Below are 54,937 nucleotides of genomic sequence, written 5' to 3' on the forward strand. Positions count from 1 at the left end.
GACGCCACGCGCGACGGTTGCTACGATGTGTTCTTCTGCCATCACCGCTTCATGCGGCTGGACTTGAGCGCACTCAACGCTGCTGGCTGAGAATCCAAGGTGTTTCCTATGTCTCCGAACACCTGTTTCCCATGTCTCCTGTCTATACACGACGCAAAAGAAAAGTGAGTTGCCGCCGGGCAACCCCCGGCTTGCTGGCGATCCTCCAGCGCGGATGCAAAGACGGCTTCGACCCTTCGACATGCTCAGGACAGGCCAAGCTCAGCCCGAACGGGCGGGTGTGGGACTGGGCGCACACCGGTGGCCCCGTTTGCGCTGAATCAGCACAACAGCAAGTCCTTCCCGGATAATGGTTTTCAAAACATCAGGAGACGCCCGTGACGGATGCCGAACAGCCTCTTTCCTCGCTCAACGCCGACTTGAGTCCGTCCAGCAGCCTGCTGGCCAATTTGCGCCAGGAGCTGATGCGGCATCCGCCGTTTGCGCAGATGCAGGCCGGTGATGTGGATTTCTTCCTGAGGCATGCCCGGCAGAACTACTTCGCACCCGAAGAGATCCTGATTGAACCCGACAGCGGTCCGATCAAGGAACTGTTCTTCATCCGCCAGGGTGCGGTGATCGGCGAGCGCGGCCTGGCCGAGCTGTCGGGCGGTGCTTTCCATTACGAACCGGGCGAGCTGTTTCCCATCAGCGCGGCGCTGGCGCAGCGCGCGGTGACCGCGAGCTACCGCGCCGTGGCCGACACCTTTGTGCTGGCCCTGCCGCTGGCTTCCATGCATGCGCTGGCCGTGATGAGCCCACCGTTTGCCGACTTCCTGAACCGGCGCATCCTGAAGTTCCTCGACCTCTCGCGGCGTGCCCTGCAGGTGGCTTATGCCTCGCAGGCGCTGGCCGAACAGTCGCTGGAAACACCGCTGGGCGATGTCGCGCGCCAGGCGCCGGTGAGCTGCCCGCCCGACATGCCGCTGCGCGAGGCGCTGGGCCGCATGCACCAGCAGCGCATCGGCTCCATGCTGGTGACCGACGAAGGCGGGCGGCCGCTGGGCATTCTCACGCGGTATGACATCCTGGGCCGGGTCACGCTGGCGGCGCTGCCGCTGGACACGCCGATTTCGCAGGCCATGGTGCAGCCGGTGTTGACGCTGAGCCACGAACACACGGCGCTGGACGCGGCCCTGCTGATGAGCAAACACGGCATCCGCCATGTGCCGGTCACGCGCGACGGGGTCGCCGTGGGCGTGGTGTCGGAGCGGGACCTGTTTGCCATGCAGCGCCTGAGCCTCAAGCAGGTCAGCACCTCGATCCGTTCTGCCGCCGATGTGGAGATGCTCAAGATCGTGGCGCAGGACATCCGGCGTTTTGCGCACAGCCTGCTGGGCCAGGGCGTGCATGCGCGCCAGCTCACGGCGCTGATCAGCCACCTCAACGACGTGCTCACCTTGCGCCTGCTGGAGATCAAGGCCGGGGAGCACGGCATTGACCTGAGCCGCCTGTGCTGGCTAGCGCTGGGCTCGGAAGGGCGCGGCGAGCAGACCATTGCGACCGACCAGGACAATGCGCTGATCCTGCCCGACGGCACGACGCCGGCCCAGCGCGAGGCCGCGCTGCGTTTTGCCCGTGATGTCAACGTCGCACTCGACGCCTGCGGCTACCCGCTGTGCCGTGGCGGCATCATGGCCAGCGAGCCGGCCTGTTGCCTGACCCTGCGCCAGTGGCGCGAACGTTTTGCGCACTGGATAGAACACGGGGCACCCGAGGATTTGCTCAATGCCAGCATTTACTTCGACTTCCGGCCGCTGGCCGGTGATGCACGCCTGGCCGACAGCCTGCGCCAGGAGGTCAGCGAGTCGGCGCGGCGCGCGCCGCGTTTCATCAAGCAGCTGGCGGCCAATGCGCTGATGCACGGCCCGCCGCTGAACTGGACCGGCAGCATTGCGGTGGACGACGGCGGCATGATCGACCTCAAGCTGCAGGGCGCCGCAATTTTTGTCGATGTCGCCCGCATTTATTCGCTCAGCCGCGGCGTGACGGCCACCAACACCCGGGAGCGGCTGGACGCCGTCGGTCCGCTGCTGGGGCTGGCCCCGTCCGAATACCAGGCCTGGGTCAGCGGCTTCGAGTTCCTGCAGACCCTGCGGCTGCGCGTGCAGCTCGAAGGCACGGCCTCGCCGCAGCAGCCGAACCACCTGAAAGTCGACCGGCTCAACGACATCGACAGGCGCATCCTGCGCGAGTCGTTTCGCGTGGCGCGTTCGCTGCAGCAGCGCCTGCAGCTGGACTATGAGCGATGAGCTGGGCGGACTGGCTGAAAAAGCCCTTCGCCGCGCTGGCCGGCGCGGATGAGGCGCGCTGGGTGGTGCTCGATGTGGAGACCAGTGGGCTGGATCCGCAGCGCGACCAGTTGCTGGCGATCGCCGCCATTGCCGTGCAGGTGGACTGGGCGGCCAAACGCCTGAGCATCGTGCCGGGCGACAGCTTTGAGGTGGTGTTGCGCCAGTCGTCGGTCGGCTCAAGCAAAGACAACATCCTGCTGCACGGCATCGGGTTGCAGCGCCAGAGCGAAGGGGTGCCGCCCGACCAGGCCCTGCGCGCCTTTGCGGGCTTCGTTGGCGACTCGCCGTTGCTGGCCTTTCACGCCCCGTTCGACCAGGCCATGATTGGCCGGCATGTCGTGCAGCACCTGGGCGCGGGGCTGCCGAACCGCTGGGTGGACATTGAGCAGCTGTGCGCCGTGACCCATGAGAAGGTCAAGGCGCGCGCGCTGGACGAATGGCTGGCCCACTTCGGCATTGTCTGCGCGCCCCGGCACCAGGCGGCGGCCGACACGCTGGCCGAGTGTGAGCTGCTGCTGCGCATCTGGCCGCGCATGGCCGGGCAGTGCCGGTCCTGGCGCGATGTGGAAAAACTCGCTGCCCATCAGCGCTGGATTGCCCGGGCTTGAGGCCGCGCCGAGGCGGCGCGTGGCGGCTAAGATCGTCGGGTGAATTCGCTGGTTTACTCCCCCGAGCACGGAGTTTTATGCAATTTCTACAATCCCTTCCGGTTTCGGCACAAGCCATTGGACTGCTGCTGCTGTCCAATGTCTTCATGACTTTTGCCTGGTACGGCCACTTGAAGAACCTGGCGACCTCGCCCTGGTACATCGCGGCGCTGGCCAGCTGGGGCATTGCGCTGTTCGAGTACCTGCTGCAGGTGCCGGGCAACCGGATCGGCTTCACGATGTACAACATCGGGCAACTCAAGATCATGCAGGAGGTCATCACACTGACCGTGTTTGTGCCATTCGCGGTGTTTTACCTCAACGAGCCGCTCAAGCTCGACTACCTGTGGGCGGCGCTGTGCATGGTGGGCGCGGTGTATTTCATCTTCCGTTCGGCCTGACCCGGGCCTTGCGATTGACCATGAGTGGCTCTTGGCCAAGCAGGGGCCGCAGGCGCAGCGGCCCCCACGGGAGGCAGGGAGCGACACCCAGTGCGTAACCGTGGGGGCGTTAAACTCCCGGTAGTCACAAATCTGTCATATATAACTGACATGCACCCCCGAGGAGTTGAAGATGCTGTTTGGCAAACTGTTGCCGCGTGAAGGCAATTTTTTCGAGTTGTTCAACCAGCATGCTGACCGCATCGTGGAGGCCGCCCACGCGTTCTCCAACCTGGTGGCCAACTACAGCGATGTGCAGAAGCGCGAGGCCTACAACCGGGAGGTCGACAACGCCGAGCGCGCGGCCGACCGGATCACGCAGGAGGTCAACCGCATGCTGCACAAGACCTTCATCACGCCAATCGACCGTGAGCAGATCCATTCGCTGATCAACACCATGGACGATGTCTGCGACCTGATCCAGGATTCAGCCGAAACCATGGCGCTGTACGACGTGCACCACATGACCGAGGAGATCGTGCGCCTGACAGACCTCAGCGTCAAATGCTGCGAGCGCCTGAAAGACGCGGTCGCCCTGATTGACAAGCTCAGCGACGCCGCCACAGCCGAAGCCGCCCTGAAGACCTGCGAGGAAATCGACAAGCTCGAGTCCGATGCCGACCGCGTCATGCGCTCGGCCATGAGCAAGCTGTTTCGCGAAGAGCCTGACGTGCGCGAAGTCATCAAGCTCAAGGCGATTTACGAGCTGCTGGAAACCATCACGGACAAATGCGAGGACGTGGCCAACCTGATCGAGGGCATCGTCCTCGAAAACTCCTGAACATGGAGACCGTACAGACGGCCCTGTGGGTGGTGGTCATGCTGGTTATTCTGGCCGTGGCCTTCGACTTCATGAATGGTTTTCATGATGCAGCCAACTCGATTGCCACCGTGGTGTCGACCGGTGTGCTCAGGCCCGGGCAGGCGGTGCTGTTTGCCGCGACCTTCAATTTTGTCGCCATCTTTGTCTTTCACCTCAGCGTGGCCGCCACCGTGGGCAAGGGCATTGTGCAGCCGGGAATTGTCGATACCCATGTGGTGTTCGGCGCGCTGATAGGCGCCATCAGCTGGAACCTGGTGACCTGGTACTACGGCATTCCGAGCAGTTCCTCACATGCGCTGATTGGCGGCATTGTCGGCGCGGTGATCGCCAAGTCGGGCGCCGGCGCACTGATAACCGGCGGCATCCTGAAAACCGTGGCCTTCATTTTTGTCTCGCCGCTGCTGGGCTTTCTGCTCGGTTCGCTGATGATGGTGCTGGTGGCCTGGGTCTGCCGGCGCGCCACACCGTCGCGCGTGGACCGCTGGTTCCGGCGTCTGCAGCTGGTCTCGGCCGGTGCGTACAGCCTGGGCCATGGCGGCAACGATGCGCAGAAAACCATCGGCATCATCTGGATGCTCCTGATTGCTACCGGCTACACCTCGGCCAGCGACAGCGCCCCGCCCACCTGGGCGATTGTCAGCTGCTACATCGCGATTGCCGCGGGCACCATGTTCGGCGGCTGGCGCATCGTGAAAACCATGGGCCAGAAAATCACCAAGCTCAAGCCTGTGGGCGGGTTCTGCGCGGAAACCGGCGGCGCCATCACGCTGTTCCTGGCCACCGGCCTGGGCATTCCGGTGTCGACCACCCACACCATCACCGGCGCCATCGTCGGTGTGGGCTCCACCCAGCGCGCCTCGGCCGTGCGTTGGGGGGTGGCCGGCAACATTGTCTGGGCCTGGGTTTTCACGATCCCGGCCTCGGCCTTTGTGGCCGCCATTGCTTACTGGGTCAGCCTGTTCCTGTTCTGACCGCCGCACGTCTCGCGGGTGCACGTGGGGGCTCTCTCCTTCAAGCAGGGGCCGCGGAACCGGCTCCGCCGGGCCGCAGGCGCAGCGCCCCCTCGGGGGGCAGCGCAGTACGCGTAGCGACAAGCGTGGGGGCCTTATTTGTGGCCTGGTATTCAAAGTAGCGCTGGAAGCTGAACACGATGCTGGACATTAGCGCAATCGTGCCGAACAGCAAGGCCAGGATCACGGCCGCCATGGTGATCCAGTTGGTTTTGCTGCAAGCGCTGTCCGGCGCGGCCGCCGGGTTGTGTTTGGCATTCCATTTTTCGGGTGCCATCAGGCCGTAATAAATCGCCGTCAGCGCCGTGGCCGCCAGGGTGAAGCCCAGCAGCGGCACCAGCACCCACGCCAGCTGGTCGTCCTGGCCGTAGAGCCGCACGCGCTGAATGCCCCACCAGCCCAGAGCAGCGGCCAGAGGGTGCAGCCAGGCCAGCAGGTCGCGCCAGCCGAACAGATAGAGGCGATGGATGCCCAGCTGGCCGCCGGCAAAGGCCAGCCAGGCGGCCAGGGTCTTGTTCTTGTTTGTCATGGAGGCAGTCAAGGGCTGGAGGGTGGGGAAGAAGGGGGCGCGGCATCCAGGGGCGGTATGGTGTCGCCGGCGCCCAGTGTTTTTTGCATGATGACAATATCACGCCAGGCGCCCATCTTCCAGCCACAGGACTCGACGACGCCCACCAGCGTGAAGCCGAGCGCGCGGTGCAGGCCGACCGAACCGGCGTTGGCCGAGTCCCCGATGATGGCCATGATCTTGCGGATGCCGGCGGCCTCGCAGCGCGCCAGCAGTTCGCTCAGCAGGGCGCGGCCCAGGCCTTTGCCTTGCTGGCCGGGTGCCAGGTAAATCGAATCCTCCACCGAGTAGCGGTAGGCCGGCCGTGGCTTGAACCAGTTGCCATAGGCAAAACCGACCACCTCGCTGCCTTCTTCGGCGACCAGATAGGGCAGGCCCTTGGACAACACGTCGGCACGGCGCGTGGCCATGTCGGTCACACTGGGCGGTTCGGTTTCAAAGGTGCCGGTGCCATTGAGCACATGGTGGGCGTAAATGGCGGTGATGGCCGGCAAATCGGTGTCAAGGCTGGCTCTCAGGAGGGTCATGGCGTGCCAAAAATGGGTTGGAAGAACGTTGGAGGAGCGCAGCGGGTGGGACAGCGGCAAGCCGCGGGTTATAATCTGCGGCTTTGCAGCATTTCGCTGGCCGGGTGCCATGTCGTGTGTCTCAAGCGCTGCAGGAACATTTTGGGGTGATTTTTTTTCACCTCACCACCCGAAGGATAAATCATGGTCGTCATCCGACTCTCGCGCGGCGGTTCTAAACACCGTCCATTTTTCAATATTGTTGTGGCTGACAAACGCGTCCGCCGCGATGGCCGTTTCATCGAACGCATCGGTTTTTACAACCCGATTGCCAAAGGTGGCGAAGAAGGCCTGCGCATCGAGCAGGACCGCCTGACCCACTGGCTCGGCGTGGGCGCACAAGCGTCCCCCACCGTGCTGCGCCTGGTCAAGCAGGGCGCTGCTGCAGCTCCCAAGGCTGCCTGATTGTCGGGTTCCTGAATGTTGCCCGGCCTTGAGCCGTCTGGCCTGCCAGACGATGCGGTTGAAGTCGGGCGCATTCTTGACGCCTGGGGCGTCAAGGGCTGGGTGAAAATCCTGGCCCACAGCGCCTCTTCCGAGGCGCTTTTTTCATCCGGCCGCTGGTTTTTGCAGCCGCCGGATACCAAACACCGGCCCGGTTTTGACGCTTTCTCCGGCACCGTGGTGCTGACGGTCAGCGAATCCAAAACCCATTCCGACTCCGTGGTGGCCAAGTTCGAAGGCATCGACGACCGCACGCCGGCCGAGGCCCTGCGCGGCGCGCGCATTTTTGTGCCGCGCAGCAGCTTCCCCAAGGCCGGCAAGGACGAGTATTACTGGGTCGACCTGCTGGGCCTGAACGTGGTCAACCGCGAAGGTGTGGCCTTGGGCAAGGTGCGCGACCTGATGGCCACCGGCCCGCATTCGGTGCTGTGTGTGGAATACACCGAAGGCGAGCAGACGCTGGAACGCATGATTCCCTTTGTGGCCGCTTATGTGGACGCCGTCGATCTGCCGGGCAAGACCATCACGGTGGACTGGCAACCTGACTACTAGAGCCCCCACGGTCGCTCACTGCGTGTAGCTCCCTGCCCCCCGAGGGGGCCGCTGCGCCTGCGGACTGGCAAAGCCAGATCCGCGGCCCCTGTTGGGTTAAGTCCTCCAGCATCTTCGCGCGTCGTTTAATAGCGCAAAATAGAACCATGCGTTTTGACGTCATCACACTTTTCCCCGAGCTGTTTGCGCCGTTTCTGACCAGCGGCGTGACGCGCCGTGCCTATGAATCCGGTCTGGTCGAGGTGAAGTTGTGGAACCCGCGCGATTTTGCCGAAGGCAACTACCGGCGGGTGGACGACCGCTCCTTTGGCGGCGGCCCCGGCATGGTGATGCTGGCCGAGCCGCTGGCGCGTTGTCTTGAAAAAATCCGCGAGGAGCGCGCCGAGCCGGCCGGCCAGCAGGCGCCGGTGGTCCTGTTTTCGCCGATTGGCCGCCCGCTGGACCACACGGGCGTGCAGGCCTGGTCGGCCGGCTCCGGGGCGGTGCTGGTCTGCGGCCGGTACGAGGGCCTGGACCAGCGTTTTATCGACACCTATGTCGACCAGCAGATCAGCCTGGGTGACTTTGTGCTGTCCGGCGGTGAAATTGCCGCGATGGCCTTGCTGGACGCGGTGGCGCGCCTGCAACCGGGCGTGCTCAACGACGAGGGCAGCCACCAGTTCGACAGTTTCAACCCGGCGCTCGACGGCCTGCTCGACTGCCCGCATTACACCCGGCCCGAGACCTGGCGCTGCCAGACCACCCCCGAGACGCTGTTGTCGGGCAACCACGGCCACATCGAGCGCTGGCGCCGCGAGCAGCGGCTGGCCCTGACCCGGCAGCACCGGCCCGAACTGCTGGATGCCGCCCGGGAAGCCGGCCGGCTGGATGCGGCGGACGAGGCTTTTCTCGCAGACTTAAGCAAAAACAGGGCTGCGGCTCCCTGACCCCGGACACTTCCAGAAATTCAGATTTTCGGGATGAAGTGCGAGGCGCACGGAGCACAGCAACCGGAACGTACTTGAGTACGTGAGGATTGCGAGCACCGCGCAACGACGCAATTCGCCCAAAAAATGGATTTATGGAAGTGTCATATAATCGTGAGCTTTTCAGTCCTCTGGCGGCCACTGCAACCATCTTGACCATCCCTGATGTGTCCATGGATTTGCGGTCTTTAGCGTAGCGCGTGTATGAACGAAAAAGTTAGATGGAATAAATCATGAATCTGATCCAGACCCTAGAGCAGGAAGAAATTGCCCGCCTGAACAAGACCATCCCCGTGTATGCCCCCGGCGACACCGTGATTGTCAGCGTCAACGTGGTTGAAGGTACCCGCAAGCGTATGCAGGCTTTTGAAGGCGTCGTGATTGCCAAGCGCAACCGCGGCCTGAACTCCAGCTTCATCGTGCGCAAGATCTCCAATGGTGAAGGCGTCGAGCGGACCTTCCAGGTCTACAGCCCGCTGATCGCCAAGATCGAAGTCAAGCGTCGTGGTGACGTGCGCCGTGCCAAGCTGTACTACCTGCGCAGCCGCAGCGGCAAGTCGGCGCGTATCAAGGAAAAGCTGGGCGCCAAAGCTGCCTAAAAACAGCCGGCCCGCAAAAAGCCGCTCTCCGGAGCGGCTTTTTTTATGCCCTGTTAATCTTGCGCTCTCATGACGACACCCCGGTTCACCACGCCTTTGCCGGCCTTCGATCCCCGCAGCATCCCGGTGATCGGGGTGGACACGCACCTGTCGGGCGTGCCGGCACAGGATCTCACGCCGCAGGCCCTGCGCCGGCGTTTCCGGCATCCGCCGGTCTGGACGCCGGAACACAGTGTTGAAAAGAAGTTCTCCAACCGCGAGCCGGCGCTGGCGGCCGTGCTGCTGCCCCTGGTCATGCGTGATGAGCTGACGCTGTTGCTGACGGAGCGGGCCGGCAACATGTCCACCCATTCCGGCCAGATCGCGCTGCCCGGCGGCAAGACCGATGAGACCGACCACGATGCGGTGGACACGGCCCTGCGCGAGGCGCACGAAGAAATCGGCCTGACGCGCGAGCATGTGGAGGTGCTGGGCATCCTGCCCACCTATGTCACCGGCACGGCCTTCATCATCACGCCGGTCGTTGCGCTGGTGCGGCCCGGTTTTGCGCTGCAGCCCAGCCCGTCCGAGGTGGCCGACATTTTTGAAGTACCACTGCGTTACCTGATGGACCCGTCCAACCATCAGCGCCACGAGTTTGAATTCGACGGTGTATTGCGCCAGTGGCTGTCCATGCCCTACACGGGGGATGAGGGTGCGGACGCGAAAGAGCGTTACATCTGGGGCGCGACGGCCGGCATGCTGCGCAACCTCTACCGCTTTTTGAGCGCCTGAGTATCAATTCGAGCACCCGCAGCTACTGTTTTTTCAAGCAGGGGCCGCGGATCTGGCCTCGCCAGTCCGCAGGCGCAGCGACCCCCGCGTGGGGGCAGTTATGATTTGCCATGAGTTTTTTTGCTGTTTTGTTTGCACTCATCATCGAACAGGCGCGGCCACTGACGCGCGGCAACCCGATTCATGCCGGTTTGCGCCGCTGGGCGCGCTGGGCCAGCCGCAGCCTGGACGCCGGCAAGCCGCAACACGGCTGGGTCGCCTGGACCACGGCGGTGGGAGGGCCGGCCCTGCTGACCCTGGCGGTGCACTGGCTGCTGTGGAGCGTCAACGGCGTGCTGGCCTTTGCCTGGAGCGTGGCCGTGCTTTACGTGACGCTCGGCTTTCGCCAGTTCAGCCACTATTTCACCGACATACGCGATGCGCTGGACGACGGCGACGAAGCGACCGCGCGCGAGCTGCTGGCGCAGTGGCGCCAGGTCGATGCCAGCGAACTGCCGCGCAGCGAAATCGTGCGGCATGTGATCGAGTTTTCGGTGCTGGCCGCGCACCGCCACGTGTTTGGCGTGCTGGCCTGGTTCTCGGTGCTGGCGGCGCTGGGCCTGGGGCCGGCCGGTGCCGTCTTGTACCGCATGGCCGAGTTTGTCTCGCGCTACTGGGCCTACAAGTCCAAATCCACGGGCGAGGGCGCGAGCCCGGCCCTGCAGCAGGCCGCCGCGCGGGCCTGGGGCGTGATCGACTACGTGCCGGCACGCCTGACCTCGCTGGGGTTCGCGGTGGTGGGCAGCTTCGAGGACGCGATCGACGGCTGGCGCAACTACATGCAGCGTGCGCCCGCGGGCCCGGAAAACCGCAATGACGGCGTGATCCTGGCCGCGACCTCGGGAGCGGTCAACGTGCGCCTGGGCGGCGAAGCGCTGAGAGCCGCGTTGTCTCCCGAAGCGTCCCTGGGCTTCCAGGCCGACGGCATCGACGCAGGCGACCCGCAGGCCACCGAGAGCACGCCGGGGCGCGAGCCGGAGGTGGGGCACCTGCGCAGCATCGTGGGCCTGGTCTGGCGCTCCGTGGTGCTCTGGATGATGCTGCTGGCGCTGCTAACGCTGGCGCGCCTGCTGGGCTGACCGGTTTCCTGTTGACTCTGCCTGCGCATGTCTGACGCTGCGTCGTTCTGGAGTCCGGCGCTTCGGGGCCTGGTGCCCTACACGCCGGGTGAGCAACCCCTGATCGAGGGGCTGGTCAAACTCAACACCAACGAAAACCCCTACCCGCCTTCGCCCCGGGTGATCGCTGCCATCAGCGCTGCAGCGCAGGAGGGACTGCAGCTTTACCCCGACCCGCAGGCGGCCGTGCTGCGGCAGGCGATTGCGAACTTTCACGGCATCGCTGCCGGCCAGGTGTTCGCCGGCAACGGCTCGGACGAAGTGCTGGCGCATGCCTTTTTCGCCTTCTTCCGCCACGGCAAGCCGGTGCTGATGCCGGACATCAGCTACAGCTTCTACAAGGTGTATTGCGGGCTGTACGGCATCGAAGCCGGGATCGTTCCACTGGACGCCGCCCTGCGTATCGACGTGGCGCAGTACCGGTCGCCCTGTGGCGGGGTGGTCATCGCCAACCCGAATGCGCCGACTGGCACCGGCCTGCCGCTGGCGGACATCGAGCAGTTGCTGCAGCAGCAAAGCCGGTCGGTGGTGCTGGTCGATGAAGCCTATGTGGATTTCGGCGGCGAAAGCGCCATCGGCCTGATCAGCCGTTACCCGAACCTGCTGGTGGTGCAGACCCTGTCCAAGTCGCGTTCGCTGGCGGGGCTGCGTGTGGGTTTTGCCGCCGGCCAGCGGCACCTGATCGAGGCGCTGGAAGTGGTGAAAGACAGCTTCAACTCCTACCCGCTGGACCGCCTGGCGCTGGCCGGCGCCACCACGGCCTACGAAGACCGCGCCTACTTCGAGAGCACCCGCGCGGCCGTGATGCAAAGTCGTGAGGGCTTGAGCCGTGACCTGAGCGGCCTGGGGTTCGAGGTCTTGCCCTCCCAGGCGAATTTCCTGATGGTCTGCCATCCCGCGCATGACGCTGCGGCCCTGGCCGCGGGCTTGCGCGAGCAGCGCATCCTGGTACGCCATTTCAGGCTGCCGCGTATCGAGCAATACCTGCGCATCAGCGTGGGAACGCCCGCGCAGTGCGCAGCGCTGGTGCAGGCCTGCCGTGCTCTGGTGAGCGGCTGAAGCGTTTCAGTAACGCGGGGGCTGCGACAGCTCGGCGAACAGTTCGCTATACAAACGATAGCGACTGGCGCTTATTCCGCTTGGGCCGGAGGCCGATTTGACCTCTGAAATCACACCGCAGCCGGGTTCATGCAGATGCGTGCAGTTGTAGAACTTGCAGTCCTGCGCATGGGCCTTGAGGTCGGGCATGTAGTTGGCCAGCTGCATCGGCTCGATGTGGTGCAGGCCGAACTCCTGAAAGCCCGGCGAATCGATCAGCGCGCTGGTTCTGGCGTCGTCGAGCCAGTACAGCGTGGTGCTGGTGGTCGTGTGTTTGCCTGAATTGAGCGCCTGCGATATTTCCGCGGTCAGCACCTGCGCGCCCGGAATCAGCAGGTTGGTCAGGCTGCTCTTGCCGGCGCCGGAAGGGCCCAGCACCAGCGTTTTCTTGCCGCGCAGCAACTCGCGCAACTGGGCGGTTTGCGCGTCGTTGGCAACGGGCGTGTCGGTTTTCGGCTTCACCGCCAGCGGCACCACCTGGTAACCCATGGCGCGGTAGGGCGCCAGCTTGGCCCAGGCGCGTGCAAAGGGTTCGGCCAGGTCGCTTTTGTTCAGCGCGATGATGGGCGTGATGCGCTCGGCCTCCGCCGCGATCAGCGCGCGGGTCAGCTGGCTCTCCGAAAACTCGGGCTCGGCCGCGATCAGGATCAGCACCTGGTCGAGGTTGGCCGCGAACGACTTGGTGCGCATGTCGTCCTGCCGGTAAAACAGGTTGCCGCGCTTTTCCACCTTCTCGATCGTGCCTTCGTCCTGCGAGGGCAGCCACAACACGCGGTCGCCGACAACGGCCTGGCTTTTCTTGCCGCGCGGATGGCAGATCAGGCGCTGGCCGTCGGGCGTTTCCACCAGGCAATGCCGGCCGAAACCGGCCACCACCAGGCCGGGCAGGGTCCCGGCGGAAGAAACAGTGGTCAAGCCAGCAGCGCGTCGACCTTGGACGCGCAGAAAAAGTCGCTGACCGAAATGCCGTTCACGTCGTGCGTGTTGAAACGCACCGTGCATTTTCCATAACTCAGCGCCAGGTCCGGGTGGTGGTCCTCGGCATTGGCAATGAAAGCCACGGCGTTGGCAAAACCCATGGTCTCGTGGAAGTTCTTGAAGCTGAAGGTTTTTTCCAGCGAACCGTCGATCAGGCGCCAGCCTTGCGGTTGCTCGCCGTTGAGCTGGCTCAGCTGCGTGACGATCTCGGTGGCGCTCAGCGCGCGGCGGTTCTGGTGAATCGGATTGCTCATGCGGGTGTTCCGGTGGGTGCACCCATGCGGGACAGCCGCTCGGAGGCCGGTGGGTGCGAATAATAAAACTTCACATACACCGGGTCGGGCGTCAGTGTGCTGGCGTTGTCCTGGTAGAGCTTGAGCAGGGCGCTTTGCAGATCCCGGCCGTCGGTCTGCGCGATGGCGTAGGCGTCGGCTTCAAACTCGTGCTTGCGCGAGAGCTGGGCAAACAGCGGCGAGATGAAAAAACTGAACAGCGGCACCACCAGCAAAAACAGCAGCAGGGCCAGGGCGTCGTTGCTGCCGGTCATGTTCGGCCGCACGCCCAGCCCGGTGTAAAACCAGACCTGGGTGGACAACCAGCCCAGCAGCGCAAAACCGGCAAGGCTCATGGCAAACATGGCGCCGATGCGTTTGATGATGTGTTTGTGCTTGAAGTGGCCGAGTTCATGGGCCAGCACCGCGTCGACTTCGGCGGGGCTCAGCTGCTTGAGCAGGGTGTCGAAAAACACCACGCGTTTGGAGGCGCCAAAACCGGTGAAGTAGGCGTTGGCATGGGCCGAACGTTTGCTGCCGTCCATCACGAACAGGCCCTTGGCCGCAAAGCCGCAGCGCTGCATCAGGGCCGTCACGCGCGCTTTCAGGCTTTCGTCTTCGAGCGGCTGGAACTTGTTGAACAGCGGCGCGATGACCGTGGGATAAAGAACCAGCACCAGCAGGTTGAAGCCCATCCACACGCCCCAGGCCCAGAGCCACCACCAGGCACCGGTGCTGCCCATGATCCAGAGGATGAGTGCCACGATCGGCAGGCCGATCACGAGGCCGACCAGCAGGGACTTCACGAGGTCGCCCAGCCACAGCTTGAGCGTCATCTTGTTGAAGCCGAAGCGTTCTTCGATGCGGAAGGTGCTGTACAGCGTGAAGGGCAGGTCCAGCAGCCCGTTGACCAGGCCAAAGGCGGCGAGCAGTGCCAGTTGAGGCGCCAGGCTGCCGTAAGCGGCCAAGCCTGAGTTCACCAGTGCCTGGTTCAGCTGGTCGATGCCGCCCAGCAGCGTCCAGCCGATCAGCACGGCCGTGCCAAAAGCCAGTTCGAGCAGGCCAAAACGCGCCTTGGTGATGGTGTAGTCGGCGGCTTTCTGGTGCGAAGCCAGCGAAATCGTGCCGGCAAAGGCGGCCGGCACCTGGTCGCGGTGGCGCGCCACGTGGCGGATCTGGCGCGAGGCGAGGTAGAACTTCGCGAGCAGCACCAGCACCAGGGCGCTTGAGAACACCAGGGTAAAGACAAGGGAATAGTCAGCCATGGGGGAAGTTTAGGCGATCAGCGAGAATCGCAAGATGGCTGAAAACGAAACCCTGCTGAAAAAATCCGATCTGAACCTGGTCTGGATCGACTGCGAAATGACCGGTCTCGACCCGGAAAAGGAGCGGCTGATCGAAATTGCCGTAGTGGTCACCGGCCCGCAACTGACGCCGCGCATCGAGGGCCCGGTGCTGGTGATCAAGCAGTCCGACGAACTGCTCGGGCAGATGGACAACTGGAACAAGGGCACACACGGCCGCAGCGGCCTGATCGACAAGGTCAAGGCCAGCATCGTGACGGAAGCCGATGCCGAAAAGCAGCTGCTGGCCTTCCTGGCGCAGTACCTGCCCAAGGGCACCTCGCCGATGTGCGGCAACACCATCAGCCAGGACCGGCGCTTCCTGGTCAAGTACATGCCCAAACTCGAGGCGTTTTTTCACTACCGCAATGTCGATGTCAGCACCTTCAAGGAGCTGGCCAAACGCTGGCGGCCCGAGGTGTACAGCGCGTTCAAGAAGCAGCAAAGCCACACGGCGCTGGCCGATGTGCATGAATCGATCGACGAGCTGGAGCATTACCGGACCCACTTCCTGAAGTAATTCAGGCTTGCGGCCCTTGCTGGGCGAGCGCTGGCAGCTATTGAAAAGAGAGCAAGCCGCCGTTGTTCACGGCTGGTGCCGGCTGGTTTGAAGGTCTTTCGGCGACGGGGGACTGGTGTAAACCCGTAAACCATGCCATAATCAACGGCTTGACGGATGCACGGGGTGCACCGCATTTGTACATCTACCTCACACTTTTGGGCTCTACCAACAGAGCCATCGCTTCAGGCACCGGTTTTTCCGGAAGTCGCCCGGACCGAAATATTCGTTTGATGGTTGATGTTTTATTAACCATGAACGAAGCCCTGCTGCTACGCGGCGGGTGGTAGTTTCTTGTTCGCCCGCCCACACTACAAGCGTGGCAGCGCGGACAAGTGTTTAGTGAGAAAAAACATGACTGACTCTTTTGAGGCTCGCGGCGACTTTATGGCCGAAGCAAACACCGATACCGATATCAACGTGATTCCGGATTTTTCCGATGCGCCTGTCGCAGCGGAAACGTCGCTGGACGCCGTCGTCGCGGAGCCCAACGGCTTCGTGAAGCTGGGCCTGGCCAAGGAACTGCTGCAAGCCGTGGCCGACATGGGTTTCACCCAGCCGACCGCCGTGCAGATGGCGACCATCCCCAAAGCCATGCAGGCGCTGGACCAGGAAGCCAAAAACGACCCCAAGGCCAAATTCACCGACCTGCTGGTGTCCAGCCAGACCGGCAGCGGCAAGACCGCCGCCTTCCTGCTGCCCGTGCTGCACACCCTGCTCAAGCAGCAGGAAGAGGCCGAGCGCAACGAACGCGCCGAGTTTGAACGCCTGAGCGCCGAGGCCGTCGCCCGCGGCGAAGCCCCGCTGAAAAAGCCCAAGCGCAAGGACCCGACCAACGCGCGCAATTTCAAGGCCGCCACACCCGGCGCCCTGATCCTGTGCCCGACGCGCGAGCTGGCCCAGCAGGTCTGCGCCGACGCGATCGACCTGGTTCGCCATTGCCGCGGCCTGCGCATTGCCAACGTCGTTGGTGGCATTCCTTACCAGCTGCAAATTGCCAAGCTGCAAAACGCCGACCTCGTGGTGGCCACCCCAGGCCGCCTGCTGGACCTGCAGCGCAGCATGCAGATCAAGCTCGACCAGGTGCAATTCCTCGTGGTTGACGAAGCCGACCGCATGCTGGACCTCGGCTTTGCCGACGACCTGACCGAAGTCAACCAGCTCACCATCGAGCGCAAGCAGACCATGATGTTCAGCGCCACGTTTGCGCCGCGCATCATGCAGCTGGCCACGCGCGTGATGCGCCAGCCGCAGCGTGTCGAGATTGACTCGCCGCACGAAAAACATGCGTCGATCACGCAGTCGCTGCTGTGGGCCGACAACATGACCCACAAGCGCAAGCTGCTGGACCACTGGCTGCGCGACACCACCATCAACCAGGCCATCGTGTTTGCCTGCACGCAGGTCGAGTGTGACGGTCTGGCCAATGATCTGGTGCAAGAGGGCTTCAGCGCCGTGGCGCTGCATGGCGCCCTGGGCCAGGGCCTGCGCAACCGCCGCCTGATGGCGTTCCGTGACGGCCGCGTGCAGATCCTGGTCGCGACCGACGTCGCTGCCCGTGGTCTGGATGTTCCGACCATCACCCACGTGATCAACTACGGCCTGCCGATGAAAGCCGAAGACTATGTGCACCGCATCGGCCGTACCGGCCGTGCCGGCCGCGAAGGCCAGGCAATCACGATTGCCGAGTTCCGCGACCGTCGCAAGATCCAGGACATCGAGCACTACACCCAGCAGAACCTGAAGCCCAGCGTGATCGCCGGTCTGGAGCCGCAGCAGCGTTTTGCACCGACCTCGGATCGCCCGCGCGGCAATTTCGGTGGTGACCGCAATGACCGCGGTCCGCGCAGCTTCGGCGGCGGCGGTGGCGGCCGTTTCGGCAACGACCGTGCCCCTTCGGGTGGTTTCGGTGGCGGCGCTGGCGGCGGCTACGCCGGCAAGAAACCTGCCTTCGGCGCTGACCGTGGCGCCGATCGCGGTGGTTTTGGCGGCAACCGTGATGACCGTGGCGGTGACCGCGGCGGTTTCTCCAACAACCGCAATGACCGTGCGCCTTTCCAGGCACCGGCGGGTGGCGGCGCCTTCAACGACCGTGACAACCGCGGCCCGCGTCGTGATGACCGCGGCTTCGGCAACAACAACAACGGCGGTTTTGCCCAGCGCGAAGAGCGTGGCGGCGAGCGCAGTTTTGGTGGCCGTCCGGAAGGTTTTGCATCGGCCCCCCGCGGCGATTTCTCTGACCGCAAACCGGCGTTTGCAAAACCTGCCGGCAAGGTGTTTGTTCCGCGTGACGCCCACAAGCGTCCGGCACGCCCCGCACGTTGATTTTTGCGCTGACAACAAAAAAGGCCCGCTCTGCGGGCCTTTTTTTATGGGCGTCAGCGTGAGGTTTCAGCTCATGCCGTTGCGGCTCGCCAGCTCGACAAACAGGCCCGAATGGTCCAGCTCGCCGAGACCGTGGGCGATGCCTTCGGCGTAAAGCTGCTCGAACAGTTTGGTGACTGGCGCCTCGAAGCCGATTTCTTCGGCGGTAGCCAGCGCATTGCGCATGTCCTTGAGCTGGATGGCGAGGCGGGCGCGGGAGGTGAAGTCGCGCTCCACCATGCGCTGGCCATGGACCTGCAGGATGCGGCTGTCGGCAAAACCGCCGGTGATGGCTTCCTTGACCTTGGCCATGTCGGCGCCGCCCTTGGTGGCAAACAGCAGCGCCTCGGCCACGGCGCCTATCGTGATGCCGACAATCATCTGGTTGGCCAGCTTGGTCAACTGGCCCGCACCATGGGACCCCACGTGCGTGGCGCGCCCGAAGACCTGGAGCACCGGCAGGGCGCGCTCAAAATCCGCCGCCTTGCCGCCCACCATGATCACCAGCGTGCCGCTTTCGGCGCCACCCGTGCCGCCGGAGACAGGCGCATCGAGGTGGGCAACACCGAGCGCGCCCAGGCGTGCGGCATGGTCGCGTGCCTCGCGCGGCTTGATCGAGGCCATGTCGATGAACAGGGCGCCCGGCTTCATCGCTGCGGCGACGCCCTGCGCGAACAGGACATCTTCGACCACGGCGCCGTTTTCCAGCATGCCGACCACGATGTCGGCCCCTGAAACCGCAGCGCTGGCCTGTGCATGAACGGTTGCGCCCAACGTCTTCAGCGCGGCGGCCTTGCCCGGCGTGCGGTTCCACACCTGCAGGGCATGGCCGGCCTCGCACAGGCGCCTGGCCATGGGCAGGCCCATGCTGCCCGTGCCCAGAAAGGCGATGCGGGGGATGACTGTGTTGCTACTGGTGCTCATGGCCTGTTCCGGGCTGTGGGGTGGCCACCATCATGCCGCACCCTGTAAAAGAAGGCTGTCAAGCGGCTTTCTTCATGGCCGGTGAGAACATGGCTTCCATCTCATTGCGCACCTTGTACGCCGGGGTGGAGGTGTCCATGGCCACGTCGGCCCAGCTCAGGCTCTGGCCCTTCTTGACGGCGCGTACGACCTTGACGTTGTGCGCCAGGCCCAGCGGCAGGCCACCCATCTTCACTGAGGTGTCAGCCGGCAGCAGCTTGCCCCAGACGGTGTAGCCACCCTCGCCGTCGAGCATGTCGCCGGGTTTCAGATCGCGTTTGGCCGTGGCCACCACATCGGCATTCCAGCAGGTCGCGACGCCGGTGGGTTCGCCGCGCAGCGCCACGCTGGCCACCGACACGCCGACTTCCAGGCCGATCAGGTGCCAGCGCTTGTACAGCGTGAAGTAGCGCCCGCTCGGGTCGGTGTGCGCGTTGTACTCTTCAAAGCAGTTCTTGATGTAATCGGTTTCGGCTTCGACCGTGACCCAGACGCCCATGCGGATGTCGTAGGGAATCTTGCGGCCGTTGGCTTCCAGCGAGGAGATCACTTCCACCATGCCCTTGCGCTCGAGCACGCCGCCTTCGGAAATCGGACGGGTGACAAAGGGAATGTCCTCGACGCTGGCCGGCGGATAGAGCAGGCCGTTGCTGGGCACCGTCAGGCCGGTGGCATTGGCCACGGCGGTCGATTCGATCGAAGGTTTGGAGCCATCGAGAAAGCTGTTGAACATCTTGGGGTTGAGCCCGCCCCGTGCGGCCTGCTCGGGGGTGAGGCCGTAGTTGCCCCAGACCGTTTCGGGTGTCGATTCGGAAAAATGCGGCAGCCACTTGTGGCCGCGGCCTGCCGCCACGACGGGAAAACCGCAGGTGCGCGCCCAGTCCACCAGGTCACAGATCAGGGCCGGCTGGTCGCCGAAAGCCAGTGAATACACGACCCCGGCTTGCGCCGCCTTGCGCGCCAGCAGCGGGCCGCAAAAGGCGTCGGCTTCCACCGTGACGTTGACGACGTTTTTGCCGTACGCAAACGCCTGCAGGCAATGCTCGACCGCGGCGACCGGGTTGCCGGTGCACTCCACGATGATGTCGATCTGCGGATGCGTGACCACCGCGTTCCAGTCGTCGGTGATCCAGGTTGCTCCTGTTTTGATAGCTTCTTGCGCTGAATTGGCCTGGGTCAGGGCCGGATTCCACCCCACACGCGCAAGGTTGGTGCGGGCGGCGTCGGGCGACAGGTCGGCAATCGCCACCAGGTGCACACCTGGCGTTTTCGGGATCTGGGCGAGGTACATGGAGCCGAACTTGCCGGCGCCTATGAGGCCGATGCGGATGGGCTTGTTGTCTGCCGCGCGTTGCTGGAGCTTGGTATAGAGATTCATGAAAGCAGTCCTTGTCATTGCGGGCTTGACCCGCAATCCATGGTGGAAGGGATGGAGGTGGTTAACGGGGCATGGATGCCCCCGGATCGGAGTCCGGGGCAGGCTCCTCAAGTCGGGCCTGACATGCAACTTGGCTCAGGCCGCCTTGCGCTCCGGTACGATTTCTTCCATCGAGGTCTGCAGCGCGGTGGCCGGCACGCCGTCTTTCCAGGGCAGGTCCACCGGGTAGTCCTTCAGCAGGCAGTCGTCCGGCAGGCATTCGATAGGCGTGAAGTCGCGGTGCGCGATGTACTCGGGCCGCTTGTGGCGGCGAATGTGGTTGCTGACCGCGCACAGGCTCAGGTAGACACTGACCCGGTTGAAGGGCGAGAGGTTGCTACCTGAGGCATGGACCAGGCAGGAGTGGAACAAAATCATGGAGCCGGCCGGGCCCTTGGGGCTGACGATGCCGCCTTGTTTGCCGCCGGCGCGCTGCACCAGCTGGCGGATCAGATCGTTGTCCACCGTCCACAGCGGGTAGCTGGTGGTGGTCAGGTCGTGTTTCGCATCAACCACGCCTTTTTTGTGGCTGCCTGGGATGAACATCAGCGGACCGTTGTGCTCGGTCACGTCGTCGAGAAAAATGGCGACGTTCATCGCGCGTTCGGTCGGCATCATGTCGTCGTTGAGCCAGGTGCCGTAGTCCTGGTGCCACTGCCAGACGTCGCCTTCAAAGGCCATCTTGCCGTTGATCTTGAACTGGTGCATATAGAGTTTTTCGCCGAGCAGGTCTTCCACCGGCCCGATCATGCGCGGGTGCCGGCCCAGTTTGGCAAAAGGTTCGCTGTACATGTGCGCGGCGAAGTTGGTGCGTACTGCGTCCTTGCCTTTTTCGCGCACGTTGTAGTCCTCGCGCCGGCTGTAGAGCTCGGGCACGGCGTCGTTGAGCACCTGTGTTTCCTCCGGCGTGAACAGGCCGGGAAAAAACAGGTAACCGTCGCGGTCGAATTGGGCGAGTTGTTCAGCAGTCAGGTTCATGGGTGTCTCCTTGGGGTGGTTGTCAGGCGGTGTTCTCAGGCGGGCAGGGCGGTGGACGGGGGCGTCGGGTGCAGGGCGCTGGACAGCAGGCTCGAGAGGTTGTGGCTGGCGTCCTCACCATGCTGGCGGATCAGGTTTTCGGCGGTGGCCTCATCGCCGGCCCCTATGGCCTGGGCGATGGCCTCGTGTTCGTCCCAGATCGATTCGCGCATGGTGGACACCTGCAGCACGGCGCCCATGGCGCGGCGGATGTGGTGCCAGTGCAGTTGCGCGCTCTGGGCGATCAGCGGGTTGCCGGAGGCCGCATAAATCGCGCCGTGAAATTCGGCGTCGGCGGCCATCATGGCCTTGACATCATGGCTGCGTGCGGCGGCGCGCCCCTGGCTGATCAGCGCCGGAGCGATCCGGAAACGGGCGCGGGCTGCCAGCCGGGCGGCCAGTGCATCAAGCGCGCTGCGCACCTGGTACACCTGCACGAGCCAGCCCACGTCCAGCGGGGCGACCAGCACGCCGCGGCCGGGGGCGTCGAGCACAAAGCCGTCTTTTTTCAGCAGCCGCAGGGCCTGCAGCACCGGCTGGCGCGACACCGCCAACTGCTCGGCGATGTCCTCCTGCGTGATGCGGGCGCCCGGCGCCAGCGAGCCCTCGCTGATCGCGTCGAGCAGGCTTCGGTAGACCTGGTCCACCAGATCCGGGCTGGATTCGATTTTGATGAGTTTGGGTGTCATGGAATTAACTCTGTATACAGAATACGATAATCGACGATCAGGCTGAAGCGGGTTTACCCGAAGGCCTGGCGGGTGCGTCCGACTGTGCCAAGATAACGGGCATTCATTGATCTTTTCCAAATACACGACAGTGAATTGGACTGCTCTCACCCTCGCCCCTTGGGAGAGGGACGGGGTGAGGGGTTGAGCGTTCTGACTGTCATGAATTTTGAAATGCTCAATAGAACCAGTTCTTTATGCCGATTCTTCAGGAGCTCCCATGACCCGACCCGATCCCGCCTGGCTGGACCGCATGTACAACAACCGCGCCCTGGTGCCCGAACACGCGGCGCATTTCAGCCGCTGGGCCCAGACGTCGGCGCAGGCGCGCAGCAGCCAGCCTTGCACGCTGGACCTCGCTTACGGCGCGAGCCCCGGCGAGAAACTCGATGTGTTCCCTGCGGCCCGGCCCACACCGGGCGGCGCGCCGGTGGTGGTGTTTGTGCATGGTGGCTACTGGCGCTCGCTCGACAAATCGGAACACTCGTTTGTGGCGCCGGCGTTCACGGCGGCGGGCGCCTGCGTGGTGATTCCCAACTATGACCTGTGCCCGGCGGTGACGATTCCCGAGATCACGCTGCAAACCGTCAGGGCGCTGGCCTGGACGTACCGCAACGTCGCGCGTTTCGGCGGCGATCCGAAGCGCATTACCGTCATCGGGCATTCGGCGGGCGGCCACCTTGCGGCGATGCTGCTGGCCTGTCTCTGGCCTGTTCATGCGAAAGACCTGCCAGCCGACCTGGTGAAAAAGGCGCTGTCGATTTCGGGCCTGTACGAACTCGAGTCCGTCATGCACACGCCTTTCCTGAAGGACTCCCTGCAGCTCACACCCGCGCAGGTCGCGCAGGCCAGCCCGGCCTGGCTGCCGCCGCCCAAACAGGGCGTGCTCTACACCGTGGCCGGCGCAAATGAAAGCGAAGAATTCCTGCGCCACAACGCACTGATCGAGAAGGCCTGGGGGCCGCGCGTGGTGCCGGTGCGCGAAGCCCTGCTGGGCCTGAACCATTTCAGCATCGTCGAGGCGCTGGTGCAACCCGGCCACCGGCTGCACCAGCTGGCGCTGCAGCTGCTGGCGGCCACGGCCGCCTGAAGGCTCACATCAGCAGGTGTTCGCCGGCGTTGTCGCCGCCCAGGATGACATAGTTGACCTTGCGGATGTCCATCAGCCGGGTGCCGCCCGAATAACTGATGGCGCTCTGCACGTCTTCCTCCATCTCGCGCAGCGTGTCCTTCAGGCTGCCCTTGACCGGCTCGAGGATGCGTTTGCCTTCGACGTGTTTGTACTCGCCCTTGTTGAAGTCCGAGGCGCTGCCGTAGTACTCCTTGAAGAGCCGGCCATCGACCTCCACGGTTTTGCCCGGGCTTTCTTCCAGGCCCGCCAGCATGGAACCGATCATGACCATGGTGGCGCCGAAACGGATGGACTTGGCGATGTCGCCATGCTCGCGGATGCCGCCGTCGGCAATGATGGGTTTGGTTGCCACGCGCGCGCACCACTTGAGCGCCGACAGCTGCCAGCCGCCGGTGCCAAAGCCGGTTTTCATCTTGGTGATGCAGACCTTGCCGGGGCCGATGCCGACCTTGGTGGCGTCCGCGCCCCAGTTCTCCAGGTCAATCACCGCCTCCGGCGTGGCCACATTGCCGGCAATCACAAACGATGCAGGCAGTTTTTCCTTGAGGCAGGCGACCATGCGCTGCACCGTGTCGGCGTGGCCATGGGCGATGTCGATGGTGATGTAGTCGGGCGCCAGGCCTTCGGCCACCAGCTGGTCCACCGTGTCGTAGTCGGCTTTCTTGACGCCCAGCGAGATCGACGCGTAAAGGCCCCGGGCCGCCATGCTTCTGACAAAAGCCAGGTTGTCCAGGTCGAAGCGGTGCATCACGTAGAAATAGCCGTTTTGCGCCATCCACACGCTGATCGATTCGTCGATCACCGTCTTCATGTTGGCCGGCACCACCGGGATGCGGAAGCGGCGGCTGCCCAGCGTGACGCCGGCGTCGCATTCGGAGCGGCTTTCCACGCGGCATTTGCGCGGCAGCAGCAGGATATTGTCGTAGTCGAAGATTTCCATTGTTTCCAGGCTCCTGAATTGATCAACACAGAAGGCACTTGGACTGGACCGGTTCGTCCCGCAGCGCAGGGCACGGAAACAAAAAACCGGGCGCAATTGCTTGGGCCCGGTGACTGATTCTATGCGCTCGTGCGGTCGACCGCGAGAGGCGCCGGCATATACCCGCTATACGCAAACGCGGATGGGCGTTACCTGCCGGCGCAGCGCGATTGCGCCGCCGCGACGATGCGCCCCTGCGCGTCCTGCACCCAGCCGATCACCCGCAGCCGTTCGGTGTTCATGCCCGGCGGCACGTCCATGGACCGCGACTCGATGAATCCCGGGCGCGCCGGTGTTGATGGCGGGTGGCGGCCGTCCCACGGGACCTGAATCAGGTTTCGAACCAGATTTCTTGCGACCGGCGTGCCCTCGGTGCCGACGGGAATGGTTTCCACCAGCGCCAGCCAGGCGCTCCAGGGCTGGGCTGCGGGGTCAGGTGGAGCCTGCTTGAGCGCTATCGACGCGCCGATGTAGCCAGAGACCGGCAAGCCGTGCGCCACGCGCAGCGTGCCTGGCCGGCCATTGACCGGTGTCTTGCGGCTGTTGCTGCCGGACGGCGCCGTCGAGCCGAGTGCTTCCAGCCGTTTCAGCCCATCGCGGGTCGCCACCGCCGACAGGGGGGCGTCATCGCCCTGGGTGCCGGGCAGTATCCAGTCCAGCACCAGCTCGCGCCCGCTCGCGCGTGGGGCCCCCGCATCCATCCAGCAGTCCCTGCAATCTGCATTGATAAAGCGCTCCAGCAGGGCCACAGGACGGCTTTGGCCATCGCTGGAGCAGGAGGACTGGGCGCGGGCGGACGCCGAAGCAAAGGTCGCGGCGGTGACTGCGATGAGCCAGAGGCTGGCCGGATTTGGTTTTGTCACTGCTAAAAGGGGATTCATGTGCGTATTCCTGCAATTTTTGCATGTTCGCAGCAGTCGCGCAGGTCTTCCTGTTCTTACAACCATCCGTCCCGCAGCAGCATCACGGCAAACAGCACGAAGAGGCCTATCCAGGTGGTAGTGGCGACCATCAGGAAAGCCTGCTGCCAGCCCGATCGCGCCAGGTGGATGAACGAAGTTTTCATGCCAAGCGCCGCCACGCCCACCATCAGGCAGCTTCGGGAGCCTTCGTTGAGCGCCGACTGCGCCGTGGGGGATAACCAGCCCATGGAATTCAAGACCATGAGGATAAGGAATAAAAGAAGAAACCCAGGAATCAACGCAGCCGGCCGTGCGATGCCGACAGGTGCGCGCGGCGCGGCCTTGCGCACGGCCACAGAAATGACCAGAACTGCCAGCGGCAACAGGCTGACGCGGAGCAGCTTGATGATCGATGCGGCATCGCCGGTTTCCGGACCCAGGGCATAGCCGGCCACGATGACCTGGGCCACGTCGTGAATAGTGCCTCCGATAAACAGGCCCGCCAACGCCGGCGGCAAGGCCAGTGCGCTGGCGATCAGCGGATACAGCAGCATGGCCAGGGTGGAAAGCAGGGTTGCCAGCACCACGACCGCCAGTGTGTCGCGCTCCACAGCTTCATTTCGGGGCAGCACCGCGGCGATGGCCAGCGCGGCTGAAGCGCCGCAGATGGCCGTCGCCCCACCAGCCAGCACGCCCAGACTGCGGGAGAGCCCGAGGCGCCTGGCCAGGAGCAGGCCGCAAAGCAGGGTTGTCGCGACTGCGCCTGTTAGCAGCAGCGCGGTGGTCCAGCCCAGGTCGGCAATCTGGCCGAATGTGATGCGCGCGCCCAGCAGGCCCACACCCAGCCGCAGGACCGTGCTGCCGCAGGCCTGCACGCCAGGGGCGGTGCGGATCTCATGGCTGAGGTAATGCAGGGCGGTACCGAACAGCAGGGCGTAGAGCATGGGCGGCCCGCCATGCAGCCCGGCCGCATGGCTCGCGGCAAGCGCGATCAGAACGCATATCATCCCGCCCGGCAGCATGGTGCCGGTCCGAAGAGCCTGGGCCTGCCAGCCAGCAAGATGCATGACGCGCAGCATCAGCGCGCGCACAGCAGGTCCTTCATTTGTCGACGAAGGCGCGTTCGATCACATAGTGCCCCGGGTGGCTCATGTTGCCCTCGCCCAGGCCCAGTTTGTCGAGCAGCGTCCGGGTGTCGCGCAGCATTTCCGGGCTGCCGCACAGCATGAAGCGGTCGTTTTCATGATGCAGGGGGGGCAGGCCCAGGTCGTGCGGGATCTGGCCGGTTTCCAGCAGCGGAGGAATCCGTCCCTGATGGCGAAACGCCTCGCGCGTAACGGTCGGGTAGTACAACAGTTTGCGGGACGCCTGTTCGCCGAGCCACTCATTCTTCGGTAAATCCTGCGTGATGAGTTTGTCGTAGGCGAGCTCCTGCACGTGCCTGCAACCATGTACAAGCACAACCTTTTCGTAATACTCATAGACCTCAGGGTCGCGGATCACGCTCATGAACGGCGCCAGGCCGGTGCCAGTGGAGAGCAGATACAGATGGCGCCCTGGCAGCAGGTTTTGTGTCAACAGCGTGCCCGATGCCTTGCGTCCGACCAGCACGGAGTCACCCACCCGAATGTGCTGAAGACGCGAGGTCAGCGGGCCATCAGGCACCTTGATGCTCAGAAACTCCAGCGTTTCCTCATAGTGCGGGCTGACCATGCTGTAGGCGCGCAGCAGCGGCCTGCCGTCGATCGTGAGTCCGATCATCGTGAACTGGCCGCTTTGATAGCGAAAGCCCGGGTCACGCGTGGTGGTGAAGGAAAAGAGTCTGTCAGTCCAGTGATGAACCGACAGCACTTTGGCTTCAAACAAGTTGCTCATGATCGGGTTCCTGAATGCGGAGTCAAGGAAAGTTCGTGCAGATAAGGCCACGGATAGATGCCGCGGTCATGGCCGTCGTCAAAGCACAGTTGCAGGCCGAGCTCGCCCACCGAGTGCAGGTCCATCAGGCGGATGTCGGTTGACGTGGTCGGGCCCAGCCCGGCACGCCGCAGCTTTTCGCATGCAGCACAGCGGCAAGCACAACGCAACGCGTGGGAACTCAGACTCGCCTGAAGGCCGTTGCTCCAGCGCACGGCCAGTTGCCCGGACGCCTGGTGATGCACGACGTCGAGGGGGTGAACGACCGCGCCGGTCATCAGACAATGCCCTCCACGCCTTGCGGACCCATTTCAGTGCTCAGCCCGGCCAGTCCGCCCTCTTTAAGCTCGCCGCCCATCGCGGCCAGGCTCTCTTCCCGGATCAAGCCCTTGATGGCTTTAACCATGGCGGCGAACTCCGGGGTAGCCGTCATTTCGGGAGTGCGCGGGCGTGGCAGCGGCACGACGATCTCGGACTTCACGCGGCCTGGGCGTGCCGTCATCACGTAAATGCGGTCTGACAGAAAGATCGCTTCGTCGATGTCGTGCGTGATGAACAGCACCGAGATGCGCAGGCGTTGCCACATGTTGGTCAGAATTTCCTGCATCACGACGCGGGTTTGCGAGTCGAGCGCACCGAAAGGTTCATCCATCAGCAATACCTGCGGGCTGGTGGACAATGCGCGCACGATGCCCACCCGTTGCTTCATGCCGCCAGAAAGCTGGTCAGGGTAGTGGTTCTCGAAGTGCAGCAATCCCGCCAGACCGAGCAGCGTGCGTGCGCGTTTTTCCCGCTCGTTGGCCGAAACACCCTTGATCTTCAGGCCGAACTCGACATTCTTGCGTACCGTCATCCAGGGGAAGAGAGAGTATTGCTGGAACACCACGCCGCGGTCAGACCCGGGGCGTTCGATCCGCACACCATCGAGCAGGGCCTCGCCCGAACTGGGCTGCACGAAGCCGGCCGCCACATTGAGCAAACTGGATTTGCCGCATCCCGAAGGTCCGATTAGCGAAACGAACTCACCGGGTTGCACATGGATCGACACGCCATCGACAGCCTCGATCGCCGTGCCATTGACCTTGAATCGAATGAAAACGTCGTGCATTTCGACGTGGCCCTGGACGGCCGACTTCTGCCTTGATGCGACCGCGTTCATGAACGTGCTCCGTTGGACGAAGACGCAATCCAGGGCATGGCCACACGGGAGGCCAGCCTGATGGCGCTGCTGCACATCAACCCAAGAATGCCAATGGTGATCATGCCGAGCGCAATTTCGGCGTAAGAAATCAGCGAATACGCCTCCCAGGTGAAATAGCCAATCCCGAACTGGCCGGAGATCATTTCGGCGGCAATCAGCGATACCCAGGCCACCCCCATGCCCACGGCCAGCCCGGTGAAAATGTGTGGCAGTGCGCCGGGCAACACCACTTCAAACAGCAGCGTCGGCTCCCTCGCTCCCAGTGAGCGGGCCGCCCGCAACAGTACCGGATCGATCGCCTCCACCCCATGGATGCTGTTGAGCAGGATGGGAAAAAACGCGCCCAGGAAAGTAATGAAAACGATGCTGACCTCGTTGCTGGGCCACAGCATGATGGACATCGGAACCCAGGCAATGGCCGGGATCGGGCGGAACACCTCCAGCGCTGGCATGCTGATCTGGCGTGCCCAGCGGTAGCGGCCGATCAGCAACCCAAGGCCTATTCCCAATGCCGCTGCCACCGCAAAGCCCAGCAGGATGCGACGTACGCTGATGCCGATATTGGTGATGAACCTGGTTGAACGGTTAACCTCCAGCACCTTGTCGAACACATCGGCCGGACTCGGTATGTTGTTGAACCGGACGTAGAAATCCAGCTTGTAATAAGTGGCCAGATGCCATGCAAGCAACACGCCGCCGACGGACACGACCGCCATCAGCCAAGCGGGTAGCTGCGTCCGCACCCACATCAGGAGCCGGTTGGGTTCGACCGGACGTGGGGCGGCAAGCTCCGTCACGCGGGATGGCGCATCGGGAGCGCTGACTGCGGCAGGTTTGATCGAGGGTATTCCGGCAATGACCAGCGTCGCCCGACCGCGCGTTTCGGTGGTCGCACCAGGCTGAACTGGCGGCGTATCGATGCCCTGCGGGAAGCCCGCGCGGTCCGGGCTGGCGTCAACAAGAGTGGCGGCGTGCATGGGTCACTTCCCGCTGGTGGCTAAAGCAAGCGCCGGCGCCGAGAGGACAAGTGCTTCCGCGTAGGTCGCCAGCTTGCCGCCATTGCGAGCGGCAAAAACCTCGGCATCCTTTTTCAGCAGAAAGGGCACCATCTGGACTGCCCTGGGGTTGCTCGAGTCGACCGCGTAGAAGGCCTTGTCGGCAAAGACCTTGATGCCCAGTTCCTTGTCGAAGAGGTAGGCCACTGCAACTTTTTTTCCTTCCGACTGGTACTGGCGGATGCCTGCAAGAAGACAGCTCGGCGAGCTGACGGGAACGATGCTGCCGCCTTCCAGCCAAATCTCCCCAGCGTCTTTTGGAAGTGTCACCATTCGCTTGCAGATGGGGTCTTTGCCCTGGATGTCGTAATTGGCAAGCGTCTGCTTTTGTGCTTCATAGTCCTGCCCGCGCTCCTTGAAGGCCTGGCGCACATACGTTTCGTTGACCCAGGCGTTGATGTCGAATTCCTTGACCCGGCCCAGCTTGCCGAGCACCCCGTGGGCAGTCCTGATGGTGTCGAGCCAGCGAGGCTTGATGCTCGGATCCAGTGTGTGGATGCCGCCCGGGCCAAGGAAGATATAGCCCACTTCCTTTTCAATTTTGGTCCATTCCTCGATCTTCTGCGTCGCCAGTGCTGGGTTTCTACGCACCCAATCGTTGGCTTCCATCAGGGCCTTGATGTAGGCGACGACCGCCTCGGGGTACTTCTCGGCGAAGTCCTTGCGCACGACCACGCCGTGGAAGGTGGGTATCTTGGTTTGCGCCCCATCGAAGATTTTTCGGGCAAAGCCACGGTAGGGCAACAGATCCGCGAACGGCACGAAATCACCGTGCGCGTCGATCTTTTTTTCCTGCAGGTTGGTGGTGCCCACTTCGGGGCTCTGGCTGACCAGGTTCCAGTAGCTGTCGGGCCAGCCGCGTTCCTGCATGGCCTGCAGCATCATGCCGTGGGCGGCCGATCCGAAGGGAACCGACACGGTCTTGCCCTTCAGATCCGCCAACTCGTAGTAGGGGCTGTCCTTGTGGACCACCACACCGTTGCCAGAGCCAAATGCGTTGTAAGCAATGATGGCGACCAGTTGCGTCTCGTTGCCACGGTTCTGCTGGCCGGTGGCGCCATTGACCAGCAGCGGGTAGTCGCCCATCATGCCGATTTGCAGCTTGTTGGCCACCATGCCGTTGGTGACCGGCGGGCCAGAGGTGAAGTTCTGCCAGTCAAGCTTCCATTCGACGTTCTGGTACTTGCCGGTCTTCGGCAGGTATTTCTCCAGCAGCTTGAGTTCCTTGATGACAATGCCACCGGTGACGGTGTTGGTGGTGGTGTTCTGCGTGCCGATGCCGATGCTGACCACCTGTTTTTCCTGGGCCTGTAGCAACGCAGGCAGCAGGACAAGCGAGAGCAAGGCTGCGGGACGCCAGTAGCGGGTGGCCAGCGCGGAAAGCTGGGAGTGAAAAAATGAAGTCATGAGGATCTCCAGGTTGGTTTCACGATATGTCGGTCAATGCAATTTCGATACCAGTTCGTCGTCTACTTCGCCGTTCAGGCGTTTTCTTCCAATAAGGCCCTTTTGTCTTTACGTTCGGCCCAGTCGTCGGCATCCGCCAAAGGTTCGCGCGATGCGGTGATGACTGGCCATTTGGCGGCCAGCGCGACGTTCAATGCCACATATTCGAACTGGTCGGACGGCAGGTCTTTTTCTTCGACGATGGCCTCGACCGGACACTCGGGAATGCACACACCGCAGTCAATGCACACGCCCGGATCGATCACCAGAAAATTCGGACCTTCGTGAAAACATTCCACCGGACAGACCGCGACGCAGTCGGTGTATTTGCAGCGAATGCAGGCCTGGGTGACGACGTGGGTCATGATGCCTCCCGTCGGGCCGTCCGGAGGGAGGCGCATGCCCCACCCGTGGGCGAGGCAGCGGTGTAGCTCCAAACCAGGGGGCTCATGCTGCAACTCCGGGAGCACCGTTCATCTGAATGGACGTCAGTGCGAGCTTGGCCAGCTTCCGTACGTCCGGGTCACTGTCCTTCAGGGCGCGCTCCAGCGGTGCAATTCCGCGCGAGTCGCCTACCTCACCCAGGGCGATGACGGCCTCTTTGCGCAGGTTGCTCACCTCGTGCGTGGTGGCTTGGCCCAGTACCGGAACGGCTGCACGCGCCTTGAGCTTGCCAAGGCTGCGCGCGGCCTTCACACGGACCTGCCAATACGCGTCTTCCATCGCGTCGATCAGATCCGGCACGCCCAGCATTGAGCGCGTTTTACCGAAGGTGGTGGCTGCTTCCTCGCGCACCTGCCAGGCGCTGTCCGCCAGGGCACGGCTTAGCGCGGGGTGAACGCTGATTTCTGTCGACTCGCTGGCATATCCCAAGGCCCCGACCGCCACCCTCCGCACCTCGGATTCCGGATCATGGGCCGCTGCCTGCGTCAACGCGGCAATGGCCTGCGGGAGTTTGAGGTAACCCAGCACACCGACTGCCTCACGCCGAACCGCTGCATCAGCGTGGGACAAAGCCTGCATGGCCGGCTCGAAGGCCTCTACGACCCGCAAAGCCTTGACGGCATGCAGTGCAGCCGCCTGAACGGATGGATCGGCATCCACCAGATAGGGCAGAAGGGGCGTGGCCGAGCCCGGCTGTTTGAGTTCCGCGAGCGTATAAGCCACGGCATCGCGCACGGCCGCATCACTGTCTTTGAGCAGCGGCACCAAAGCCTCCAGCACTTCCATGTCCTCGAAGCCCTCAAGTGCCTTGGCGGCTTCAAGCCGCACATGGGGATCAGTGTCGCCGAGCGCCGCGGTCAGCAGCGGCGCCACGTCGTCCTCCCCGTCGGTGTAAGGCAAGTCGATAACCGCCACGCGGCGTACCGCTGCATCCTCGCTACGCAAACGCTCGTGAATGCTGAGTTGAACAGGGTTGGCCATGGTCACCTCACGAGGTAGGGAATGTTGACGTGGACGGCCCCGGTCGGACAGTCCTTCTCGCATGGCATGCAGTACCAGCATTCGTCGAACTTCATGAATGCCTTGTTCTTGACGAAATCGATAGCCAGCACGTCAAGCGGGCAAACGTCGACGCAGACGGTGCAGCCCTTGTCTGCGATGCACTTTTCTTCATCGACAACAACGGGCGCCTGGGTGCGTGTGATGGTTATGGTCATGGCAGGTCCTTGATAGATGAGATGGGCTTATGCGGCCTTGGCGGTCGCCGGGCTGGCCACCCGCAGACGCTGGTAGGCCGCTTTTTCCTGATCGTTGAGTTCGACCACGTAGGGCTCTACTTCGCGTTTTCGGAATTTCGCATTGCCGTTGCCGTCGCTGGTGACGTTGGTGTGGCAGAACCAGTTTTCATCGTCCTTCTCGGGGTGGTCCACGCACAGGTGATACAGGCCCCAGCGGCTCTCGGTGCGAAACAGCGATGCGCGCGCGGCCAGCTCGGCGCAGTCGCGGATGGTGTGGGCTTCCATCGCACGCATCAATTCGTGCGGGTCCTGCGCGATCATGTGGTCCAGGTCCTCGCGAATTTCGTCGAAGCGCTGCAGGCCGATTTCCATCTTGCGGGTAACCTTGGGCGGCTGCAGGTAGTCGTTGACGACGCGCCGGGTCTTGTATTCGATCTGAAACGGCGTCGGACCTTCGCTTCGTGAAAGCGGCGCGGCAATGCGCGCACGTTCTGCCTGCACCCGGTCGTTGTCAATGTGTGACGCGGTCGCGCCCGACACGTAATCTGCTGCGTTCTCGCCGCAAAACTTGCCGTACACAAAAGCGCCCAGCATGTAGTTGTGCGGAATGCTGGCGCAGTCACCGGCCGCATACAGTCCGGGAATGGAGCACTCTCCGCGCTCATTGGTCCAGATGCCCGATGCACTGTGGCCGCTGCAGAAGCCGATCTCCGAGATGTGCATCTCGATCATGCTCTTGCGGTAGTCGGTGCCACGTCCTTCGTGGAAGCGGCCCCGGCTGGGCCGCTCGTTGGTGTGCAGGATGTGCTCGATTTCGGAGATCGTTTCCTCGGCCAGGTGGTCGAGTTTGAGGAAGACCGGGCCCTTGCCGCCTTCAAGTTCATTGAAGAACTCCATCATCATCTGGCCGCTCCAGTAGTCGCACTCGATGAAGCGCTCGCCCGCGTTGTTGGAGGTATAGCCGCCGAATGGCCCTGTCACGTAGGCGCAGGCAGGCCCGTTGTAGTCCTTGATCAAGGGGTTGATCTGGAAGCATTCCAGGTTGGTGAGCTCAGCTCCCGCGTGATAGGCCATCACATGACCCTCGCCAGTGTTGGTCGGGTTTTCGTAGGTGCCGAACATGTAGCCCGAGGCCGGCAGGCCCAGGCGACCAGCGGCCCCCGTGCAGATCACCACGGCCTTGGCCTTGATGACATAAAAATCGGCGGTGCGGCAGTCGAAACCCATCACACCCGTGATCTCGCCGCCTGGCCCCGTCAGCAACCGGGTGGCTACGACGCGGTTGGTTATTTCCACGCGCGCTTTTTTGAGCTGGCGATACAACACGCGCTTCATGTGGTGACCTTCCGGCATGGGCAGCACGTAACTGCCTATGTGGTGCACCTTGCGCACGGCGTAGTCGCCGGTTTCATCTTTCTCGAACTTGATGCCCCACCTGTCGAGCTCTTCAATCATCGAAAAACTATTGGCCGCGTATGCATACACACCCTTCTGGTCCACGATGCCATCGTTGGCCACGGTGATTTCCTTGGTGTACTGCTCGGGCGTGGCGTGACCGGGAATCACCGCGTTGTTGAGGCCATCCATTCCCATGGAAATGGCGCCACTGCGCTTGACGTTGGCCTTGTCAAGCAGCAGCACGCGCAGCTTCGGGTTCTTTTCCTTGGCCTTCACCGCGGCCATGGGGCCGCCGGTGCCGCCGCCGACCACCACAATGTCGTACTCAAGTTCGATCGTGTTCATGTTTTCCTTTCGTGTTCGGTTCAAGGGTTCATGCATGCTGGACAGGGGCGCGATCCACGCGCACCTTGTACTGGAAGGCGTCGCCGCGGTAATACAGATGCTCGTAATCGATTGGTGTGCCGTCGCTGGTGTGAGTGGTGCGTTCGATGACGAGCACCGGCGAGCCTTCTTCCACGCGCAGCTGCATGGCAAGGTTCTCGTCGGCCAGGGCCGAACCGATCTGCAGATCGGCATGTCCGAGAGAGAGCCCGTAGTCGTTTTCCAGAATGACGAATACGTCGCGCGTGGCCAGGTCTTCCTTGGCCAGTCGTGTGCCAATGGCCGCGGGAAGATAAGTGATGTCCAGCGAGATGGGCTCGCGATTGAGAAATCGCAGCCGCTGCAGCTCGGTCACGCGCGCGCGCCTGGGCAGGTGCAGATGCTCTTGCACCTGCGCCGTGGGCACGACACTGCGGATCGAGATGACCCGCGCGAAGGTCTCGTAACCCATTTGCCGCATCGCCTCGCCGAAACCCTGCAGTCGGCCCAGGTCCTGAAAGGCCTTGGGCTTGGAGACGAAGGTGCCTTTGCCATGGATGCGGAATATCAGGCCTTCGTTCTGCAAATCGTTGAGTGCCTGGCGCACCGTGATGCGGCTGACATTGAACATCGCCATCATCTCGCTCTCGGAGGGCATTTGCTGGTGTGGCTGGTAGGTGCCATCCAGCACGCGGGCGCGCAGGATGTCCTTGATCTGCGCATACAGCGGCGTTGGCGACAGCGGCTGTATGTCGCCTGCTGGCGGAGGGGGCGGCAGGCCCGAGTCCACTGCGCGCAAACCGCCGGGAACCATTTTTGTGCTCATGGGGATCCAACTCGTTATGACAAGTTATGCTGAGCAAAAGCTGTGCCAGCCGTTGGAGCGGTAAAACGGCCCCGGATTGGCTTGATTCCGTGCATGGGCAGCGGCTTGCGGAAGATCGTGGTGCGCCTGGTAGCGATCATGGTGCACCGGTGCCGCGGCCCGCTTCCTACAATACGTCTATATATGTCTCCAGCTGCCCCCTACGATTCCCCACTTCTGCAAAACCTCAATCCCGAGCAACGCGCCGCCGTGACGCTGCCTAACGAGCATGCACTGATTTTGGCCGGCGCCGGCTCCGGCAAGACCCGCGTGCTGACCACCCGCATCGCCTGGCTGCTGCAGACCGGGCAGGTCTCGCCCGGCGGCATTCTGGCGGTGACCTTTACCAACAAGGCCGCCAAGGAAATGCTGTCGCGACTGTCGGCCATGCTGCCGGTCAATGTGCGCGGCATGTGGATAGGCACCTTCCACGGCCTGTGCAACCGTTTCCTGCGCGCGCACTACAAGCTGGCCAACCTGCCCTCGACCTTCCAGATCCTGGACACGCAGGACCAGCTCTCGGCGATCAAGCGCCTGTGCAAGCAGTTCAACATCGACGACGAACGTTTCCCGCCCAAGCAGCTGATGTGGTTCATCGCCGGCTGCAAGGAAGACGGGCAGCGTGCGAAAGATGTCGTGGTGCGCGACGAGGAGACGCGCAAGAAGGCCGAGATCTACGCGCTGTACGAAGAGCAGTGCCAGCGCGAAGGTGTGGTCGATTTCGGCGAGCTGATGCTGCGCAGCTACGAGTTGCTGCGCGACAACGCACCGGTGCGCGAGCATTACCAGCGGCGTTTCCGGCACATCCTGATCGACGAGTTCCAGGACACCAACAAGCTGCAGTACGCCTGGATCAAGATGCTGGCCGGCCAGGGCGACGATGCCGCCCCCGGTGCCATGCCAGGCGGCTCGGTGATCGCGGTCGGCGACGACGACCAGAGCATTTACGCCTTCCGCGGCGCGCGGGTCGGCAACATGGCCGACTTCGTGCGCGAGTTCCATGTGCAGCACCAGATCAAGCTGGAGCGCAATTACCGCAGCTTCGGCAACATCCTCGATTCGGCCAACGAACTGATCAGCCACAACAGCAAGCGCCTGGGGAAAAACCTGCGCACCGAGGCCGGCCCCGGCGAGCCGGTGCGCGTCTTCGAAGCCATGTCCGACTTTGCCGAAGCGCAGTGGTTTGTTGATGAGGTGCGTGAGCTGGTGCGGGGCGGCATGGCGCGCAAGGAAATTGCGTTGCTCTACCGCAGCAATGCGCAAAGCCGGGTCATGGAAACCGCGCTGTTCAACAACGGCATTCCTTACCGCGTCTACGGCGGCCTGCGCTTTTTCGAGCGCGCCGAGATCAAACACGCGTTGGCCTATTTGCGCCTGATCGAGAACCCGAACGACGACACCAGCTTCATGCGCGTGGTCAACTTTCCGCCGCGCGGCATTGGTGCGCGCAGCATCGAGCAGTTGCAGGACATCGCACGCAGCTCGGGCTGCTCGCTGCATGACGCGGTCAGTGCCGTGCCCGGCAAGGCCGGCGCCAACCTCGGGGCCTTTGTCGCCAAGCTCGATGTGTTGCGCGAGCAGACGCCGGGCCTGAGTCTGCGCGAGATCATCGAGCTGGTGCTGCAGCACAGCGGGCTCGAAGAGCATTACAAGCTCGAGAAAGAGGGCCAGGACCGGCTGGAGAATCTGGGCGAGCTGGTCAACGCCGCCGAATCCTTCGTCAGCATGGAAGGTTTCGGGCGCGATGCCGTGGCCTTGCCGGTCGATGAACTGGGCGCGCCGCTGTCGCAATCGCCGGCCAGCCAGGGGCTGGACCTGTCCGCGCCGCTGGCCGACGAGCCGCTGCCGGAACTGCTGGCACCGAATCAGGAAACCGGCGAGACGCTGTCACCGCTGGCCGCCTTCCTGACGCATGCCGCACTCGAGTCGGGCGACAACCAGGCGCAGGCCGGCCAGGACGCGGTGCAGCTGATGACCGTGCATTCCTCCAAGGGCCTGGAGTTCGACTGCGTGTTCATCTCCGGCCTGGAAGACGGCATCTTCCCGCATGAAAATTCCCTGAGCGATGCCGGCGGCATCGAGGAAGAGCGCCGCCTGATGTACGTGGCCATCACACGCGCGCGCCAGCGCCTGTACCTGAGCCACTCGCAGACGCGCATGCTGCACGGCCAGACGCGCTACAACCTCAAAAGCCGCTTCTTCGACGAGTTGCCGGAGGCGGCGCTCAAATGGATCACACCGAAAAACCAGGGCTTCTCGTCGGCTTACGGCGGCGGCAGCGGTGCCTGGGGTGCTACGAATTCAGGAGCTGGTGGCGCCCGTGGCGATTGGGCCAAGGCCGCTTTTGCTTCAAAAAATCAGGGCGGGGACCGGTTTCCCAACCCGGCGGTGCCGGTGCAGCGCGATGCACCGGCGCACGGGCTGAAAAACGGCATGAACGTGTTTCACAACAAGTTCGGTGAGGGCAAGGTCATGATGCTCGAAGGCAGCGGCGACGACGCGCGGGCGCAGATCAACTTCACGCGGCATGGTGTGAAGTGGCTGGCCCTGAGCGTCGCCAAGCTGACCCCGGTCTTGTAAGGCCCCCACGGTCGTTCACTTCGTGTAACTCCCTGCCCCCCGAGGGGGCCGCTGCGCCTGCGGACTGGCAGAGCCAGATCCGCGGCCCCGGCTTGATTGAAGAGTCACTGCGGTCGGCCGGTTCAGCGGCCCCGGCTTGCAAGAGAGAGCTACCGTTATCGCAGCAGCTTGCCGTCCCGGCCGATCACGGTCACTTCCACAAATTTTGAGCCAACGCGGTTTTCCGGTGAGAAGCTCACCTTGAAGCCGCCGGCGTCGTAGCTGTTCATTTTTTCGAGCTGGCCCATGATTTTTGCGCGGGTCGGGTCGGCACCGGAACGCCGGATCGCTTCGACCAGGATCTTGGCCGCGATGAAGGACTCCATGCTGGCATAGGACACCACCTTGCCGGGCTGGTACTTGGCCATCAGGGTCTGAAACTCGCGCGCCACCGGTGCCAGCGTGGAGTAAGGGTAAGGCATGACCTGGGAGATGCCGATGCCGCGCGCGTTATCCTCGCCGGCGTTTTTCAGCAGTTCCTTGAAGTTCACCACCGAGATGCTGAACAGCCTGGCCTTGCTGCCCTGGGCGCGCATTTTCTTGATGAAGGCGGCCGACGCCCGGTTGACCGAGACCATGATGATGGCGTCGGGGTTGGCCGGGGCAATGGCGGCGATCGCCGCATCGACTTCCTCGGGCTTGGTGCGGTCATAACCGCCCTTGGCCACCGCCTGCAGGCCCAGTTTCTGCAGCGCGGTTTCCGCACCGGCCAGTCCGCTTTTGCCGAACGGGTCGTCCTGGTACATCACGGCAAAGCGGCGCAGGCCGATCGTGTGCAGGTGCTCCACCATGCGCGCGGTTTCGTCGGTGTAGCTGGCGCGGATATGGAAGATGTGCGGGTTCATCGGCTCGCGCAGGTCCTGCGCGCCGGTGTAGGGCGCCAGCAGGGCGATGCCGGCTTCTTCGAGCACCTTGTTTTTGTTCAGCGCCAGCACATTGCCGGTGCCGACAAAACCGAACAGGGCCAGCGGCTTGTCCTCTGCCAGCAGCTGGCGCGTCAGGGCCAGGGTCTGGTCCGGCTTGTAGCTGTCGTCCTTGAGCGTGACGCGGATCTTGCGGCCGTAGATGCCGCCGTTGTCGTTGACCCAGGCGAAATAGGCCGCCCCGCCGGCCACGTATTCGTTGCCGGTCCCGGCGATGGTGCCGGTCAGCGGCGCCACCTGCCCGATCACCAGGTCCTCCCGGCCGGGTGCGGCCTGCGCCGGAAGCAGGGTGGCAGCCAGGCTCAGGGCCAGCGCCAGGACATGAATTTTCTTGCGCGACATGTGAAGTTCTCCTCGTTGCTGTTATGTTTTCTGTATTCTGCATTGCAGAATTGACAGACTGCAATGCTGGGGGATTGTGCGACCATCACATCCAGTCGATGCTAAGGAAATCCCGTATCTCATTGGAGAGTTTGCGGAAATTAGTCGCACAAGCGACATGAACTGATAAGATACTTATATTCCGCATAGCAGAACAATATGAAAAAAGTACTCACTTCAGAATCAGCCGCTTTGGCCAGGCCTCTTGTCGGCGGCGCCAAGGAAGACCGGCATTTTGTGACCGCGCTGGCACGTGGCCTGGACGTGCTCGGTGCCTTCCGTTCGCGTGACCGCACCCTGGGCAACCAGGAACTGGCGCGCCGCTGCGGCCTGCCCAAGTCCACCATTTCACGCCTGACCTACACGCTGACCAAACAGGGTTACCTTGAACATGCCCAGGACGGCAACGGCAACCCGGGCTACCGGCTCGGCAGCGCGGTGCTGGCGCTGGGCAGCGCCATGCTGGCCCGCATGGACATGCGCCAGCTGGCGCGGCCCATGATGCAGGAGCTGGCCGACAGCTCGCAGGCCATGGTGTCGCTGGGCATACGCGACCGCCTGAGCATGATTTATGTCGAGAACTGCCGCAGCGAATCGGCCCTCACGCTGAGCCTGGACGTCGGCTCACGCATTCCGCTGCCCAGCACGGCGATGGGTCGTGCCTACCTTGCCGGCTGCAGCGACAGCGAGCGCAGTGCGCTGATGGAACGCATCCGGGCCCAGGACGAAAAAGCCTGGCCGCAGACCCGGGACGCGCTGGAACTGGCCCTGGCGCACTACCGCGAGCACGGCTGCTGCGCCTCGTTTGGCGAGTGGCAGAAAGACGTCAACGCCATCGCCGCGGCATTCCGTCCGGGAAGCGGGCGTTCGGTGATGGTGGTTAATTGCGGCGGGCCGGGTTTCAAGCTCTCGCCGCAATTCCTGATGAACGAGGTGCGGCCTCAGCTGGTGGCGCTGGTGCGCCGGCTGCAGAACGCTTCCGGCGACGCCTGGTGAGGCGGTCCGGGTTCAGTAGCCCATCTGACCGCGGCCGTCCTTGACGCCTTTTCGGCCGGCGACCTGCCAGGCGGTGCGCTGGTTCACCAGGCGGGCCAGGAATTCCAGTTCTTCGTCGGTGTGGTTCAGCGCCTGCGCGGGTGACAGGTAACGTCCTTCGCGGGGTTCGGCATCAGCCCAGAACGACTGGTGGTATTGCGCCCGGGACACGTGTTTGTCGCGGCCCGCGTCCAGGTCCACCGTGCCATAGCAGTTGCAGAAATAGTTGCGGTTGCCCTGGTCGGCAAAAATTTCGGCATACACGCCGGTGCCGCGTATGCCGGCGGTCAGGGTCGGCATGACGATGGCGCGGTTCACGCCCTTGCCCCAGACGCTGGCCACCGCCCCGGTCACCAGGCGCAGCAGGCTGACCGCATTGAGCGTCGTGCCGCGTTCCACCGACAGGCGTGAGTTCTGGCGCACCTGGAAGGCCGAGTTGCCGATCGCAAACACGAGGTTGGCGCCCGGTCCGGTCTGGATCACGTCGCCGGTCTGGATCGTGTGCTCCGGGCTCAGGCGGCTGCCGTTGAGGGTGGCGTCGCCGGTCAGCTGCACGATGTTGCTGCGCTGCTGCGCCATCGCGGCCGGCAGGCCCCCCATGGCCACCCAGGCCGCGGCGGCCTTGAGCGCGTCACGCCTCTGGAACCACAGGATTTCCTTTTCTTGCCGGCCTTGCAGCAGGTGCTGTGTCATGGCGTGTCTCCTGGGGTGGGGTTGTTGTCGTTGTTGACGGGGGTGTCAGGCGGGGTGGCATCAAAACTGTCGCGGAAGGTGAAATACAGCGAGCTGGAAAACATCGCGGCCATCAGCAGGGCGGCCGGCATGACCAGCGCCGCCGCAGCCTCGGGGCTGGCCAGCAGGCCGGCCAGCAGGCTCACGGCCAGGCCGATGAGCATCAGCACCACCATCCAGGTCAGGCCGAACAGCGCGTAGGCGCCGGCGTTCCTGAAACACACGACGGCACTGAAGAACAGGCTCTTGACCGGTGTCACGCCATGCCAGTGCACCAGCGCGGGCGCATGCCAGAACAGAATGGAGACCGGCAGGTACAGCGCCATGATGGTCAGCATCACCCCCTGCATTTCGGGTGCCAGGGCGCTTTCGCGGCTGACCGGCACATCGAAAAACAGCGGCACCACGGAAACAATCAGCAGGCAGGCGGCCGCATACAGAAAACCCAGCACCATCATGGCGCGGGCGCGCTGCCGGCCGGCGCGGAAGGCGCTGACCAGAATGGCGGGCATGGGAAAACGGCCCTTGGTGGCCTCCAGCGTCGCGGCCATCAGGCCCAGGGTGGCCGCCGGCACGATGGCCAGCGCCAGCACCACGCCAACGAAGGGAATCAGCGATGCCAGCGTGGCCGCCGCCATGTACATGAAAAACAGGCCGGCCAGCGCCAGCGGCTGCTTGAAGAAGGTTTGTATGCCGAGTTTGACCCATGTAATGCCAGTACGCGCGGGAACGATGTTTAGTTTCATTGCTTGGGTTGCAGGTTGAGGGGTTCGGGGTGGTTGAGGTTCAATGGACGGCGCTGAGTGTGCGGGCTCAGTGAACACTGCAGGCAGTTTGCTGCAAAAACGCGGGCCCTGCGGCTACTTTTTCGGGCCGGCCGCCCTGGGGCTGCGCGTGGCGCCACGGGGTCAGGCCGACAGGCGGCAAGGATGGGCCACGCGCTGGCGCAGCACCCGTTCAAAATGGCCGGGGTCGTGCGCCTGCAACAGCGCGGCTTCGCGCGGCAGGTAAAAGTCCCACAGCCGCGAGATCCAGAAACGCAGGGCGCCGGCGCGCTCCATGGCCGGCAGCAGGCTGCGTTCCTGGGCGTTCAGGGGACGCACGGCCTGGTAAGCCGCCAGGAAGGCCGCGGTGCGCGTTGCGTCGCGTTCACCGGTGGCCAGGTCCACACACCAGTCGTTGAGGCTGACGCCGATGTCGAACAGCAGGGCGTCCCAGCCGGCAAAGTAAAAATCAAAAAAACCAGTCAGGCGCAGGCCGCTGCCTTCGCCGTCGAACATCACGTTGTCGCGAAACAGGTCGGCATGCACCGGGCCGCGCGGCAGCGCCTGCCAGGCCGAGCAGGCGGCGACATGGTTCTGGTAGGCCAGTTCGGAGCGGATCAGGCTGCTTTGTTCGGGGCTGAGGTAGGGCAGGACCACCGGCACGGTTTCATTCCACCAGGCCAGGCCGCGCAGGTTGCCCTGCTGGCGGTCGAAGTCCTGCCCCGCCAGGTGCATGCGCGCCAGCATGTCGCCCACCGCCGCGCAGTGGGCAGGTGTGGGCGCCAGTTCGCTGCGGCCGCGCAGGCGGTCCACCACGGCGGCAGGCTTGCCCTTGAGCTTGTGCAGGATGTCGCCGGGCCAGCTGCCGGCGCTGGCCGTCAGCGCGGCATGGGGTTCAGGCACGGGAATGCCGCGCTGCGCCAGATGCTGCATCAGGTAGAGGTAAAACGGCAACTGCTCGAAACCGAGGCGTTCGAACAGCGTCAGGACGTAGCGGCCCTGATCGGTGTCAGCGAAATAGTTGGTGTTTTCGATGCCGCCCGAGCAGGGGCCCAGGGTCTTCAACTGCCCCAGACCGAGCGAATGCAAAAGGGGAGCGGCCTCGTCAAACGAGACTTCGGTGTAAACGGCCATGCCTGAAACGGAGACTGAAACTAAAGGGAAAAACTAGAACTTGAGCACGTTCCAGACACGTTTGCCGGTGCTGCCGGCGCCCGAGGTGGACGGGGCGGTGCCGCCGCCCTTGGTGGTGTCGGAGGGCAGGACCTCGTAGGCCGGCACATTGGCTTTGGGCTGCACGGTGATGCTTTGTGTCTCGCCACCCACGCGCACTTCGTCGATGCGCGAACCGGCGTCTTCCGTGCGGATGCGCTGGATGGCCGGCTCGGGCCGGCTGCTGACGGGGTTGGTGCCGGGCGGCAGTGCTTGCGCAGGTGCCGCTGCCGCTGCCGGGGCAGGCGCCGCCGTCTGGGCCAGCACGGGGGCACAGGCCAGAGCAGCCGTGGCGGCGAACAGAAGGGAGCAAAGAGGGTGTTGCATGCCTGCATTGTAGGGGGCCGGCACCCCCGTGGATAGGGCTGGCAAAACGGTGACAATCGGGGCCATGAGCACCGACAAAAAAACACTGCTGCTGGTGGATGGCTCCAGCTATCTCTACCGCGCTTTCCATGCGATGCCCGATCTGCGCGCCGACCCCGGCAACCCGCAAAGCCCGGCCACCGGCGCCATCCGCGGCATGATCAACATGATGCAGAAGCTGCGCAAGGATGTGCGCGCCGACTTCGCCGCCTGTGTGTTCGACGCCAAGGGCCCGACTTTTCGCGATGCGCTGTACCCCGAGTACAAGGCCCAGCGTTCGCCCATGCCCGACGACCTGCGCAGCCAGGTCGAGCCGATCCACGAGGTCGTGCGCCTGCTCGGCTGGAAGGTGCTGGACGTGCCCGGGGTGGAAGCCGACGACGTGATCGGCACGCTGGCCTGCATGGCCTCGCAGCAGGGCATTGAAGTCATCATCTCCAGCGGCGACAAGGACCTGAGCCAGCTGGTCGATGAAAACATCACGGTGATCGACACCATGAACGACCGCAGGCGCGACCTGGCCGGCGTCGAGTCAGAGTTCGGCGTGCCGCCGCGCCTGATGGTGGACTACCAGACCCTGGTCGGCGATGCGGTGGACAACGTGCCCGGCGTGCCCAAGGTCGGCCCCAAGACGGCGGTGAAATGGCTGCTCGAATACGGCTCGCTCGACGCGCTGGTGGCGCGTGCCGGCGAGATCAAGGGTGTGGTCGGCGACAACCTGCGCCAGGCCCTTAGCTGGCTGCCCAAAGGGCGCGAGCTGCTGACCATCAAGAAAGACTGCGAACTGCAGGATTACATCGAGGGCCTGCCTGCTATGGAATCCATAGCTGTCGGCGCCCAGCAGACGGAGGCTTTGAAGGTTTTTTATGACAAATATGGCTTCAAGGGCCTGGTCCGCAGCATAGACGCCCAGAATGCGCCGGCCGAGCTGCCGGCCGGACCCGAAACCCACCGCCAGGGCCGCGCTGCTGCGGCCTCATCCGACGAGCCGGGGCTGTTTGACGAGCCGGCCTTTCTGGCGACGCCGCTGGCCGAACGGGCCACCAACCTGCGTTACGACACCGTGCTGGACTGGGCGATGTTCGAGGCCTGGCTGGCAAAAATCGAAGCCGCCGAGCTGGTGGCGGTCGACACCGAAACCACCTCGCTCGACGAAATGCTGGCCCAGATCGTCGGCCTGAGTTTCAGCGTCACGCCAGGCGAGGCCGCCTACATCCCGCTGACGCACGACTACCCCGATGCGCCGCCGCAGCTGCCGCGCGACGAGGTGCTGGCGCGCCTGAAACCCTGGCTGGAGAACCCGGCCAAAGCCAAGCTCGGACAACACGTCAAGTACGACCGCCATGTGTTTGCCAACCACGGCGTCGAGGTGCAGGGTTACGCCCACGACACCATGCTGCAGAGTTATGTGCTGGAAGTCCACAAGCCGCACGGCCTGGCCAGCCTGGCCGAGCGCCATGTGGGCCGCAGCGGCATCAACTACGAAGACCTGTGCGGCAAGGGCGCGCACCAGATCAAGTTCAACCAGGTCGACATTGCCAAGGCCGCCGAATACTCGTGCGAGGACTCGGACCAGACCCTGGACGTGCACCGCGTGCTCTGGCCGCAGTTGCAGGCCGACGACAAACTGCGTTTCATCTACGAACTGGAAATGCGCAGCAGCGAAGCCCTGTACCGTATCGAGCGCAATGGCGTGCTGATCGACGCCCCGACGCTGGCCAAACAGAGCGGCGAGCTCGGCACGCGCATCCTGCAACTCGAAGCCGAGGCTTACGAGATTGCCGGTCAACCCTTTAACCTGGGCAGCCCCAAGCAGCTGGGCGAGATCTTCTTTGACAAGCTGGGCATGCCGGTGGTCAAGAAGACCGCCACCGGCGCACGCAGCACCGACGAGGAGGTGCTGGAAAAACTCGCCGAGGATTACCCGCTGCCGGCCAAGCTGCTGGAGCATCGCTCGCTCTCCAAACTCAAGGGCACCTACACCGACAAGCTGGCTCAGCTCGCGCTGCCGCGTACCGGCAGGGTGCACACACATTACGCGCAGGCCGTCGCCGTCACCGGGCGGCTGTCCAGCAACGACCCCAACCTGCAGAACATCCCGGTGCGCACGCCGGAGGGCCGGCGCGTGCGCGAGGCTTTTGTGGCGCCCGCCGGCAGTGTGATCGCCAGCGCCGACTACTCGCAGATCGAGCTGCGCATCATGGCCCACCTGAGCGGCGACGACGCGCTGCTGAGCGCTTTCACCGACGGCCTGGACGTGCACCGCGCGACCGCCGCCGAAGTGTTTGGCGTGGCACTTGACCAGGTCAGCAGCGAGCAGCGCCGTTATGCCAAGGTCATCAACTTCGGCCTGATCTACGGCATGAGTAGCTTCGGCCTGGCGCGCAACCTGGGCATCGAGACCAAGGCCGCGGCTGCCTACATCGACAAATATTTCCAGCGTTATCCGGGCGTGAAAAACTACATGGAGCAGACCGTGGTGTTTGCCCGGGAGCACCACTACGTCGAAACCGTCTTCGGCCGGCGCCTGTACTTGGCGGAAATCAACGGTGGCAACGGGCCGCGCAAAAAGGCGGCGGAGCGACAGGCCATCAACGCGCCCATGCAGGGCACGGCGGCCGACCTGATCAAGCTCAGCATGGTCAAGGTGCAGGACGTGCTCGATGCCGAAAAGCGCGCCACCAAAATGATCATGCAGGTGCACGATGAACTGGTGTTCGAAGTGCCCGAGGCCGAGGTCGAATGGGTGCGCCACGAAATTCCGCGCCTGATGGCCGGGGTGGCGGACCTCAAGGTGCCGCTGCTGGCCGAGATCGGCATCGGCCCGAACTGGGAAAAGGCGCACTGAAGCCGCAGGGACAGGCGGCATGACCGACATCAAGACCTACGGCATGTCCGAGCGTGCCGACCACCTCGATTTCGACATCCGTTCCCAGCTGGTGCGCCCGCCGCTGGTCAGGCCGCACCGGCATGATTATTTCCAGATCCAGATCAGCCTGCAGGGCGACACCGAGCAGAACGTGGCCGGGACCGTGCGGCCCTTCCGGCGCGGCTACCTGAGTTTCATCCTGCCTTACCGCGTGCATGTGATCCCGCACCCCGAAGGTTCACGTTACATCATCATCAACATGGCCCAGCAATTTTTGCGGCCCGGTCTCGACGTGGACCCGCTGGACCTGGAAGACGTGCCCTTGAGCCGTGCGCCAGAGCTGGCGCCTTTCCTGTTTCAGGAGTACGCCGACTTTTATTTCACGGAAGAAGAGTTTTCCGACATCGAGAGACTGCTGGGCAAGCTCGCCCTGGAAAATGCCAACCGCCGTTTCGGTTCGGTCGAGATGATCCGCGGCCTGATGCTGCAGCTGATCGCGCTGGTCTGCCGCAAGTTCGAAGCCGACCTGCTGCGTTTTTCTGCCAGCCAGGCGCAACTGGGCAGCCGGCGTGCCGGCCTGCAGCGGGCAGTGCGTTACATCCGTGAGCACCTGGCCGGCGAGATCACCCTGGCCGATGTGGCCGCCGCGGCTTTCCTGTCGCCCAACTACCTGGCGCACCTGCTCAAAAAGGAAACGGGCAAGACCTTTACCGAGTTGGTGACCGAGCGGCGCCTGGAGTTTGCGCAAGAGCTGCTGACCCACAGCAGCCAGCGTATCGCCAGCATCGCGCATGCTTCGGGGTTTGTGGACGAAGCCTATTTCGCGCGGCGCTTCCGGCAGCGTTTTGGCCAGACCCCCCGCGCCTTTCGCGATGGCGTGCGCGCCAGGATCTCCGGCGCGGCCTGATCTCCTGCGCGTGTTGCATTGAATCGTCCGGTAAATGCGTAATTGCGTCTGCACGCCAGTCCCGGGCGCGGCCTAAGCTTGCGGTCGAGACAGACACTGACCACACCCAAGGAGACAAACATGAAAAACACCTCCAACATCACCGACATGAGCAAACGCGGCCTTCTGCAATCCGGCGTCCTGATGACCGCAGGCGCGGTGGTCGGCTGCGCCACCCCGGGCACGGCGGCCAACACCCCGGCCACGCCGTTCACCGTGCCCGGCACCTATGTGCCGATTGCCGGCAGCAGCGAGATGTTTCCGGTGCGCCGCATTTATTGCATAGGCCGCAACTACGCGGCCCACGCGATCGAGATGGGCTCGGATCCGACCCGCGAGCCGCCTTTCTTTTTCCAGAAACCGACGGATGCGATTCAGGCGGTGGCGCCCGGCGCCGTGGCTGACCATCCCTATCCCAGCCTGACCAAAAACTACCACTATGAGGTCGAACTGGTGGCGGCCCTGTCCAAGGGGGGGCGCAACATCCCCATGAGTGCGGCGCTGGACTGCGTTTACGGCTACGCCCTGGGCCTGGACATGACGCGGCGCGACCTGCAGCGCGGCATGGGTGACCAGAAAAAGCCCTGGGAGATCGGCAAGAGTTTTGACCGCTCGGCGCCCATCGGCCCGATCCACAAGGTGGCGCAGACCGGCCACTACACCAAGGGTGCGATCTGGCTCAAAGTCAACGGGCAGACCAAGCAGCAGGCCACGCTCAACCACATGATCTGGTCGGTCGCCGAGCAGATCTCCAGGCTCTCCGAGGCCTTCGAGCTGTTTCCCGGCGACATCATTTATTCCGGTACACCGGAAAACGTCGGCCCGGTGGTCAAGGGCGACGTGATCGAATGCCACATCGACGGTTTGCCCGGACTCAGCGTCAAGATTGTGTGAGCCCGATTGGAGGCGAGGGCAGGGGGCGCATGGCCGAGACGCGGTGGGCGGCAGGGAATACCTCGTGGTATTTCCTCGCACCAGCAGGAATTTATGCGACCGCATAGACTCAACGCGTTTTGTTCACGCCCCTTCAACCCAGACATTGAGAAAACCGCCATGCTCAACAGCGACCAGAAATCCGAGTTTGATTCCCTGCTCCCCGGCCAAAGCAACGAGAACGGGGCGACCCGCCGCACGGCGCTCAAGGCAGCACTCGGCGTCGGTTATGCCGCCACGGCCCTGCCCATCATGGCGCAGACCGCGATCAAGACGTCTGCCGAGGGCCTGAAGGCCGGCGAAACCTCGTTTGAAGTCAATGGTTTCAAGGTGCCGGCCTATTACGCCGCGCCGGCCGGCAAAACCGGCCTGCCCGTGATCCTGGTGATCCAGGAAATTTTTGGCGTGCATGAATACATTGCCGACACCGTCCGCCGTTTGGCCAAGGCCGGTTACCTGGCCATTGCGCCCGAGCTGTATGCCCGCCAGGGTGATCCGGCAGAGTTTGGCGAACTGGCCAAGCTGATGGCCGAGGTCGTCGCCAAGGTGCCTGACGCCCAGGTCATGGCCGACCTGGACGGCGCCGTGAAGTGGGCGGGCGCCAACGGCGGCGACACCGCCAAGGTGGGCATCACCGGTTTTTGCTGGGGTGGCCGCGTCACCTGGCTGTACAGCGCGCACAACCCCGGCGTCAAGGCGGGTGTGGCTTGGTACGGCCGCCTGGTTGGTGCCAGCACGCCGCTCACGCCCAAACACCCGATCGACATCACCCCCATCCTGAACGGCCCGGTGCTCGGCCTGTATGGCGGGCAGGACAGCGGCATCCCCCTTGACACGGTTGATAAGATGAAAGCGGCCCTTGCTGGCGGCAGTGCCGCGGCGAAGGCCTCGCGGTTTGTGGTGTACCCTGATGCCCCGCACGCTTTCCACGCCGACTACCGGCCGAGCTTCCGCAAGGAGCCGGCAGAAGACGGCTGGAAACGCGCTCTGGCGTGGTTCAAGGCCAACGGCGTCGCTTAACTCAAGCCCGCCCGGCACGGAGCCGCCCCACAGCAATGTGCGGCGGCTTTTTTGCGTTTCGGGCGAGTTTTTACAACCTTTTCGGGCTTCAGCCCATATAGATCGGGCGTGAGCAGCTATGACATTGATAGCAATTTTGACCGGCACCCTGGCCGCCGGCATCGGCAGCGTGTGGCTGGCGGCGCTGCTCAGCTTTGGCGTGCTGGCCCGCTACACCAACCACATGCTCAGCCTGGCCGCTGGTGCGTTGCTGGCGACCGCCTTCATGCACCTGCTGCCCGAAGCTTTCGAGAGCCAGGCCGGCGCGCAGGAGCTGTTTGCCACCTTGCTGGTCGGGCTGGTGTTTTTCTTTCTGCTCGACAAGGCCGAGCTGTACCACCACGGCCATGAGCACCATGACCCCAAGAGCCCGCAGCAGGTGGACTATCTGATCGCGCCGCTGCGATCGGGCAACTCCGGGCGCGCTGAACACGTCGACACCGCGCCCGGTTCCTTGCAGCCCGGCCAACAGCATCTTCACCACCACCACCACCACCACGGTCAGCCCGCCAGATCAGGCAGCTGGGCCGTGCTGACCGGCGACAGCGTGCATGCCTTTGGTGACGGCATCCTGATTGCCTCCGCCTTCGTTGCCGACATGCGCCTGGGGGTGATCACCGCGCTGGCCGTGCTGGCGCATGAAGTGCCGCACCACATGGGTGACCTGGTGGTGCTGCGCCATACCTCCGGCAACCGCAGCATGGCCCTGATCAAGGTGTCGCTGGCCGGTGCCGTGACGGCCTTGGGCGGACTGGTCGGTTACGCGCTGGTTGACATGCTGCACGACTGGCTGCCCTTTTTCCTGGTGGTGGCCTCCAGCAGCTTTGTCTATGTGGCGCTGGCCGACCTGATTCCGCAACTGCAAAAACGGCTGACGGCCCGTGAAACGCTGGCGCAGATTGCCTGGCTGGGCGTGGGCATTGCGCTGGTCACGCTGGTTAGCGGGCTGGCGCATTCGTCGTATTGAACCGCTGGCGGCCTTTGTCTGCCGACGGGCCAGCCCTGTCAGCCGGACACTGACAGGTAGAAGGCATCGCAGCCTATAGGCGCGGCGCCCGGGTGCGGCCATCATGGAGGCATTCTTCGAGGACGCTGCCATGAAACTGCTGACGCCAACACCTTTCAAACCCCACCGGACCCGCCGCATCGCCGCGGCCTACATCGCCTACCTCACCACCGTCTGCGCCAGCATGGCGGCGGCAGCGGCTGTGGTGACCGAGACCGTGCCGCTGACGCTGGGAGGGTTCTGAGATGCATGCCGAACCGAATGCCCTTCCCGAGGAAGAGGCGCCAGAAGAACCGGCGGTGACGCCGGGCGACGACAGCAACGACGACCCCACGCCGCCGCTGCCGGTGGACCCGAGCGGCACGCCGCAGCGCAATCCGGCGGTGGACCAGGCGGCCAATGACACGGCGCTTGCGCTGCCAACGGAAGAGCCCGAGATCGGCAACGAGCGCGACATTCCGTCCGACGGCCGCGACCTGGAAGGCGAGGGCATGATTCGTGATCTCGACAAACCGGTGGAGCCATCCCCCGCCGTTAAACTGGAAAGGGAGTAGCCGTGGCGACCGACCCCAACGTGCCACCGCCCGAGCCGGTGCAACCCATCGCCACCCCGCCCAACCCCGGCCAGGTGCAGCCCACACCGCTGCCGATGTAGCCGCTGGCGCGCGCGGGCTGTCAGAGTCCGGCTTGCGCCAGTTGTGCGCGGGTGGGCAGGCCCTCGCTGTCGCCAGCCACCTGCACGGCGCGCGCCCCTATCCAGGCGCCGCGCCGGACAGCTTCCAGAACAGGGCGTCCCTCCAGCAGGGCGCTGATCACGCCGACGGCAAAGCTGTCACCGGCGCCCACCGTGTCCACCACCTTGGCCACCGGCCAAGCCGGTACATGCCCGGTGCCGGCGCCGGCGCTGTCAAACCAGGCGCCGTCGGCGCCCAGCTTCACCACCACCAGCGCAGCGCCCCGCTCGCGATAAAAAGCGGCAATGCCTTCGGCCGTGGTTTCGCCGGTCAGGAAACGGCCCTCTTCGAGGCCAGGCAACACCCAGTCGGCCCGCGCGGCCAGGTCGTTGATGGCCTCGCGCATCTGTCCGGGCGTGGCCCATAACGTCGGGCGCAGGTTGGGGTCGAACGACACGCTGCGTCCGGCGCCGCGCATCAGGTCCATGCTCCGGCGCGCGGCTGGCAGGGTGGTCGCCGAAATGGCGGGAAACACGCCGGTGGCATGGAGGTGCCGCGCCGACAGCAGCCAGGCTTCGTCGATGTCGCTGATGGTCATGTGACTGGCGGCCGAGCCCTGGCGGTGGTATTCGACCGGCGGGTCGCTGCCGTCCAGCACACTGCCCTTGATCATGAAGCCGGTGGGCTGCGCCGCCGTGAGCACCACCTGCGAGCAGTCGATGCCTTCGGCCGACATCGCCCGTATCAGGTAGCGGCCCATCATGTCGGTGCCCAGCCGGCTGGCCCAGCCAACCTTCAGGCCCAGGCGCGCCAGGCCGATCGCCACATTGGTTTCGGCGCCTGCCGTGTGTTTGTAAAAAGAGGTGGCGTCTTCGAGCGGGCCCGGCCGGTCGGCCACCAGCAGCATCATGGCTTCGCCAAAAGTTACGACGTCCAGCGTGCTGGTCATGGGTGTTCACGGGAGAGTGCAGGGTGCGCGAATCGTAGCACCTCCCCTGCGCTACTTTATTGATAGCTGCTTGCTCTTGTTGGACAAGGGTTGAAGCCCGATTTGATGCGTAAAGTCGCCGTCGCACGGATTCAGGTGCCGATGCTGCCGGTGATGGGCAGCAAGTCACCAGACCAGGCCACCCGGCGACGGCGTGCCAACGCCTTCAGATTCCGGCGACAGGACAAACCGCAGCCGCAACTGCAACGGTTTGTCACTTTCGTGCTGTCCTACAAACACATCAACGGTGTCTGACACCGGCGCAGCGGAGCGCTGCCTAGAGTCGTTTTTGTGTCTGGCCGTCCGCCATGCATGCAGCACCGCCGGTGCTGTGAGTGACCAACCAACCATCACCAGGAAGCCCACCATGAGCAAAGCACCCCCCAAGATGAACGATGCCGTCGATCTGCTCGATGCCGACCACATTGCCGTCAAGAAGCTGTTCACCCAGTTCAAGAAACTCAGCGAAGCCAAGGCGACCGCCGACGAGCGCAAGGCGCTGGCCGACAGGATCTGCAAGGAGCTGACCGTGCATGCCGACATCGAAGAACAGATCTTCTACCCCGCGGCACGCGAGGCCATCGGTGACGACGCGCTGCTCAACGAAGCCGAGGTCGAGCATGCCAGCGCCAAGGACCTGATTGCGCAGATTTCGGGCATGGATGCGGACGAAGAACTGTTCGACGCCAAGGTGATTGTGCTCGGCGAATACATCGACCACCACGTGGAAGAAGAGCGTGAAGAGATGTTCCCCAAAGCCCGCAAGAGCGACATGGACCTCAAGGCCATGGTTGCCGACCTGAAGGCGCTCAAACAGGAACTGCTGGCCAAGGATGAGGTGCCCGCCTGAGGCGGCGCCGCGGCGACCGCGCCCCGCGGGGTCTGCCCTGAAGGTTTGCCGCGGCGTTCAGGCCGTGGTGGCGCCGACGCGGGGATCGAAGGAGAAATAGAAACACGCGCCTTTGCCCTCGGATGACTCGCCGCGTATCAGGCCGCCGTGCCGCTCCAGAATGCGGTGCACGGTGGCCAGTCCGATGCCGCTGCCTTCGAATTCGGTGTCATGGTGCAGCCGGTGGAAGGGCTTGAACAGGCTGTCGGCATACTCCATGTTGAAGCCCGCGCCGTTGTCGCGCACGAACAGCATCTTGCGCCCGCCCTCGCGCGTCGGCAGCAGGCCGAACTCGATGGTCGCTTCCGACTGCTGGCGCGAGTATTTCCAGGCGTTGCCGATCAGGTTTTCCAGGATGATGCGTGCAAGTTTGCTGTCGCAGCGGCCGCGGATGCCGGGCTGGATCGTGACCTGCACTGGACGCTGCGGATCGCGTTGCCTTTCCTGCAGGACCACCTGCTGCGCCATGACGCTGAGGTCCACATCCTCCAGCACCAGCTTTCCCTTGCTGACGCGGGCCAGCGCCAGCAGGTCGCTGATCAGTTCGTGCATGCGTACCACGTTGACCCGGACACGGTCGAACAGGCGTTGCTCCTCGTCGCTGAGCCGGCCCTTGAGGCGGCGCGCCAGCAGCACGCTGAATCCCTCGATGCTGCGCAGCGGGGACTGCAGGTCGTGCGACACCGAGTAACCGAAAGACTCCAGCTCGGCATTGGTCGCCATGAGCTGCTCGGTGCGCTCGTTGACACGCTGCTCCAGTGTTTCGTTAAAGCGCGAAATTTCACGGTCGCGCCGCAGCCGCACCAGTTCGGCCGTGATGCGGCTGGCAAAAATCTGCATCAACGCATCCCGGTCGGCGGAGCGGGCTTGGGGCTTTCGCCACAAGGCATTGACGATGCCGATGGGGGTGCCATCGGCATCGCACAGTGCCGCGCCGATGTAGGCGTGGAAGTTGCCCTCCGTCAGGACCCGGTCGTGCGGAAAAAGCTGTTGCACGCCCTCGTTGTAGACACACAGGTCGGACTGGCTGAGGACCTTGTCGCAGGGGGTGCCGGCCAGCGCATACCGGATGTCGGGCTGCAGCTTGCCGTCCTGAACCATGGCCAGGGAGGCGACACTCTGGTCCGCCATGGTTTCGCCCACAATCACCAGATCCGCGCCGATGGCCATGGCCAGATGCTGGACCACGGAACGGAAGAAGGCTTCGCCGGTGCCGCTCGACAGGGCTTTGGCGACGTCGATCAGCTGGGCTTCCCGGCGCTTTTGCTCGCTGATGTTGATGGTCGAGTTGAGCATGCAGGGCTCGCCGGCGATGTCGATGATCGCCGACCAGACCCGGCAGTCGACCATGCTGCCGTTTTTGTGGCGCATCTGCATTTCGCGGCTCAGCACCCGCCCACCGGCCTGCAGGTCCTGGACAAACTGCCTGCGTTCTGCTTCGCTGGGCCAGACCCCGATCTCGATCGATGTGCGCCCCACCAGGTCTTCCGGCTCAAAGCCGTGGATACGGTCTTCCGCAGCGTTGGCGGCCAGGAAGGTGCCGTCGGACACCCGCGTGATGGTCATGTTGATGGGGCTGAAATCAAAAGCCTTGGAGAACAGTTCGGCCGACTGGCGCGCTGCCAGCCTGGCCTGGGTTTCGGCGGTGGCGTCGGTGATGGTGGAGACCACGATGCGTCCCTTGCTCACGCCCTCGATCTCGGACGACAGCAGGATGTTGATCAGCCTGCCGTCCTTGGTGCGCCCCTCAACCGGAAGATTGATTGCCCGGTTCGCCGCGCGCATCTGGCGCAGGAAATTCTTGCGGGCATCGGGTTTGTCCCACAACATCGCATCGTTGCCGCCCAGTGACTCCTCGCGGGTGTAGCCGTAGAGGCGTTCGAAAGCAGGGTTGACGTCGAGCACCGTCATGGTGTCGGCGTCCTGCACGATGATGGCCGCCGGGCTGTTGCGAAAAATGCGGCTGAAGCGGTCTTCGCTCAGGCGCAGTTCGTCTTCGGCCTTTTCGCGCCGGCGCAGTTCGGCATGTTGTTCGCGCAGTGCGCGGAGCACCACCTGGCGGCTGGTGTACACGCTGCCGGCAATGCCGGTGAGCAGCAGGACATTGACCAGCCAGAACCGCAGGTTCACCGTGAAATCGGGCTTGATCAGCAGGCCGGCCTGTTCGGCCCAGCTCAGCAGCCCCAGGACAAGGGCACTCACCACCACCGCGGAGACCAGGGACTTTTTCCCCTGCATCATTCCGGCGGCAATCACGGCGCCGACAAAACCCAGCAGCAGCGCACTGCGGACCGATCCGTAGGCCACCATGCCCGCCGCCGACAGGCCGATCAGGCAATAGACCAGCAGGTAGCTGGTCCACAGGTAGTGCCCGCGGTGCAGCAGCCAGTAGCCGAGCGCGGTCAGTGCCAGCGCGAGGGCGATCACGATGATTTGCACGTCGCCGCTTTCCTGGGCAAGCGACAGGCCCAGCACCATCGGCAGGCTGGCCAGCAGCATCAACAACAGGGAGCGCAGCCCGCGCGAGTAGCGTTTTTCGATCAGCGCCGCAGCCAGCTGGCCGGTGGATTCGTGAGAAGAGGAGGTGTTGGGCATGGCGGGGTGCAGGTCTGACGAATACTAAAGCACGGCACAGTCGCCAGCGATTGATTATTTGTTGGCGGCCTCAGCCCCGGGCCACGGGATGGCCGGGGTCGCTGCACCAGTCGCTCCAGCTGCCGGCGTAGAGGCCGGTGCGCCCCAGGCCGGCAATTTCCATGGCCAGGAGGTTGGGCACGGCACTGACGCCACTGCCGCAGTGGTGCACCACGCCGGCCGGGTCGCGGCCCGCCAGCAGCACTTCAAACTCTGCCCGCAACTGCTCGGCAGGCTTGAACCTGCCGTCGGGACCGATGTTGTCGCTGAAGGGCCGGTTCAGCGCGCCGGGAATGTGGCCGGCCACCGGGTCCAGCGGCTCGACCTCGCCGCGAAAACGTGCCGGAGCGCGG

55 protein-coding genes and 1 pseudogene (1 of these 56 cut by a window edge) are annotated in these 54,937 nt (G+C 63.8%); 26 read left to right on the forward strand and 30 right to left on the reverse strand.

The window, feature by feature from the left end; translation table 11 throughout:
• Positions 1–377 precede the first annotated feature (377 nt).
• From B7G52_RS13320 to B7G52_RS13340, 5 genes are all read left to right on the forward strand, one after another.
• Positions 378–2,291 carry a DUF294 nucleotidyltransferase-like domain-containing protein gene (locus tag B7G52_RS13320; protein ID WP_240523448.1) on the forward strand — a complete coding sequence of 638 codons (1,914 nt, stop codon included), beginning with the start codon at positions 378–380 and terminating at the stop codon, positions 2,289–2,291.
• Positions 2,288–2,941, forward strand: a complete 654-nt coding sequence (locus B7G52_RS13325) for a 3'-5' exonuclease (RefSeq protein WP_096698059.1) — start codon at positions 2,288–2,290, stop codon at positions 2,939–2,941. Before B7G52_RS13320 ends, B7G52_RS13325 begins: the two co-directional genes overlap by 4 nt.
• Positions 2,942–3,018: 77 nt before the next feature.
• The gene (locus B7G52_RS13330; protein WP_096698060.1) at positions 3,019–3,381 is read left to right on the forward strand and encodes a DMT family protein; all 363 of its coding nucleotides are present in this window, start codon (positions 3,019–3,021) and stop codon (positions 3,379–3,381) included.
• Between the two features lie 172 nt (positions 3,382–3,553).
• Positions 3,554–4,201, forward strand: a complete 648-nt coding sequence (locus B7G52_RS13335; RefSeq protein WP_096698117.1) for a DUF47 domain-containing protein — start codon at positions 3,554–3,556, stop codon at positions 4,199–4,201.
• A 2-nt stretch (positions 4,202–4,203) separates the two neighbouring features.
• A complete protein-coding gene (locus B7G52_RS13340; protein WP_096698061.1) occupies positions 4,204–5,214 on the forward strand; it encodes an inorganic phosphate transporter in 1,011 nt (336 codons plus the stop codon).
• Positions 5,215–5,359: 145 nt separating this feature from the next.
• Here the strand turns inward: B7G52_RS13340 and B7G52_RS13345 are convergent.
• Positions 5,360–5,782, reverse strand: a pseudogene (locus tag B7G52_RS13345) (hypothetical protein); the annotation flags it as partial.
• A gap of 8 nt (positions 5,783–5,790) precedes the next feature.
• Positions 5,791–6,348 (reverse strand): GNAT family N-acetyltransferase, encoded by a 558-nt coding sequence (locus tag B7G52_RS13350; RefSeq protein WP_096698062.1) that lies wholly within the window; start codon positions 6,346–6,348, stop codon positions 5,791–5,793.
• A gap of 183 nt (positions 6,349–6,531) precedes the next feature.
• On the opposite strand from B7G52_RS13350, the gene rpsP reads away from it, so the two are divergent.
• From rpsP to hisC, 7 genes are all read left to right on the forward strand, one after another.
• A complete protein-coding gene (gene rpsP / locus B7G52_RS13355; RefSeq protein ID WP_096668573.1) occupies positions 6,532–6,792 on the forward strand; it encodes a 30S ribosomal protein S16 in 261 nt (86 codons plus the stop codon).
• Positions 6,793–6,807: 15 nt separating this feature from the next.
• The gene (gene rimM, locus B7G52_RS13360) at positions 6,808–7,383 is read left to right on the forward strand and encodes a ribosome maturation factor RimM (RefSeq protein WP_096698063.1); all 576 of its coding nucleotides are present in this window, start codon (positions 6,808–6,810) and stop codon (positions 7,381–7,383) included.
• 146 nt (positions 7,384–7,529) lie between these two features.
• On the forward strand, positions 7,530–8,309 hold the full coding sequence (trmD, locus tag B7G52_RS13365; RefSeq protein ID WP_096698064.1) for a tRNA (guanosine(37)-N1)-methyltransferase TrmD: 780 nt from the start codon (positions 7,530–7,532) through the stop codon (positions 8,307–8,309).
• A 272-nt stretch (positions 8,310–8,581) separates the two neighbouring features.
• On the forward strand, positions 8,582–8,947 hold the full coding sequence (gene rplS / locus B7G52_RS13370) for a 50S ribosomal protein L19 (RefSeq protein ID WP_096668567.1): 366 nt from the start codon (positions 8,582–8,584) through the stop codon (positions 8,945–8,947).
• A gap of 69 nt (positions 8,948–9,016) precedes the next feature.
• On the forward strand, positions 9,017–9,721 hold the full coding sequence (locus tag B7G52_RS13375; RefSeq protein WP_096698065.1) for a CoA pyrophosphatase: 705 nt from the start codon (positions 9,017–9,019) through the stop codon (positions 9,719–9,721).
• A 110-nt stretch (positions 9,722–9,831) separates the two neighbouring features.
• Positions 9,832–10,839 carry a CobD/CbiB family protein gene (locus B7G52_RS13380; RefSeq protein ID WP_096698066.1) on the forward strand — a complete coding sequence of 336 codons (1,008 nt, stop codon included), beginning with the start codon at positions 9,832–9,834 and terminating at the stop codon, positions 10,837–10,839.
• Positions 10,840–10,866: 27 nt separating this feature from the next.
• Entirely contained in the window at positions 10,867–11,937 is a 1,071-nt protein-coding gene (gene hisC / locus B7G52_RS13385) for a histidinol-phosphate transaminase (protein WP_096698067.1), read from the forward strand.
• A gap of 6 nt (positions 11,938–11,943) precedes the next feature.
• Here hisC and rsgA read toward each other — a convergent pair whose 3' ends face one another.
• The 3 genes from rsgA to B7G52_RS13400 are packed head-to-tail and all read right to left on the reverse strand — an operon-like array spanning position 11,944 to position 14,491.
• Positions 11,944–12,978: a ribosome small subunit-dependent GTPase A gene (rsgA, locus tag B7G52_RS13390; RefSeq protein ID WP_096698068.1), complete on the reverse strand. Its 1,035-nt coding sequence runs from the start codon at positions 12,976–12,978 to the stop codon at positions 11,944–11,946.
• Positions 12,888–13,208, reverse strand: a complete 321-nt coding sequence (locus B7G52_RS13395) for a 4a-hydroxytetrahydrobiopterin dehydratase (protein WP_096698069.1) — start codon at positions 13,206–13,208, stop codon at positions 12,888–12,890. The genes rsgA and B7G52_RS13395 overlap by 91 nt, the downstream gene beginning before the upstream one ends.
• Positions 13,205–14,491: a M48 family metallopeptidase gene (locus B7G52_RS13400; protein ID WP_096698070.1), complete on the reverse strand. Its 1,287-nt coding sequence runs from the start codon at positions 14,489–14,491 to the stop codon at positions 13,205–13,207. The genes B7G52_RS13395 and B7G52_RS13400 overlap by 4 nt, the downstream gene beginning before the upstream one ends.
• A 34-nt stretch (positions 14,492–14,525) precedes the next feature.
• Here B7G52_RS13400 and orn point away from each other — a divergent pair, with 34 nt between their 5' ends.
• Positions 14,526–15,089 carry an oligoribonuclease gene (gene orn, locus B7G52_RS13405; RefSeq protein ID WP_096698071.1) on the forward strand — a complete coding sequence of 188 codons (564 nt, stop codon included), beginning with the start codon at positions 14,526–14,528 and terminating at the stop codon, positions 15,087–15,089.
• A 393-nt stretch (positions 15,090–15,482) separates the two neighbouring features.
• Positions 15,483–17,453, forward strand: coding sequence for a DEAD/DEAH box helicase (locus B7G52_RS13410; protein WP_096698072.1), 1,971 nt, complete (start codon positions 15,483–15,485; stop codon positions 17,451–17,453).
• Positions 17,454–17,519: 66 nt separating this feature from the next.
• Here B7G52_RS13410 and B7G52_RS13415 read toward each other — a convergent pair whose 3' ends face one another.
• From B7G52_RS13415 to B7G52_RS13430, 4 genes are all read right to left on the reverse strand, one after another.
• Positions 17,520–18,416 carry an NAD(P)-dependent oxidoreductase gene (locus B7G52_RS13415; protein ID WP_096698073.1) on the reverse strand — a complete coding sequence of 299 codons (897 nt, stop codon included), beginning with the start codon at positions 18,414–18,416 and terminating at the stop codon, positions 17,520–17,522.
• Between the two features lie 58 nt (positions 18,417–18,474).
• Entirely contained in the window at positions 18,475–19,833 is a 1,359-nt protein-coding gene (locus B7G52_RS13420) for an NAD(P)H-dependent oxidoreductase (RefSeq protein ID WP_096698074.1), read from the reverse strand.
• A gap of 135 nt (positions 19,834–19,968) precedes the next feature.
• Complete coding sequence (locus tag B7G52_RS13425) at positions 19,969–20,850, reverse strand: phytanoyl-CoA dioxygenase family protein (RefSeq protein WP_096698075.1); 882 nt, start codon at positions 20,848–20,850, stop codon at positions 19,969–19,971.
• A gap of 35 nt (positions 20,851–20,885) precedes the next feature.
• The gene (locus tag B7G52_RS13430; protein WP_096698076.1) at positions 20,886–21,578 is read right to left on the reverse strand and encodes a GntR family transcriptional regulator; all 693 of its coding nucleotides are present in this window, start codon (positions 21,576–21,578) and stop codon (positions 20,886–20,888) included.
• A gap of 259 nt (positions 21,579–21,837) precedes the next feature.
• Here B7G52_RS13430 and B7G52_RS13435 point away from each other — a divergent pair, with 259 nt between their 5' ends.
• Entirely contained in the window at positions 21,838–22,707 is an 870-nt protein-coding gene (locus B7G52_RS13435; protein WP_096698077.1) for an alpha/beta hydrolase, read from the forward strand.
• 4 nt (positions 22,708–22,711) lie between these two features.
• Here the strand turns inward: B7G52_RS13435 and B7G52_RS13440 are convergent, their stop codons facing one another.
• From B7G52_RS13440 to B7G52_RS13500, 13 genes are all read right to left on the reverse strand, one after another.
• Positions 22,712–23,689, reverse strand: coding sequence for a GMP reductase (locus B7G52_RS13440; protein ID WP_096698078.1), 978 nt, complete (start codon positions 23,687–23,689; stop codon positions 22,712–22,714).
• 188 nt (positions 23,690–23,877) lie between these two features.
• The gene (locus B7G52_RS13445; RefSeq protein WP_240523450.1) at positions 23,878–24,609 is read right to left on the reverse strand and encodes a hypothetical protein; all 732 of its coding nucleotides are present in this window, start codon (positions 24,607–24,609) and stop codon (positions 23,878–23,880) included.
• Between the two features lie 56 nt (positions 24,610–24,665).
• Positions 24,666–25,721: a YeiH family protein gene (locus B7G52_RS13450; RefSeq protein WP_240523451.1), complete on the reverse strand. Its 1,056-nt coding sequence runs from the start codon at positions 25,719–25,721 to the stop codon at positions 24,666–24,668.
• A 10-nt stretch (positions 25,722–25,731) separates the two neighbouring features.
• Positions 25,732–26,505, reverse strand: a complete 774-nt coding sequence (locus tag B7G52_RS13455; protein ID WP_096698079.1) for a ferredoxin--NADP reductase — start codon at positions 26,503–26,505, stop codon at positions 25,732–25,734.
• On the reverse strand, positions 26,502–26,822 hold the full coding sequence (locus B7G52_RS13460) for a DUF971 domain-containing protein (RefSeq protein WP_096698080.1): 321 nt from the start codon (positions 26,820–26,822) through the stop codon (positions 26,502–26,504). The genes B7G52_RS13455 and B7G52_RS13460 overlap by 4 nt, the downstream gene beginning before the upstream one ends.
• Positions 26,822–27,703: an ABC transporter ATP-binding protein gene (locus B7G52_RS13465; RefSeq protein ID WP_096698081.1), complete on the reverse strand. Its 882-nt coding sequence runs from the start codon at positions 27,701–27,703 to the stop codon at positions 26,822–26,824. Before B7G52_RS13465 ends, B7G52_RS13460 begins: the two co-directional genes overlap by 1 nt.
• Positions 27,700–28,722, reverse strand: coding sequence for an ABC transporter permease (locus tag B7G52_RS13470; protein WP_096698082.1), 1,023 nt, complete (start codon positions 28,720–28,722; stop codon positions 27,700–27,702). The genes B7G52_RS13465 and B7G52_RS13470 overlap by 4 nt, the downstream gene beginning before the upstream one ends.
• Positions 28,723–28,725: 3 nt before the next feature.
• Positions 28,726–30,207, reverse strand: a complete 1,482-nt coding sequence (locus B7G52_RS13475; protein ID WP_096698083.1) for an ABC transporter substrate-binding protein — start codon at positions 30,205–30,207, stop codon at positions 28,726–28,728.
• A 74-nt stretch (positions 30,208–30,281) separates the two neighbouring features.
• On the reverse strand, positions 30,282–30,611 hold the full coding sequence (fdxA, locus tag B7G52_RS13480; RefSeq protein ID WP_096698084.1) for a ferredoxin FdxA: 330 nt from the start codon (positions 30,609–30,611) through the stop codon (positions 30,282–30,284).
• Positions 30,612–30,693: 82 nt separating this feature from the next.
• Positions 30,694–31,671, reverse strand: a complete 978-nt coding sequence (locus B7G52_RS13485) for a HEAT repeat domain-containing protein (RefSeq protein WP_096698085.1) — start codon at positions 31,669–31,671, stop codon at positions 30,694–30,696.
• A gap of 2 nt (positions 31,672–31,673) precedes the next feature.
• Complete coding sequence (locus B7G52_RS13490) at positions 31,674–31,907, reverse strand: ferredoxin family protein (RefSeq protein ID WP_096698086.1); 234 nt, start codon at positions 31,905–31,907, stop codon at positions 31,674–31,676.
• A gap of 27 nt (positions 31,908–31,934) precedes the next feature.
• Entirely contained in the window at positions 31,935–33,671 is a 1,737-nt protein-coding gene (locus B7G52_RS13495) for a fumarate reductase/succinate dehydrogenase flavoprotein subunit (protein ID WP_096698087.1), read from the reverse strand.
• A 28-nt stretch (positions 33,672–33,699) separates the two neighbouring features.
• On the reverse strand, positions 33,700–34,503 hold the full coding sequence (locus B7G52_RS13500; protein WP_096698088.1) for a GntR family transcriptional regulator: 804 nt from the start codon (positions 34,501–34,503) through the stop codon (positions 33,700–33,702).
• Between the two features lie 195 nt (positions 34,504–34,698).
• Between B7G52_RS13500 and B7G52_RS13505 the strand changes: the two genes are divergently transcribed.
• Entirely contained in the window at positions 34,699–37,134 is a 2,436-nt protein-coding gene (locus B7G52_RS13505) for a UvrD-helicase domain-containing protein (RefSeq protein ID WP_170954770.1), read from the forward strand.
• A 155-nt stretch (positions 37,135–37,289) separates the two neighbouring features.
• Here the strand turns inward: B7G52_RS13505 and B7G52_RS13515 are convergent, their stop codons facing one another.
• Positions 37,290–38,438, reverse strand: a complete 1,149-nt coding sequence (locus B7G52_RS13515; RefSeq protein ID WP_096698089.1) for an ABC transporter substrate-binding protein — start codon at positions 38,436–38,438, stop codon at positions 37,290–37,292.
• Positions 38,439–38,636: 198 nt separating this feature from the next.
• On the opposite strand from B7G52_RS13515, the gene B7G52_RS13520 reads away from it, so the two are divergent.
• Positions 38,637–39,473 carry an IclR family transcriptional regulator gene (locus tag B7G52_RS13520; protein WP_096698090.1) on the forward strand — a complete coding sequence of 279 codons (837 nt, stop codon included), beginning with the start codon at positions 38,637–38,639 and terminating at the stop codon, positions 39,471–39,473.
• A gap of 12 nt (positions 39,474–39,485) precedes the next feature.
• On the opposite strand, the gene B7G52_RS13525 is transcribed toward B7G52_RS13520, so the two are convergent.
• From B7G52_RS13525 to B7G52_RS13540, 4 genes are all read right to left on the reverse strand, one after another.
• Positions 39,486–40,205 (reverse strand): iron dicitrate transport regulator FecR, encoded by a 720-nt coding sequence (locus B7G52_RS13525; protein ID WP_096698091.1) that lies wholly within the window; start codon positions 40,203–40,205, stop codon positions 39,486–39,488.
• Positions 40,202–40,990: a BPSS1780 family membrane protein gene (locus tag B7G52_RS13530; protein WP_096698092.1), complete on the reverse strand. Its 789-nt coding sequence runs from the start codon at positions 40,988–40,990 to the stop codon at positions 40,202–40,204. Before B7G52_RS13530 ends, B7G52_RS13525 begins: the two co-directional genes overlap by 4 nt.
• Before the next feature lie 162 nt (positions 40,991–41,152).
• Positions 41,153–42,142, reverse strand: a complete 990-nt coding sequence (locus tag B7G52_RS13535; RefSeq protein ID WP_096698093.1) for a homoserine kinase — start codon at positions 42,140–42,142, stop codon at positions 41,153–41,155.
• Between the two features lie 33 nt (positions 42,143–42,175).
• On the reverse strand, positions 42,176–42,547 hold the full coding sequence (locus tag B7G52_RS13540; protein WP_096698094.1) for a hypothetical protein: 372 nt from the start codon (positions 42,545–42,547) through the stop codon (positions 42,176–42,178).
• A gap of 64 nt (positions 42,548–42,611) precedes the next feature.
• Between B7G52_RS13540 and polA the strand changes: the two genes are divergently transcribed.
• The 7 genes from polA (at position 42,612) to B7G52_RS13575 (ending at position 49,953) form a co-directional block, all read left to right on the forward strand.
• The gene (polA, locus tag B7G52_RS13545; protein WP_096698095.1) at positions 42,612–45,434 is read left to right on the forward strand and encodes a DNA polymerase I; all 2,823 of its coding nucleotides are present in this window, start codon (positions 42,612–42,614) and stop codon (positions 45,432–45,434) included.
• A gap of 19 nt (positions 45,435–45,453) precedes the next feature.
• The gene (locus B7G52_RS13550; protein ID WP_096698096.1) at positions 45,454–46,362 is read left to right on the forward strand and encodes an AraC family transcriptional regulator; all 909 of its coding nucleotides are present in this window, start codon (positions 45,454–45,456) and stop codon (positions 46,360–46,362) included.
• Positions 46,363–46,482: 120 nt separating this feature from the next.
• Positions 46,483–47,295, forward strand: a complete 813-nt coding sequence (locus B7G52_RS13555) for a fumarylacetoacetate hydrolase family protein (RefSeq protein ID WP_096698097.1) — start codon at positions 46,483–46,485, stop codon at positions 47,293–47,295.
• A gap of 159 nt (positions 47,296–47,454) precedes the next feature.
• Positions 47,455–48,354 carry a dienelactone hydrolase family protein gene (locus B7G52_RS13560; RefSeq protein WP_096698098.1) on the forward strand — a complete coding sequence of 300 codons (900 nt, stop codon included), beginning with the start codon at positions 47,455–47,457 and terminating at the stop codon, positions 48,352–48,354.
• Positions 48,355–48,472: 118 nt separating this feature from the next.
• Positions 48,473–49,360, forward strand: coding sequence for a ZIP family metal transporter (locus B7G52_RS13565; RefSeq protein ID WP_096698099.1), 888 nt, complete (start codon positions 48,473–48,475; stop codon positions 49,358–49,360).
• 103 nt (positions 49,361–49,463) lie between these two features.
• A complete protein-coding gene (locus tag B7G52_RS13570) occupies positions 49,464–49,643 on the forward strand; it encodes a hypothetical protein (protein WP_096698100.1) in 180 nt (59 codons plus the stop codon).
• A 1-nt stretch (position 49,644) separates the two neighbouring features.
• Positions 49,645–49,953, forward strand: a complete 309-nt coding sequence (locus B7G52_RS13575; RefSeq protein WP_096698101.1) for a hypothetical protein — start codon at positions 49,645–49,647, stop codon at positions 49,951–49,953.
• Positions 49,954–50,074: 121 nt separating this feature from the next.
• Here B7G52_RS13575 and B7G52_RS13580 read toward each other — a convergent pair whose 3' ends face one another.
• Positions 50,075–51,022: a sugar kinase gene (locus B7G52_RS13580; RefSeq protein WP_096698102.1), complete on the reverse strand. Its 948-nt coding sequence runs from the start codon at positions 51,020–51,022 to the stop codon at positions 50,075–50,077.
• Positions 51,023–51,127: 105 nt separating this feature from the next.
• Between B7G52_RS13580 and B7G52_RS13585 the strand changes: the two genes are divergently transcribed.
• The gene (locus B7G52_RS13585; protein WP_096698103.1) at positions 51,128–51,316 is read left to right on the forward strand and encodes a hypothetical protein; all 189 of its coding nucleotides are present in this window, start codon (positions 51,128–51,130) and stop codon (positions 51,314–51,316) included.
• A 112-nt stretch (positions 51,317–51,428) separates the two neighbouring features.
• Complete coding sequence (locus B7G52_RS13590; protein WP_096698104.1) at positions 51,429–51,911, forward strand: hemerythrin domain-containing protein; 483 nt, start codon at positions 51,429–51,431, stop codon at positions 51,909–51,911.
• Between the two features lie 57 nt (positions 51,912–51,968).
• Here the strand turns inward: B7G52_RS13590 and B7G52_RS13595 are convergent, their stop codons facing one another.
• Together B7G52_RS13595 and B7G52_RS13600 are read right to left on the reverse strand one after the other, a co-directional pair.
• Positions 51,969–54,545: a PAS domain S-box protein gene (locus B7G52_RS13595; RefSeq protein ID WP_096698105.1), complete on the reverse strand. Its 2,577-nt coding sequence runs from the start codon at positions 54,543–54,545 to the stop codon at positions 51,969–51,971.
• A gap of 70 nt (positions 54,546–54,615) precedes the next feature.
• Positions 54,616–54,937, reverse strand: the final stretch of a protein-coding gene (locus B7G52_RS13600; protein ID WP_096698106.1) for a sulfurtransferase. 578 nt of this gene lie beyond the right edge of the window; 322 of the gene's 900 nt are visible here — the last part of the coding sequence; its start codon lies beyond the right edge, outside the window — the gene reads right to left on this strand; the stop codon is at positions 54,616–54,618.

Source organism: Polaromonas sp. AER18D-145 (assembly GCF_002379095.1).
Lineage (GTDB): Bacteria > Pseudomonadota > Gammaproteobacteria > Burkholderiales > Burkholderiaceae_C > Polaromonas.

What these genes read in the sequence shown, in the direction of transcription:
- B7G52_RS13440 (WP_096698078.1), bottom strand. Translation starts at nt 23,689, where the DNA reads ATGGAAATCTTCGACTACGACAATATCCTGCTGCTGCCGCGCAAATGC.
- rplS (WP_096668567.1), top strand. Translation starts at nt 8,582, where the DNA reads ATGAATCTGATCCAGACCCTAGAGCAGGAAGAAATTGCCCGCCTGAAC.
- hisC (WP_096698067.1), top strand. Translation starts at nt 10,867, where the DNA reads ATGTCTGACGCTGCGTCGTTCTGGAGTCCGGCGCTTCGGGGCCTGGTG.
- B7G52_RS13380 (WP_096698066.1), top strand. Translation starts at nt 9,832, where the DNA reads ATGAGTTTTTTTGCTGTTTTGTTTGCACTCATCATCGAACAGGCGCGG.
- B7G52_RS13555 (WP_096698097.1), top strand. Translation starts at nt 46,483, where the DNA reads ATGAAAAACACCTCCAACATCACCGACATGAGCAAACGCGGCCTTCTG.
- B7G52_RS13590 (WP_096698104.1), top strand. Translation starts at nt 51,429, where the DNA reads ATGAGCAAAGCACCCCCCAAGATGAACGATGCCGTCGATCTGCTCGAT.
- B7G52_RS13425 (WP_096698075.1), bottom strand. Translation starts at nt 20,850, where the DNA reads ATGAACCTGACTGCTGAACAACTCGCCCAATTCGACCGCGACGGTTAC.
- B7G52_RS13415 (WP_096698073.1), bottom strand. Translation starts at nt 18,416, where the DNA reads ATGAGCACCAGTAGCAACACAGTCATCCCCCGCATCGCCTTTCTGGGC.
- B7G52_RS13580 (WP_096698102.1), bottom strand. Translation starts at nt 51,022, where the DNA reads ATGACCAGCACGCTGGACGTCGTAACTTTTGGCGAAGCCATGATGCTG.
- B7G52_RS13520 (WP_096698090.1), top strand. Translation starts at nt 38,637, where the DNA reads ATGAAAAAAGTACTCACTTCAGAATCAGCCGCTTTGGCCAGGCCTCTT.
- B7G52_RS13570 (WP_096698100.1), top strand. Translation starts at nt 49,464, where the DNA reads ATGGAGGCATTCTTCGAGGACGCTGCCATGAAACTGCTGACGCCAACA.
- trmD (WP_096698064.1), top strand. Translation starts at nt 7,530, where the DNA reads ATGCGTTTTGACGTCATCACACTTTTCCCCGAGCTGTTTGCGCCGTTT.
- B7G52_RS13530 (WP_096698092.1), bottom strand. Translation starts at nt 40,990, where the DNA reads ATGAAACTAAACATCGTTCCCGCGCGTACTGGCATTACATGGGTCAAA.
- B7G52_RS13455 (WP_096698079.1), bottom strand. Translation starts at nt 26,505, where the DNA reads ATGAGCAACTTGTTTGAAGCCAAAGTGCTGTCGGTTCATCACTGGACT.
- B7G52_RS13410 (WP_096698072.1), top strand. Translation starts at nt 15,483, where the DNA reads ATGACTGACTCTTTTGAGGCTCGCGGCGACTTTATGGCCGAAGCAAAC.
- B7G52_RS13465 (WP_096698081.1), bottom strand. Translation starts at nt 27,703, where the DNA reads ATGAACGCGGTCGCATCAAGGCAGAAGTCGGCCGTCCAGGGCCACGTC.
- B7G52_RS13500 (WP_096698088.1), bottom strand. Translation starts at nt 34,503, where the DNA reads ATGGTTCCCGGCGGTTTGCGCGCAGTGGACTCGGGCCTGCCGCCCCCT.
- B7G52_RS13325 (WP_096698059.1), top strand. Translation starts at nt 2,288, where the DNA reads ATGAGCTGGGCGGACTGGCTGAAAAAGCCCTTCGCCGCGCTGGCCGGC.
- B7G52_RS13565 (WP_096698099.1), top strand. Translation starts at nt 48,473, where the DNA reads ATGACATTGATAGCAATTTTGACCGGCACCCTGGCCGCCGGCATCGGC.
- fdxA (WP_096698084.1), bottom strand. Translation starts at nt 30,611, where the DNA reads ATGACCCACGTCGTCACCCAGGCCTGCATTCGCTGCAAATACACCGAC.
- B7G52_RS13430 (WP_096698076.1), bottom strand. Translation starts at nt 21,578, where the DNA reads ATGACACCCAAACTCATCAAAATCGAATCCAGCCCGGATCTGGTGGAC.
- B7G52_RS13505 (WP_170954770.1), top strand. Translation starts at nt 34,699, where the DNA reads ATGTCTCCAGCTGCCCCCTACGATTCCCCACTTCTGCAAAACCTCAAT.
- B7G52_RS13540 (WP_096698094.1), bottom strand. Translation starts at nt 42,547, where the DNA reads ATGCAACACCCTCTTTGCTCCCTTCTGTTCGCCGCCACGGCTGCTCTG.
- polA (WP_096698095.1), top strand. Translation starts at nt 42,612, where the DNA reads ATGAGCACCGACAAAAAAACACTGCTGCTGGTGGATGGCTCCAGCTAT.
- B7G52_RS13560 (WP_096698098.1), top strand. Translation starts at nt 47,455, where the DNA reads ATGCTCAACAGCGACCAGAAATCCGAGTTTGATTCCCTGCTCCCCGGC.
- B7G52_RS13350 (WP_096698062.1), bottom strand. Translation starts at nt 6,348, where the DNA reads ATGACCCTCCTGAGAGCCAGCCTTGACACCGATTTGCCGGCCATCACC.
- rpsP (WP_096668573.1), top strand. Translation starts at nt 6,532, where the DNA reads ATGGTCGTCATCCGACTCTCGCGCGGCGGTTCTAAACACCGTCCATTT.
- B7G52_RS13335 (WP_096698117.1), top strand. Translation starts at nt 3,554, where the DNA reads ATGCTGTTTGGCAAACTGTTGCCGCGTGAAGGCAATTTTTTCGAGTTG.
- B7G52_RS13400 (WP_096698070.1), bottom strand. Translation starts at nt 14,491, where the DNA reads ATGGCTGACTATTCCCTTGTCTTTACCCTGGTGTTCTCAAGCGCCCTG.
- B7G52_RS13475 (WP_096698083.1), bottom strand. Translation starts at nt 30,207, where the DNA reads ATGACTTCATTTTTTCACTCCCAGCTTTCCGCGCTGGCCACCCGCTAC.
- B7G52_RS13515 (WP_096698089.1), bottom strand. Translation starts at nt 38,438, where the DNA reads ATGTCGCGCAAGAAAATTCATGTCCTGGCGCTGGCCCTGAGCCTGGCT.
- rsgA (WP_096698068.1), bottom strand. Translation starts at nt 12,978, where the DNA reads ATGCACGGTGCGTTTCAACACGCACGACGTGAACGGCATTTCGGTCAG.
- B7G52_RS13445 (WP_240523450.1), bottom strand. Translation starts at nt 24,609, where the DNA reads ATGAATCCCCTTTTAGCAGTGACAAAACCAAATCCGGCCAGCCTCTGG.
- B7G52_RS13330 (WP_096698060.1), top strand. Translation starts at nt 3,019, where the DNA reads ATGCAATTTCTACAATCCCTTCCGGTTTCGGCACAAGCCATTGGACTG.
- orn (WP_096698071.1), top strand. Translation starts at nt 14,526, where the DNA reads ATGGCTGAAAACGAAACCCTGCTGAAAAAATCCGATCTGAACCTGGTC.
- B7G52_RS13340 (WP_096698061.1), top strand. Translation starts at nt 4,204, where the DNA reads ATGGAGACCGTACAGACGGCCCTGTGGGTGGTGGTCATGCTGGTTATT.
- B7G52_RS13575 (WP_096698101.1), top strand. Translation starts at nt 49,645, where the DNA reads ATGCATGCCGAACCGAATGCCCTTCCCGAGGAAGAGGCGCCAGAAGAA.
- B7G52_RS13395 (WP_096698069.1), bottom strand. Translation starts at nt 13,208, where the DNA reads ATGAGCAATCCGATTCACCAGAACCGCCGCGCGCTGAGCGCCACCGAG.
- B7G52_RS13420 (WP_096698074.1), bottom strand. Translation starts at nt 19,833, where the DNA reads ATGAATCTCTATACCAAGCTCCAGCAACGCGCGGCAGACAACAAGCCC.
- B7G52_RS13495 (WP_096698087.1), bottom strand. Translation starts at nt 33,671, where the DNA reads ATGAACACGATCGAACTTGAGTACGACATTGTGGTGGTCGGCGGCGGC.
- B7G52_RS13595 (WP_096698105.1), bottom strand. Translation starts at nt 54,545, where the DNA reads ATGCCCAACACCTCCTCTTCTCACGAATCCACCGGCCAGCTGGCTGCG.
- rimM (WP_096698063.1), top strand. Translation starts at nt 6,808, where the DNA reads ATGTTGCCCGGCCTTGAGCCGTCTGGCCTGCCAGACGATGCGGTTGAA.
- B7G52_RS13375 (WP_096698065.1), top strand. Translation starts at nt 9,017, where the DNA reads ATGACGACACCCCGGTTCACCACGCCTTTGCCGGCCTTCGATCCCCGC.
- B7G52_RS13525 (WP_096698091.1), bottom strand. Translation starts at nt 40,205, where the DNA reads ATGACACAGCACCTGCTGCAAGGCCGGCAAGAAAAGGAAATCCTGTGG.
- B7G52_RS13460 (WP_096698080.1), bottom strand. Translation starts at nt 26,822, where the DNA reads ATGACCGGCGCGGTCGTTCACCCCCTCGACGTCGTGCATCACCAGGCG.
- B7G52_RS13550 (WP_096698096.1), top strand. Translation starts at nt 45,454, where the DNA reads ATGACCGACATCAAGACCTACGGCATGTCCGAGCGTGCCGACCACCTC.
- B7G52_RS13485 (WP_096698085.1), bottom strand. Translation starts at nt 31,671, where the DNA reads ATGGCCAACCCTGTTCAACTCAGCATTCACGAGCGTTTGCGTAGCGAG.
- B7G52_RS13490 (WP_096698086.1), bottom strand. Translation starts at nt 31,907, where the DNA reads ATGACCATAACCATCACACGCACCCAGGCGCCCGTTGTTGTCGATGAA.
- B7G52_RS13535 (WP_096698093.1), bottom strand. Translation starts at nt 42,142, where the DNA reads ATGGCCGTTTACACCGAAGTCTCGTTTGACGAGGCCGCTCCCCTTTTG.
- B7G52_RS13470 (WP_096698082.1), bottom strand. Translation starts at nt 28,722, where the DNA reads ATGCACGCCGCCACTCTTGTTGACGCCAGCCCGGACCGCGCGGGCTTC.
- B7G52_RS13435 (WP_096698077.1), top strand. Translation starts at nt 21,838, where the DNA reads ATGACCCGACCCGATCCCGCCTGGCTGGACCGCATGTACAACAACCGC.
- B7G52_RS13585 (WP_096698103.1), top strand. Translation starts at nt 51,128, where the DNA reads ATGCGTAAAGTCGCCGTCGCACGGATTCAGGTGCCGATGCTGCCGGTG.